Annotated in this window: 61 protein-coding genes (1 of these 61 running past the window's edge); 27 read left to right on the plus strand and 34 right to left on the minus strand. The window is 68.9% G+C overall.

Translation table 11 applies throughout. The features are described 5' to 3' along the window. On the plus strand, positions 1-564 hold a 564-nt coding region (locus LX88_RS40455; RefSeq protein ID WP_258953046.1), incomplete at its 5' end, for a transposase. An 89-nt stretch (positions 565-653) separates the two neighbouring features. Further along, positions 654-1,052, plus strand: coding sequence for a TOBE domain-containing protein (locus tag LX88_RS40460; RefSeq protein WP_258953047.1), 399 nt, complete (start codon positions 654-656; stop codon positions 1,050-1,052). A gap of 7 nt (positions 1,053-1,059) precedes the next feature. Here LX88_RS40460 and LX88_RS40465 read toward each other — a convergent pair whose 3' ends face one another. The 6 genes from LX88_RS40465 to LX88_RS40490 all read right to left on the minus strand — a co-directional run bounded on the left by LX88_RS40465 (position 1,060) and on the right by LX88_RS40490 (position 6,742). Then, a complete protein-coding gene (locus LX88_RS40465) occupies positions 1,060-2,250 on the minus strand; it encodes an acyl-CoA dehydrogenase family protein (RefSeq protein ID WP_258953048.1) in 1,191 nt (396 codons plus the stop codon). Then, positions 2,250-3,098: a 3-hydroxyacyl-CoA dehydrogenase NAD-binding domain-containing protein gene (locus LX88_RS40470; RefSeq protein WP_258953049.1), complete on the minus strand. Its 849-nt coding sequence runs from the start codon at positions 3,096-3,098 to the stop codon at positions 2,250-2,252. The genes LX88_RS40465 and LX88_RS40470 overlap by 1 nt, the downstream gene beginning before the upstream one ends. After that, positions 3,095-3,814, minus strand: coding sequence for an acetoacetate decarboxylase (locus LX88_RS40475; protein WP_258953050.1), 720 nt, complete (start codon positions 3,812-3,814; stop codon positions 3,095-3,097). The genes LX88_RS40470 and LX88_RS40475 overlap by 4 nt, the downstream gene beginning before the upstream one ends. Position 3,815: 1 nt before the next feature. After that, a complete protein-coding gene (locus tag LX88_RS40480; protein WP_258953051.1) occupies positions 3,816-4,559 on the minus strand; it encodes a crotonase/enoyl-CoA hydratase family protein in 744 nt (247 codons plus the stop codon). After that, a complete protein-coding gene (locus LX88_RS40485) occupies positions 4,556-5,719 on the minus strand; it encodes a CaiB/BaiF CoA transferase family protein (protein ID WP_258953052.1) in 1,164 nt (387 codons plus the stop codon). The genes LX88_RS40480 and LX88_RS40485 overlap by 4 nt, the downstream gene beginning before the upstream one ends. Before the next feature lie 114 nt (positions 5,720-5,833). Next, on the minus strand, positions 5,834-6,742 hold the full coding sequence (locus tag LX88_RS40490; protein WP_258953053.1) for a LysR family transcriptional regulator: 909 nt from the start codon (positions 6,740-6,742) through the stop codon (positions 5,834-5,836). A 102-nt stretch (positions 6,743-6,844) separates the two neighbouring features. Between LX88_RS40490 and LX88_RS40495 the strand changes: the two genes are divergently transcribed. Next, complete coding sequence (locus tag LX88_RS40495) at positions 6,845-8,119, plus strand: FAD-binding oxidoreductase (RefSeq protein WP_258953054.1); 1,275 nt, start codon at positions 6,845-6,847, stop codon at positions 8,117-8,119. On the opposite strand, the gene LX88_RS40500 is transcribed toward LX88_RS40495, so the two are convergent. Then, positions 8,108-10,654: an AfsR/SARP family transcriptional regulator gene (locus LX88_RS40500; protein WP_258953055.1), complete on the minus strand. Its 2,547-nt coding sequence runs from the start codon at positions 10,652-10,654 to the stop codon at positions 8,108-8,110. The two genes, LX88_RS40495 and LX88_RS40500, sit on opposite strands and share 12 nt — an antisense overlap. A gap of 63 nt (positions 10,655-10,717) precedes the next feature. Between LX88_RS40500 and LX88_RS40505 the strand changes: the two genes are divergently transcribed. Beyond that, entirely contained in the window at positions 10,718-12,340 is a 1,623-nt protein-coding gene (locus tag LX88_RS40505) for a C39 family peptidase (protein WP_258953056.1), read from the plus strand. A 22-nt stretch (positions 12,341-12,362) separates the two neighbouring features. On the opposite strand, the gene LX88_RS40510 is transcribed toward LX88_RS40505, so the two are convergent. Beyond that, positions 12,363-12,587, minus strand: a complete 225-nt coding sequence (locus LX88_RS40510) for a hypothetical protein (protein ID WP_258953057.1) — start codon at positions 12,585-12,587, stop codon at positions 12,363-12,365. 61 nt (positions 12,588-12,648) lie between these two features. Here LX88_RS40510 and LX88_RS40515 point away from each other — a divergent pair, with 61 nt between their 5' ends. Genes LX88_RS40515 through LX88_RS40525 form a run of 3 tightly spaced genes read left to right on the plus strand, consistent with a single transcriptional unit; the run spans position 12,649 to position 14,457 of the window. Continuing rightward, entirely contained in the window at positions 12,649-13,236 is a 588-nt protein-coding gene (locus LX88_RS40515; RefSeq protein WP_258953058.1) for a TetR/AcrR family transcriptional regulator, read from the plus strand. Between the two features lie 34 nt (positions 13,237-13,270). After that, the gene (locus LX88_RS40520; protein ID WP_258953059.1) at positions 13,271-13,735 is read left to right on the plus strand and encodes a hypothetical protein; all 465 of its coding nucleotides are present in this window, start codon (positions 13,271-13,273) and stop codon (positions 13,733-13,735) included. After that, positions 13,732-14,457 carry an alpha/beta fold hydrolase gene (locus LX88_RS40525; protein WP_258953060.1) on the plus strand — a complete coding sequence of 242 codons (726 nt, stop codon included), beginning with the start codon at positions 13,732-13,734 and terminating at the stop codon, positions 14,455-14,457. Before LX88_RS40520 ends, LX88_RS40525 begins: the two co-directional genes overlap by 4 nt. Here LX88_RS40525 and LX88_RS40530 read toward each other — a convergent pair. Next, a complete protein-coding gene (locus tag LX88_RS40530; RefSeq protein WP_258953061.1) occupies positions 14,427-15,026 on the minus strand; it encodes a TetR/AcrR family transcriptional regulator in 600 nt (199 codons plus the stop codon). The two genes, LX88_RS40525 and LX88_RS40530, sit on opposite strands and share 31 nt — an antisense overlap. 81 nt (positions 15,027-15,107) lie before the next feature. Here LX88_RS40530 and LX88_RS40535 point away from each other — a divergent pair, with 81 nt between their 5' ends. Then, positions 15,108-16,052, plus strand: coding sequence for a beta-ketoacyl-ACP synthase III (locus tag LX88_RS40535; protein ID WP_258953062.1), 945 nt, complete (start codon positions 15,108-15,110; stop codon positions 16,050-16,052). A 537-nt stretch (positions 16,053-16,589) separates the two neighbouring features. Here LX88_RS40535 and LX88_RS40540 read toward each other — a convergent pair. The 4 genes from LX88_RS40540 to LX88_RS40555 all read right to left on the minus strand — a co-directional run bounded on the left by LX88_RS40540 (position 16,590) and on the right by LX88_RS40555 (position 20,341). Continuing rightward, on the minus strand, positions 16,590-17,972 hold the full coding sequence (locus LX88_RS40540) for an NAD(P)/FAD-dependent oxidoreductase (protein ID WP_258953063.1): 1,383 nt from the start codon (positions 17,970-17,972) through the stop codon (positions 16,590-16,592). Then, the gene (locus tag LX88_RS40545) at positions 17,969-18,796 is read right to left on the minus strand and encodes a 4Fe-4S domain-containing protein (protein WP_258953064.1); all 828 of its coding nucleotides are present in this window, start codon (positions 18,794-18,796) and stop codon (positions 17,969-17,971) included. Before LX88_RS40545 ends, LX88_RS40540 begins: the two co-directional genes overlap by 4 nt. 162 nt (positions 18,797-18,958) lie before the next feature. Further along, complete coding sequence (locus LX88_RS40550; RefSeq protein WP_170176643.1) at positions 18,959-19,639, minus strand: DUF4142 domain-containing protein; 681 nt, start codon at positions 19,637-19,639, stop codon at positions 18,959-18,961. A 99-nt stretch (positions 19,640-19,738) separates the two neighbouring features. Continuing rightward, complete coding sequence (locus LX88_RS40555; protein ID WP_258953065.1) at positions 19,739-20,341, minus strand: COG4315 family predicted lipoprotein; 603 nt, start codon at positions 20,339-20,341, stop codon at positions 19,739-19,741. 114 nt (positions 20,342-20,455) lie between these two features. Between LX88_RS40555 and LX88_RS40560 the strand changes: the two genes are divergently transcribed. From LX88_RS40560 to LX88_RS40575, 4 genes are all read left to right on the plus strand, one after another. Further along, positions 20,456-21,025, plus strand: a complete 570-nt coding sequence (locus LX88_RS40560) for a sigma-70 family RNA polymerase sigma factor (RefSeq protein ID WP_090065093.1) — start codon at positions 20,456-20,458, stop codon at positions 21,023-21,025. Beyond that, entirely contained in the window at positions 21,022-21,765 is a 744-nt protein-coding gene (locus LX88_RS40565) for an anti-sigma factor family protein (RefSeq protein ID WP_258953066.1), read from the plus strand. The genes LX88_RS40560 and LX88_RS40565 overlap by 4 nt, the downstream gene beginning before the upstream one ends. 106 nt (positions 21,766-21,871) lie before the next feature. Further along, positions 21,872-22,282, plus strand: coding sequence for a hypothetical protein (locus tag LX88_RS40570; RefSeq protein ID WP_170176644.1), 411 nt, complete (start codon positions 21,872-21,874; stop codon positions 22,280-22,282). 34 nt (positions 22,283-22,316) lie between these two features. After that, entirely contained in the window at positions 22,317-22,787 is a 471-nt protein-coding gene (locus LX88_RS40575; protein WP_258953067.1) for a YkvA family protein, read from the plus strand. Here LX88_RS40575 and LX88_RS40580 read toward each other — a convergent pair. Further along, entirely contained in the window at positions 22,722-23,207 is a 486-nt protein-coding gene (locus LX88_RS40580; RefSeq protein WP_258953163.1) for a GNAT family N-acetyltransferase, read from the minus strand. The two genes, LX88_RS40575 and LX88_RS40580, sit on opposite strands and share 66 nt — an antisense overlap. A gap of 66 nt (positions 23,208-23,273) precedes the next feature. Here LX88_RS40580 and LX88_RS40585 point away from each other — a divergent pair, with 66 nt between their 5' ends. From LX88_RS40585 to LX88_RS40595, 3 genes are read left to right on the plus strand one after another with little or no spacing between them, the layout of a single operon-like run. Further along, positions 23,274-24,419, plus strand: a complete 1,146-nt coding sequence (locus LX88_RS40585) for a PP2C family protein-serine/threonine phosphatase (RefSeq protein WP_258953068.1) — start codon at positions 23,274-23,276, stop codon at positions 24,417-24,419. Next, complete coding sequence (locus tag LX88_RS40590) at positions 24,416-25,927, plus strand: sensor histidine kinase (RefSeq protein ID WP_258953069.1); 1,512 nt, start codon at positions 24,416-24,418, stop codon at positions 25,925-25,927. The genes LX88_RS40585 and LX88_RS40590 overlap by 4 nt, the downstream gene beginning before the upstream one ends. Further along, a complete protein-coding gene (locus tag LX88_RS40595) occupies positions 25,924-26,364 on the plus strand; it encodes a response regulator (protein WP_258953070.1) in 441 nt (146 codons plus the stop codon). The genes LX88_RS40590 and LX88_RS40595 overlap by 4 nt, the downstream gene beginning before the upstream one ends. On the opposite strand, the gene LX88_RS40600 is transcribed toward LX88_RS40595, so the two are convergent. From LX88_RS40600 to LX88_RS40620, 5 genes are read right to left on the minus strand one after another with little or no spacing between them, the layout of a single operon-like run. Further along, positions 26,339-26,779 (minus strand): ClpX C4-type zinc finger protein, encoded by a 441-nt coding sequence (locus LX88_RS40600; RefSeq protein WP_258953071.1) that lies wholly within the window; start codon positions 26,777-26,779, stop codon positions 26,339-26,341. The two genes, LX88_RS40595 and LX88_RS40600, sit on opposite strands and share 26 nt — an antisense overlap. Before the next feature lie 60 nt (positions 26,780-26,839). After that, positions 26,840-26,986: a hypothetical protein gene (locus tag LX88_RS40605; RefSeq protein ID WP_258953072.1), complete on the minus strand. Its 147-nt coding sequence runs from the start codon at positions 26,984-26,986 to the stop codon at positions 26,840-26,842. Then, complete coding sequence (locus tag LX88_RS40610; RefSeq protein ID WP_258953073.1) at positions 26,983-27,708, minus strand: lysophospholipid acyltransferase family protein; 726 nt, start codon at positions 27,706-27,708, stop codon at positions 26,983-26,985. The genes LX88_RS40605 and LX88_RS40610 overlap by 4 nt, the downstream gene beginning before the upstream one ends. Continuing rightward, positions 27,705-28,694: an MBL fold metallo-hydrolase gene (locus tag LX88_RS40615; protein ID WP_258953074.1), complete on the minus strand. Its 990-nt coding sequence runs from the start codon at positions 28,692-28,694 to the stop codon at positions 27,705-27,707. The genes LX88_RS40610 and LX88_RS40615 overlap by 4 nt, the downstream gene beginning before the upstream one ends. Before the next feature lie 36 nt (positions 28,695-28,730). Continuing rightward, positions 28,731-29,000, minus strand: coding sequence for a GNAT family N-acetyltransferase (locus LX88_RS40620; RefSeq protein ID WP_372511525.1), 270 nt, complete (start codon positions 28,998-29,000; stop codon positions 28,731-28,733). 38 nt (positions 29,001-29,038) lie between these two features. Between LX88_RS40620 and LX88_RS40625 the strand changes: the two genes are divergently transcribed. The 4 genes from LX88_RS40625 to LX88_RS40640 all read left to right on the plus strand — a co-directional run bounded on the left by LX88_RS40625 (position 29,039) and on the right by LX88_RS40640 (position 34,038). Continuing rightward, a complete protein-coding gene (locus LX88_RS40625) occupies positions 29,039-30,016 on the plus strand; it encodes an LLM class flavin-dependent oxidoreductase (protein WP_258953076.1) in 978 nt (325 codons plus the stop codon). A gap of 46 nt (positions 30,017-30,062) precedes the next feature. Beyond that, positions 30,063-30,548 (plus strand): hypothetical protein, encoded by a 486-nt coding sequence (locus LX88_RS40630; protein ID WP_258953077.1) that lies wholly within the window; start codon positions 30,063-30,065, stop codon positions 30,546-30,548. Positions 30,549-30,839: 291 nt separating this feature from the next. Next, a complete protein-coding gene (locus LX88_RS40635; protein WP_258953078.1) occupies positions 30,840-31,526 on the plus strand; it encodes an ABC transporter ATP-binding protein in 687 nt (228 codons plus the stop codon). Next, complete coding sequence (locus LX88_RS40640) at positions 31,519-34,038, plus strand: ABC transporter permease (protein WP_258953079.1); 2,520 nt, start codon at positions 31,519-31,521, stop codon at positions 34,036-34,038. Before LX88_RS40635 ends, LX88_RS40640 begins: the two co-directional genes overlap by 8 nt. A gap of 52 nt (positions 34,039-34,090) precedes the next feature. On the opposite strand, the gene LX88_RS40645 is transcribed toward LX88_RS40640, so the two are convergent. Next, positions 34,091-34,930: a dienelactone hydrolase family protein gene (locus LX88_RS40645; protein ID WP_308203490.1), complete on the minus strand. Its 840-nt coding sequence runs from the start codon at positions 34,928-34,930 to the stop codon at positions 34,091-34,093. Positions 34,931-35,171: 241 nt separating this feature from the next. Here LX88_RS40645 and LX88_RS40650 point away from each other — a divergent pair, with 241 nt between their 5' ends. Both LX88_RS40650 and LX88_RS40655 read left to right on the plus strand, forming a co-directional pair. Beyond that, the gene (locus LX88_RS40650; protein WP_258953080.1) at positions 35,172-36,551 is read left to right on the plus strand and encodes an endo-beta-N-acetylglucosaminidase; all 1,380 of its coding nucleotides are present in this window, start codon (positions 35,172-35,174) and stop codon (positions 36,549-36,551) included. 27 nt (positions 36,552-36,578) lie between these two features. Continuing rightward, positions 36,579-37,097: a GH85 family endohexosaminidase C-terminal domain-containing protein gene (locus LX88_RS40655; RefSeq protein ID WP_258953081.1), complete on the plus strand. Its 519-nt coding sequence runs from the start codon at positions 36,579-36,581 to the stop codon at positions 37,095-37,097. Here LX88_RS40655 and LX88_RS40660 read toward each other — a convergent pair. Beyond that, entirely contained in the window at positions 37,081-38,790 is a 1,710-nt protein-coding gene (locus LX88_RS40660; RefSeq protein WP_258953082.1) for a discoidin domain-containing protein, read from the minus strand. The genes LX88_RS40655 and LX88_RS40660 overlap by 17 nt on opposite strands. 213 nt (positions 38,791-39,003) lie before the next feature. On the opposite strand from LX88_RS40660, the gene LX88_RS40665 reads away from it, so the two are divergent. The 3 genes from LX88_RS40665 to LX88_RS40675 are packed head-to-tail and all read left to right on the plus strand — an operon-like array spanning position 39,004 to position 41,272. Continuing rightward, positions 39,004-39,840 carry a DUF1996 domain-containing protein gene (locus LX88_RS40665; protein WP_258953083.1) on the plus strand — a complete coding sequence of 279 codons (837 nt, stop codon included), beginning with the start codon at positions 39,004-39,006 and terminating at the stop codon, positions 39,838-39,840. A gap of 2 nt (positions 39,841-39,842) precedes the next feature. Continuing rightward, positions 39,843-40,295, plus strand: coding sequence for a hypothetical protein (locus LX88_RS40670; RefSeq protein ID WP_258953084.1), 453 nt, complete (start codon positions 39,843-39,845; stop codon positions 40,293-40,295). A 5-nt stretch (positions 40,296-40,300) separates the two neighbouring features. After that, the gene (locus LX88_RS40675; protein ID WP_258953085.1) at positions 40,301-41,272 is read left to right on the plus strand and encodes a LacI family DNA-binding transcriptional regulator; all 972 of its coding nucleotides are present in this window, start codon (positions 40,301-40,303) and stop codon (positions 41,270-41,272) included. A gap of 1 nt (position 41,273) precedes the next feature. Here the strand turns inward: LX88_RS40675 and LX88_RS40680 are convergent, their stop codons facing one another. Genes LX88_RS40680 through LX88_RS40690 form a run of 3 tightly spaced genes read right to left on the minus strand, consistent with a single transcriptional unit; the run spans position 41,274 to position 43,170 of the window. Then, positions 41,274-41,930, minus strand: coding sequence for a hypothetical protein (locus LX88_RS40680; RefSeq protein WP_258953086.1), 657 nt, complete (start codon positions 41,928-41,930; stop codon positions 41,274-41,276). Continuing rightward, positions 41,927-42,760, minus strand: coding sequence for an ATP-binding cassette domain-containing protein (locus tag LX88_RS40685; protein WP_258953087.1), 834 nt, complete (start codon positions 42,758-42,760; stop codon positions 41,927-41,929). The genes LX88_RS40680 and LX88_RS40685 overlap by 4 nt, the downstream gene beginning before the upstream one ends. Before the next feature lie 41 nt (positions 42,761-42,801). Then, complete coding sequence (locus LX88_RS40690; protein WP_090065114.1) at positions 42,802-43,170, minus strand: GntR family transcriptional regulator; 369 nt, start codon at positions 43,168-43,170, stop codon at positions 42,802-42,804. Positions 43,171-43,234: 64 nt separating this feature from the next. On the opposite strand from LX88_RS40690, the gene LX88_RS40695 reads away from it, so the two are divergent. Next, positions 43,235-44,053: a DMT family protein gene (locus LX88_RS40695; protein ID WP_258953088.1), complete on the plus strand. Its 819-nt coding sequence runs from the start codon at positions 43,235-43,237 to the stop codon at positions 44,051-44,053. After that, a complete protein-coding gene (locus LX88_RS40700; protein ID WP_258953089.1) occupies positions 44,050-44,745 on the plus strand; it encodes an SDR family oxidoreductase in 696 nt (231 codons plus the stop codon). The genes LX88_RS40695 and LX88_RS40700 overlap by 4 nt, the downstream gene beginning before the upstream one ends. Positions 44,746-44,808: 63 nt before the next feature. On the opposite strand, the gene LX88_RS40705 is transcribed toward LX88_RS40700, so the two are convergent. The 9 genes from LX88_RS40705 to LX88_RS40750 all read right to left on the minus strand — a co-directional run bounded on the left by LX88_RS40705 (position 44,809) and on the right by LX88_RS40750 (position 54,247). Next, positions 44,809-45,006: an MbtH family protein gene (locus LX88_RS40705; protein WP_090010828.1), complete on the minus strand. Its 198-nt coding sequence runs from the start codon at positions 45,004-45,006 to the stop codon at positions 44,809-44,811. 21 nt (positions 45,007-45,027) lie between these two features. After that, a complete protein-coding gene (locus tag LX88_RS40710) occupies positions 45,028-46,278 on the minus strand; it encodes a lysine N(6)-hydroxylase/L-ornithine N(5)-oxygenase family protein (protein ID WP_258953090.1) in 1,251 nt (416 codons plus the stop codon). Between the two features lie 225 nt (positions 46,279-46,503). After that, positions 46,504-47,838: a GH1 family beta-glucosidase gene (locus LX88_RS40715; RefSeq protein ID WP_258953091.1), complete on the minus strand. Its 1,335-nt coding sequence runs from the start codon at positions 47,836-47,838 to the stop codon at positions 46,504-46,506. Next, positions 47,831-48,787 (minus strand): ABC transporter ATP-binding protein, encoded by a 957-nt coding sequence (locus LX88_RS40720; RefSeq protein ID WP_258953092.1) that lies wholly within the window; start codon positions 48,785-48,787, stop codon positions 47,831-47,833. The genes LX88_RS40715 and LX88_RS40720 overlap by 8 nt, the downstream gene beginning before the upstream one ends. After that, complete coding sequence (locus LX88_RS40725; RefSeq protein ID WP_258953093.1) at positions 48,784-49,602, minus strand: ABC transporter permease; 819 nt, start codon at positions 49,600-49,602, stop codon at positions 48,784-48,786. Before LX88_RS40725 ends, LX88_RS40720 begins: the two co-directional genes overlap by 4 nt. 7 nt (positions 49,603-49,609) lie before the next feature. Further along, positions 49,610-50,590, minus strand: a complete 981-nt coding sequence (locus LX88_RS40730) for an ABC transporter permease (protein WP_258953094.1) — start codon at positions 50,588-50,590, stop codon at positions 49,610-49,612. After that, positions 50,587-51,492 (minus strand): ABC transporter ATP-binding protein, encoded by a 906-nt coding sequence (locus LX88_RS44730; protein ID WP_177224532.1) that lies wholly within the window; start codon positions 51,490-51,492, stop codon positions 50,587-50,589. The genes LX88_RS40730 and LX88_RS44730 overlap by 4 nt, the downstream gene beginning before the upstream one ends. Further along, the gene (locus tag LX88_RS40745) at positions 51,493-53,136 is read right to left on the minus strand and encodes an ABC transporter substrate-binding protein (RefSeq protein WP_258953095.1); all 1,644 of its coding nucleotides are present in this window, start codon (positions 53,134-53,136) and stop codon (positions 51,493-51,495) included. It abuts the gene before it with no gap. A gap of 115 nt (positions 53,137-53,251) precedes the next feature. Further along, the gene (locus LX88_RS40750) at positions 53,252-54,247 is read right to left on the minus strand and encodes a LacI family DNA-binding transcriptional regulator (RefSeq protein WP_090065120.1); all 996 of its coding nucleotides are present in this window, start codon (positions 54,245-54,247) and stop codon (positions 53,252-53,254) included. Positions 54,248-54,511: 264 nt separating this feature from the next. Here LX88_RS40750 and LX88_RS40755 point away from each other — a divergent pair, with 264 nt between their 5' ends. Beyond that, entirely contained in the window at positions 54,512-55,051 is a 540-nt protein-coding gene (locus LX88_RS40755; protein WP_258953096.1) for an MOSC domain-containing protein, read from the plus strand. A gap of 7 nt (positions 55,052-55,058) precedes the next feature. Here LX88_RS40755 and LX88_RS40760 read toward each other — a convergent pair whose 3' ends face one another. Continuing rightward, positions 55,059-55,547, minus strand: partial view of an alpha/beta fold hydrolase gene (locus LX88_RS40760; RefSeq protein WP_258953097.1) — the 3' portion only. It continues 249 nt past the right edge of the window; the window shows 489 of its 738 coding nt (coding positions 250-738); the start codon falls outside the window, past its right edge; its stop codon occupies positions 55,059-55,061.

Genomic DNA, 55,547 nt, shown 5'->3' on the forward strand with positions numbered 1-55,547 from the left:
CCGGCCGGATCCGTGGTACTGGCCGAGGACGAAACCCATCTCGACCTGCTCGCACGGGTCCGGTCCTGCTGGATGCCCACCGGCCAGCGCCACCGCATCCTCACCCCTGGCACCAACATCCGCCGCACCCTGCACGGCGCGATCAACCTCGCCACCGGCACCTGGCACCACCACGTCTCCATGAAGAACGTCTCCGTGGTGTTCTGCTACTTCCTGCACATGCTGCTCGACGCCTATCCCGATGCACCGGTCGTCGCGGTGATCTGTGACAACGGCGGCACCCACCACAGTGGAATCACCACGCGGTGGCTTGCCGAGCATCCCCGGCTGATGCTGATCGAAGGCGCGAAATACAGCCCACAGGACAACCCAGTCGAACGCATCTGGGCCGGCCTCAAACACCACATCGCCAACACCGCACCCGCCACGATGGCCGGCCGCGTCCGCCAAACCCACGCCTACTTCCGCGACCGAACCACCGAACAGAACCTCACCACCGCCGCACCCTGGACCAGCCCCTGGCTACCCGAAGGTTTCGGACAAGACTTCTGGCCAGGTGCTTAGGGCGTGTCCCCGCAAATCTCGTCCGCGATAGTCGAACGGACCTACGGGACACGCTCTAGCGCCGCGAACGCGGATATACACTTCCGCCCGTGCCGAACTTGCGGATCAGCGAGGCCGCCGCGCTGCTCGGGGTCAGTGACGACACCCTGCGCCGGTGGATCGACCAGGGCCGCCTCGCGTCCGTCGTCCTGGACAACGGGCGCAAGGGCGTCAGCGGGATCGAGCTCGCCGCGTTCGCGCAGAAGATGACCGACGTGGCCGAGCCCGGCGCGACCGTAACGGCTTCCGCGCGCAACCGCATGAAGGGCATCGTCACCCGCGTCGTCAAGGACGGGGTGATGGCCCAGGTCGACATGCAGGCCGGGCCCTTCCGCGTCACGTCTCTGATGAGCCGTGAGTCCGCGGACGAGCTCGGCCTGGAGGTCGGCAGCGTCGCCGTGGCCTCGATCAAGTCGACGCACGTGGTCGTCGAGATCCCCGAAGCCTGAGCGCTCATTACACGAAGGCGCTCTCGCCGGTGATCGCCTTACCGACGATCAGCGTGTTCATCTCGCGCGTGCCCTCGAACGAGTAGATCGCCTCGGCGTCGGCGAAGAACCGGGCCACGTCGTAGTCGAGCACGATGCCGTTGCCGCCGAAGATCTCCCGCGCCCAGGCGACGACCTCGCGCATCCGGGACGTGACGAACGCCTTCGCGAGCGACGAGTGCTCGTCCTGGAAGATGCCCGCGTCCTGCAGCTTCGCGAGCTGCACGAGCATGCCCCACGACGCGGTGATGTTGCCGAGCGACTGCACCAGCTTGTCCTGCACCATCTGGAAACGGGCGATCGGGCGGCCGAACTGCTCGCGCTCCTTCGCGTAGGCGAGGGCGGCCTCGTAGGCGCCGATCATCACGCCGAGCGCCTGCCAGGCGACGCCGCCGCGGGTGGCGCGAAGGATCTCCGCGACGTCGCGGAACGAGTCGATGCGCTGGAGCCGGTTCGCCTCCGGCACGCGGACGTCCGTGAGGGTGATCTCGGCGTTCTCGACGATCCGGAACGCGATCTTGCCCTCGATCTTCTCGGCCACGAAGCCGGGCGTGCCCTTCTCCACGACGAATCCCTTGACCTGGTTGTCGGCGAGGTCGCGGGCCCACACGATCACGTAGTCGGCGAAGGTGGCGTTGCCGATCCACTTCTTGGCGCCGTTCAGCACCCACGTGTCGCCGTCGCGCTCGGCGGTGGTGCGCATGCCGCCCGCCACGTCGGAGCCGCCGAGCGGTTCGGTCATCGCGAACGCGCCGATCTTGTCCATCGCGGCCATGGAGGGCAGCCAGCGATCGCGCTGTTCCTGCGAACCGCCCGCGTAGATCGAGTACATCGCGAGTCCGTTGTGGACGCCGAAGAACGTGGCGACCGACGCGTCGGTGCGGGTCATCTCCATCGCCAGCATGCCGGTGAGCAGGTTGCTGACGGCGGCGGGGTGCTCGCCGTAGCCCTCGTACGACAGGGCGGTGAGGCCGGCGCCGCGGAACTTGCCGATCAGCTCGTGCGGGAACTCGCCCTTGGCCCAGTACTCGTTGACCAGCGGCTTGATCTCGGTGGTCATGAACTCGCGGGCGCTCAGCAGGATCTTGCGCTCGTCGTCGCCGAGCAGCGCCTCGTAGTTGTAGAAGTCGGCGGTCAGCTGGTCTTCCAGGCGGTTCATCAGTTCTCCTCCAATGCCGTCAGAACGGCGAGCTGCTTGCGGTCGCGCGTCTCGGCCAGCGCCGAGTACGTGGAGGAGCCGTAAGCGTCTTCGACGGCCTTGATCAGCCGTTCGGGATCTTGCGACGGGGTGCCCAGCTGCAGACCCTGCATGGACTTCCCGATGTGTTCGGCGAGGTGCCGGTAGCCGCCGGGGCCACCACCGAGGTGGGCGCCCAGGAACGGGCCGACGGTCGCCCAGCGCAGGCCGAGCGAGTGGGTGACGACCGCGTCCAGGTCGGCGGGCGTCACGACGCCCTGTTCGACCAGGTAGGCGGCTTCGCGGGAGAGCGCGGCCTGCAGGCGGTTGCCGACGAAACCGGGAACCTCCTTGCGTTCGACGACCGGCGTGCGGCCGAACGAGCGGTAGAACTCCACCGCCCTGGTCACGGACTCCTCGCTCGTCTGCTCCCCCGGCACGACCTCGACCAGCGGGATCACGTGCGGCGGGTTGAACGGGTGTCCGATCAGGACGCGCGAGCCGTCGATGCCCCCGGTGAACGCGGTCGAGGGGATCGCGGACGACGAGCTGAGCAGCAGCGCGTGCTCCGGGGCCTCCCGGACGAGCTCGGCGAACAGGGTCTTCTTGAACTCCAGGTCCTCCGGGCCGTTCTCCTGCACGAAGTCCGCGTCCCGCACGGCTTCCGCGACGGTCCGCACGACCTGCGCGCCGTCGGGAACGACCAGGTCGGGGCGGGGGTCCACGACGCGAACGGTCAGGCCGTGCTCCGCGAAGAGCCGGGCCCACGAAAGTCCGATGACACCTGCACCGATGACCGCGACGGTGCCGGAATCTTCCTTGGCGCTCATGCTTCCTCCAAGTAGTTGTGAACCGGCTTGGCGGGAGCGAGCGTCAGGTCGGTGATGACGTGGCTGGCGGAGACGACCTCCAGCACGGGGAGGTCAGCGAGCGGCGCGAGGACGTGCTGGAACAGCTGCAGGCGCGCCGGGCCGGTGTACGCAGCCTTGACCACGACGTCGGTGATCTCCGTGCGCACGAGCTCCTGCACCCGCAGCGAACCGTCATAGTCAGGGATGGTCTTCAGCATGAAGGTTGGAACCGTGATCTCCGCCTCAGCTGTGCGGTGGTCCAGTTCGTGGTGCTTGTAGCCCATGGTCGCGGTGGCCACCCGCAGCGTGCCGTAGTCGAGCGTGCCGACCAGCGCGCCGTTGTCGGCGTAGAGGCTCGGTGCGCCCATCACCTTCGGGTAGGCGCTGACCTCGCGGCCGGACGCCGTGGCGGCGAAGCTGTCCAGGTACATCGCGTGCAGGTACTCGCCGCGTTCGCCGTCGAAGACGACCTGGACCGCCTGGCCGGCCTCGGTGTACGGGCCGTAGCCGGTGACGTCGTTCATCTTCATGACCTCGAAACGGACGAGTGGCTCGTCGACCTGGAGCGGCTGCGGAACGACGGCCCGCAACGCCTCCGGGTCGGTCCGGTAGACGATGTTCAGGTACTCGCGGTCGAAGAACCGGGGCTGCACGGCCGGAAAGGCCGGTGCGCTCAACGGTGTGATTCCCAGCATGTCAGCTCCCTGTCCACTGTGGAGTGCGGCGCTCGGCGAACGCGGTCATGCCCTCGCGGACATCGGCCGTGGTCATCAGCTTCGCGCTCTCGGTGCGTTGCGCGGCCCAGGGATCAGCGGACCGCACGACCTTCTTGACGGCGGCGAGCGCCAGCGGGGCGTTCAGGGCGATCTGCTCCGCCAGCTGGAGTGCGATCGCGGTGGCCTCGCCGTTCGGCACGACCCGGTTGGCGATGCCGAGCGCGCCCGCCCGGCGGCCGTCGATCGGCTCGCCGGTCAGCAGGATCTCCATGGCGAGGTGGTGCGGGATCCGTTGCGGCAGGCGGACGACTCCTCCACCGGCGGCGATCAGGCCGCGCTTCACCTCGGGCAGGCCGAACCGCGCGTCCTCGGCGGCGACGATCAGGTCACAGCCCAGGGCGAGCTCGAACCCGCCGCCGAGCGCGAAGCCCTCGACCGCAGCGATCATCGGCTTGGTCAGTTCTGCCTCGGTGAGGCCGCCGAGGCCGCGATCGCCGACCACCGGCGACTCGCCCTTCAGCGCGGCCTTGAGGTCCATGCCCGCGCTGAACGAGCCGCCTGCACCGGTGAGCACGCCCACGCGCAGTTCCGGCGTGGCCTCCAGTTCGTCCAGTGCGGCGGCGAGTTGCGTCGCGACGGCCGCGTTGACGGCGTTGCGGGCCTCTGGCCGGTCGATCGTGATCAGCAGTGCCGATCCGACGCGTTCGGTGCGCACGACAGTCATGCCAGCACTCCCTTTTCCAGTTCGGCGAGGACTTCAGCGGTGTCCTGCCCCGGCAGCGGGGCGAGACGGCGGACGGTGGCGGGCGTGGCGGAGAAACGGACGGGGATGCCGATCGACCGGATCGCGCCCTCGCTCGGGTGCTGCACGACGTCGAGCAGGTGGCCGTCGCGGACGTACGGGTCCTCGTGCGCCTTGTCGAGCTCCAGCACCGGCCCGAACGGGATGCTGTGCTTGGCGCACACCTCTCCCCATTCCTCGGTGGGCAGCGCGGACGCGCACTCGTCGACCAGTCCCATCAGGTCGTCGCTGTCGCCTGGGTCGATGCGCTCGCCGGCGACGCGCGGGTCGTCGACCAGGTCGGGACGGCCCGCGGCGGCGAAGAAGTCGCGGAAGTTCTGCGGGTTGTAGGGCACGACGCAGGCGAGGCCGTCCCTGGTGTGCACGGCGTGGTGGCCCTTGGCCATCGAGAGGGTGAAGCCCGTCGGCCCCTCCTCCGGCACGAACGCGTGCCCCGCGAGGTGCTCGACCAGGTTGAACGCGATCATCGTGTCGGCCATGGGGATTTCGACGCGCTGGCCCTGCCCGGTGTTGTTCCGGTGCACCAGCGCGGCGAGCACGCTGTAGGCGATGGTCAGCGACGACACCTTGTCGCCGATGATCGTCGGCAGGTAGACCGGCCTGCCGAGGGCGCGGTTCGCGATGTCGACCAGTCCGGACGCGCCCTGGACCGTCTCGTCGTAGGCGGCGGTGCCCGCGCGGTCGGAGTCGCCGCGGAAGCCCTGGGCGTGGGCGTAGACCAGGCCGGGGTTGCGTTCGGCGACGTCCGCGTAGTCCAGGCCGAGCCTGCTCAGCGCGCCCGGTCGCATGTTGGTGATCAGCACGTCGGCCGTGCCGATCAGCGCGAGGGCGGTCTCGCGGTCGTCCTCGTCCTTCAGGTTCAGGTTGATGCTGCGCTTGTTCCGGTTGACGTTGAGGCTCAACGGGGTCATGCCCGGCGTGGTGCGGTAGCGGCCGTTGCGGACGGTGTCCACAGGCGACTCGATCTTGATCACGTCGGCGCCGAGGTCTCCGAGGATCTGGGCCGCGTACGGGCCCATCACCACGGTCGAGAGGTCGATCACGCGCACGCCGTCCAGCGGACCGGCGGTGATGTCCTTCATCGTTCGTCCTTTCGCACCTGTTCGTTCCTGCACCACCGAAGTTAGTGAAGAACCAGGAGAAAGGGAACGATCATGTCGCGAACAATGGTATGACCACAGCGGTCACACCATTGTTCATTTGACGATGGGCTCCGCGAACACTTCTTTCGCGACCGCGACGATGTCCTCGATGTCGCCGCCGCTCGCCCGGTCGCGGCGCCACAGCAGTCCGGTGTCGAGCTGCGCGCGGAAGTCCTCGAACGGCAGGATCGCCATGTTGTCCAGCTGGTAGCCGCGCATGGAGCTGTCCTCGTCGAGCATCGACACGGAGAACCCGAGGCCGCCCGAGACGATCTCCGAGGTGCCCTGGTAGCCGGTGTTGCTCAGCTGGATGCGCTTTTTGATGCCCAGCTCGTGCAATTGCCGGTCGAGCTGCTCGAAATACGCGGGCATGATTTCCTCGGGCGACTTCGCATAGGCGAGCTCGGTGAGATCGGCCAGTTTGACCGATTCCCGGCCTTCGAACCGGTCGGCGGGCACCACGGCGCCGAGGCGTTCCGACATGACGTGCAGCGTGTCGAGCGAGGCCTCCTGCACGGGCAGCCGCGCCAGCGTGAGCGCGAGCCTGCCGTCCTTCACCGCCGCGACGAGGTCCGTGGTCGTACCAGGCCAGCGCTTGACCTCGAAGCACCCCGCGACCCGTTCCGCCAGCAGCGTCAGCCGTTCCCGCAGCACCGGGTGGACGCCCGCGGGCATGCCGACGAACACCGTGGACCTGGCGGCGTGCGTCGCCTGGTCGAGGCGCCAGCGGATGGACCCGACCCGGTCGAGCACGTCGCGCGCGATCGGCAGGAGGGCGGTGCCGGCGTCGGTCAGCGCCACGTGGTGGGTGCTGCGGTCGAACAGCGGGCGGCCCAGTTCGTGTTCGAGGTCCTTGATGCGCCGGCTCAGCGGGGAGGCGGCCATGTGCAGCTTCCGCGCGGCCGCGGAGAAGTTCAGTTCCTCGGCGACCGCGACGAAGTAGCGGAGGTGCAGCAGTTCCACGTGATCCAGACTAGGCCGTTCGGGGCATCCTGTTCGTCTTCACCGTGACGCGCGATGTCCGGCTACCGGCCTCTGCCGCCGCCTCCCCCTATGGTGCGCCGCGTGTCCATCGAGCAACCTGCCGCCTTCCGCCCGCGAGCGATCACGGAGGTCCTCCGTCCGGCGACGGCGGACGAGGTCGTGGAGATCGTCCGGTCCGGCAGGCGTCCGCTGCACCCGATCAGCAAGGGTTACAACTGGGGCCTGGGTTCGGGTCTGCCGGTCGGTGACGGTGCCACCGTCCTCGACCTGTCAGGCCTGGACCGCGTGCGCGCACTCGATGTCGAACGCGGCTACGCGGTGGTGGAACCGGGCGTGAGCCAGGGCGCGCTCGCGGAGTTGTTGCGGGGCACGCCGAGGATCTTCAACCTCACCACGTCCTCGTTGCGCACCAGCATCATCGGCAACGCGCTGGAGCGTGGCGTCGGCGTGCACCGCGCCCGCGCCGAGGACCTGGTCGGACTGGAGGTGGTGCTCGCCGACGGCCGGCGCGAGCAGGTCGGCTGGTGGCCGGGGGTGTCGGCCGTCCCGCGCCCGCACGGCCTCGGGCCGACGCTCACCCACCTGTTCACGCAGTCGTCGTTCGCGGTCGTCACCGCCGCCGTGGTCCGGCTGCTGCCCAGGCCCGAGGAGGTGCGGCTGCTGCCGTTCACCTTCGCGCCCGACGACCTCGCCGACGCGGTGGACGCGCTGCGGTCGTGGACGGACCAGCGGCTGGTCCCGCCGACCACCAAGATCTACAACCCGGTCGCGGCACAGGCGGACGGCTACCTCGCGCACGTCTGCCTCAGCGGGGCGGGCGAGGTCGTGGAGGCGCTCAGCTCAGTCCTCCTCGGTGCGGCACGGCGTTCGCCACTCGTCGCGGCACCGGCCTCCACCGCGGACGAGGTGGTCCGCGCGACGTACGCGGGTGATCCCGATCCGGCCGACACGTGGTTCCTGCGCAGGACCGCGGGACGCCCGGCCGAGCGGGTCGACGCCGAACTCGGGTTGCTGATGTTCCTGCCGCTCGTCCCGTTCTCGGGGGAGGCGGTCGCGCTCACCGAGAAGCTGATCCGCGACTGCTGCGCGTCGACGCCCGCGGTCACCGTCAACGTCCACGACAACGAAGCCGTCGACCACGTCATCGCCATCGGCTTCCCGGCGGACGATCCCGCGGCCGTCGCGGAGGCACGGGAGACGCTCGACCGGTTGCACCAAGTGTTTGCGGCACACGGTTTCCTGCCGTACCGGCGGGATGTCGACAGGCCAGGGGCGGCGACGGCGCTGCAGGCGAGGATCGGGCAGGCCCTCGATCCGGACGGCGTGTTCGCGCTCGGACGGTACTCAGCCGGCTAGGCCCGCCAGCTTCCGCGACGCCTCCGCCTCACCCCACCGGAATCCGATGCGCCGCGACAGCTGCACCGCCTCGGCGTACGAGGCACGCGCTTGCTCACCCCGGCCGGCCAGCTCGTGCACGGTGCCGCGGTCCAGCAGCACGCCCGCCTCGATCTGCCTGTCCCCCACCGATCGCGCGATGCCCAGCGCCTCCTCCGCCAGTTCCAGCGCCCGGTCCAGGGAGCCGAGCTGGCGGTGGGCGTCGGCCATGTTCGCCAGCGCGTGCAGCTCGCCGGACCTGTCGCCGCACCCGCGCAACGTCGTCAGCGTCTCCTCGTAGCAGACCAGCGCGGCGGGCAGGTCGCCCAGCGCGGCGTGCACGAGACCCAGATTGGTGCGCACGTAGGCCGCGCCCTGCGCGTCGTCCAGTTCCTCGCGCAACGTCAGCGACGCCTTCAGCGAGGTCAGGGCGCCGGGCAGGTCGCGGCGGCGCCAGTGGGTGATGCCTAGGTTGTTGAGGGTCACGGCTTCGAGTCGCCGGTCGCGCAGTTCGCGGGCCAGGGCCAGTGCCGCCGTCCAGTGCCGCTGGGCCTCGCCGAACCTGAAGCCGCGCTCGCAGGCGGCGCCGAGTTCCTTCAACGCCAGCGCTTCCGCGCGGAGGTCGCCCAGGGAGCGGGCGGCCTCCAGGGCGAGCGTGTTCAGCGCGGCCCAGTCCGCCACCTCGGAACGGCGGCGGAAGTACCAGGACAGGCCCGCGGCGAACGCGATCGCGTCGGCCGGGGAGGCCTGGTGCGCGGCGGCGATGAGGTTGTCGCGCTCTTCGGCGAGCCAGAGGTCGGACGGGGTGTCCGCCAGTGCTTCCAGGTAGTGCTTGTGCAGGCGTTCCAGCGCGAGCGAGCGTTCCTCGGCCGACTCCGAGGCGCGGCAGCGTTCGCGTGCGAAAAGGCGCAGCAGGTCGTGCAACGCGAACCGGCCGGGCACCGGTTCGTCGACCAGGTGCGCGTCGGCGAGTTCGGCGAGCAGGTCCCCGACGTCCGGCACGTCGGTCAGCGCCCGTGCCGCGGCGACCGCGAAGTCGGGGCCGTCGAGCAGTCCGATCAGCCGGAAGACCCTTGCCACGTCCGGAGATCCCAGCTCGGCGTAGCTGACCTCGAACGCCGAGCGCACCGCGACGTCGCCGAGCCTCAGCTCGTCGAGGCGGCGTGCCTCGTCGGCCAGCCGCGCCGCCAGCAGCGGTGCGGTCCACTGTGGACGGGCGGCGAGCCGGGCGCCCGCGATGCGCAGGGCCAGCGGCAGCCCGCCGCACCAGCGCACGAGCTCCGCCGCGTCCGAGACCTTCCCGGCGACGCCCTCCAGCAGCCGGTACGCGTCCTCCAGTTGCAGCGCGCCGAGTTTCACGTACGAGGCACCGTGCAGCGAGGTGAGCGGACGGCGGGACGTGATCAGCACGGCCGAGCCCGGACCGGTCGGCAGCAGGCGGGTGACCTGGCCCGCGGTGGCCACGTTGTCCAGCACCACGAGCAGCCGGCGCGACGCGGTGAGCGAGCGGTAGCGCAGGGCCTCCTCGTCGCCGGGCCGTTCGCCGAGCGCGCGCAGGAACTGGCTCAGGATCCGGTCCGAGGCGCCGTCGGAGAGGTCTGCGTAGAGCTGGCCGTCCGGGAACCTCGCCGTGATCTCGTGCGCCGCCCGCACCGCGAGCGCCGACTTGCCGATGCCCGCCTGCCCGGTGATCACGCACACCGCGACCCGGTCCTGCCGCTGCTGCGCCTTGATCAGGTCGAGCTCGCGGCCGCGGCCGGCGAAGGTGACCACGTCCGGCGGCAACTGCCGGATCGCCGCCGCGCCAACGGGTTTCGCGCGCAGGATCTCGACCTGCAGCCGCCGCAGCGACTCCCCCGGCTCGACGCCGAGCTCGTCGGTGAGCACCCGGCGGCACTCCTGGTAGGCGGCCAGCGCCTCGGCCGGACGCCCCGCGCGGTGCAGCGCGACCATCTGCTGCTCGCGCAGGCGTTCGTTCAACGGGTGCTCGCGCACCCACTCGTTCAGGTCCGCGACGACCTCGGCGTGCCGGCCGAGGTCGAGCTCCGCCTCGGCGCACTCGACCCGTGCGGCCAGCCGCAGCTCCTCCAGCTGCGCGACGACCCCGCGCAGCAGGCCGGACGCGGCGAGATCGGCGAGGGCGGGCCCGCGCCACAACGCGAGCGCCTCGCGGTAGCCGCGCGGCGTGCGTTCCCCGCGGGCGAGCTCGAGCAGCTCGGTGAACCGGGTGAGGTCGAGCTCGGCCGGGTCGATCGACATCAGGTAGCCGGGCGCCCGCGAGAGCAGCCGCGAGCCGACGATCTTGCGCAGCTGGTAGACGTAGACCTGGAGGTTCTTCAGCGCCGTCTTGGGCGGAGCGTCGTCCCACAGCACGCTGATCAGCCGGTCGACCGACAGCACCCGGCCGGGCTGGGCGAGGAGCAACGCGAGCACCGCCCGCTGCTTGGGCGGCCCAAGGCTCAGCCGCACGCCGTCGTCGGCGTAACACTCGACCGGCCCGAGCACCCGGAACTCCACAGCTCCCGATCGTAACCACCAGCCGCATACCGGACGCATGCCACGCACCGGGACGTTCGAGCCATGACGAAAACCTCACTGGCGCTGGTGGTGGCACTCGGCACCCTGGCCGCCGCCGTGTCCCCCGCTCAGGCCGTCGAGCCCTACTCCGAGAGCCCGTCCCAGTCGCACGCCGTCCGTTCGGGCGGCGGTTACGACGTGGTCGTCGGTGGCGTGAAGAGAGCCACTTTCGACGTCAGCGATCCCGCCTTCACGGTCCGGTCCTCCTCGTCCGCGGACGGTGCGCTGGCCGCCGTGATCTCCGACTTCGACGGCACGAGCGGCAGCGTCCTGCACACGGTCGACCGCTACGGCAAGTCCCGTGCCGTGGCACGCGGCGCGATCACCTCCGCCGTGTTCCACGGCACGGTGCTGGCCTACGCCGACGGCGAGAACGTCGTGGTGGACGGTGTTCCCGTGGGCAAGCTCAAGGGCCGTGCGCCCCAGCTGCTCGGGTTCACCTCGGATGGCACCGGCCTGCTGGCCGTGCAGCACCCGGACGTCGCCGACGACAGCACGTACGTGGGATCGCTCGTGCGGTTCGACCTGAAGACCGGCGCCGCCAAGCCGTTGATCACCTCCGGCTCAGCGTCGCTGTACCGCGACTTCAAGCTCGTCGACGTCAAGGGCGAGCGGCACGTCAGCTTCATCAAGCACAACGAGATCTACCGCTGCGGCGGTGCCGACCCGCAGTGGCTGGGGCTGGCGTCGGAGCACGGCGAGGTCCGGTCGCTGGTCGGCGAGACCCGGCACCACTACCGCAGCGCGGTGTGGAGCACCGACGGCGCGCGAGTGGCGTACGAGGTCATGGGGTGCGTGTCGGACAAGACGCTCGGCACCGGCCAGTTCGACGCGTTCAACGGCGTCTACGTCCAGGACCTGGCTTCGCGCAGGGCTTCTCGGGTCGTCGAGGGCCTGTCGTTCAACTACGCGCTGACCAGAATCGACGGGGGCGAGGCCGTGATCGGCAGCCCCGCCAAGGGGTACGTGAAGGCGTCGGGTCTTCGTGCCGCCTCGCTGGACGGCGAGGTCACCACGATGGGCAGGCTGAACCGCGCCGAGTACATCCACCAGCTGTGGGACACGCGCAACGAGTTCAACGGCAACTCGTCCTGCGGCCCGACCAGCGCGGTCATCGACCTCGTGACCTACCAGCTGCCCGCCGAGTTCGGCGTGCAGGTCTCGCAGCCGTCCTCGCACTACTCGAAGTGGGGCCGCTACATCACCGACGAGTTCTCCAACCGCGGCACCACCTTCAACCGCACGATGAACGACTGGTCGCGCACCGGCAGCTGGAAGGGCGCGCACGGCTGGATCACCGGCTACTACTGCGGCGGCAACCCGGCCCGCCCCTGCGCCTCCTGGGAGTCCGAGCGTGACTTCCTGGCCCGCAACGGCGCCGCCGTCCAGCAGGGCAACTTCACCCCGGCGCAGGTCCGCGCGTTCCTCGACCAGGGCAAGTTCGTGATCATGAGCGGCACGTGGGGCTCGACCGCCGGGCACCTGTCCGTCGTGATCGGCTACCACGACAACGGTCAGTTCTACGTCCACGACACCTACGGCGCGGGCACGGACGGCAGCTACGACGGTGCGAACCAGCTCTACAACTGGAACTACATCGCTCCCGTGCAGATGTGGGCCGCCTGACGCGCTGAAGCGATCCTCCTGCTCACAGGGCGGGGGGATCGCCCGGCGACGGCGCCTGCGGAGTGCGCTGGGCCTGCGCGTGGACCTCGACGTTCGTCCTGTGCGCGACCGGGTCCCAGATCTCCTCGAACGGCGCCATGAGCGACTGCCCGCCGCCGGTGCGGCGGGCCCGCACGGCGTACCAGGTGAACCCGGCCAGAGTGAGCGGCACGCTCGCGAACGCGGCCACGCCGAGCAGGAGGTCCATGAGCCCGACTGTACAGTGACACGACGTTTCCAGAAACACAGTGTTACTGAATGGGCGGGCGATGGTCAGGCTGACACGTGCCGAGCAACAGGTACGCACCCACGAACACCTCCTGCGCGCCGGCCAGGAGGTGTTCCTGCGCCGCGGTTTCCTCGGGGCGACGGTCGAGGAGATCGCCGCCGAGGCCGGTTACACGCGCGGTGCGGTCTACAAGCACTTCGGCGGCAAGGAGGGGCTGTGGCTGGCGATCGTCGAGGCCGACGCGGGAACCCACCTCCAGGGCCTGCGCGGCGCACTCGATCAGGCGACCTGCCGTGACGACGTGATCGCGATCCTCAGTGGCGTGACGGGCGAGGAGGCGGCGAAGTGGACCACGGTCGCCGCCGAGGTGCTCGCCGCGACGGCACAGCAGCCCGAGATCGCGGCCCAGATCGCCGCCCTCCAGCAGTGTCACGACGACCAGGTCGTCGCCCTGCTGGCCGAACACCTGCGGCGCCTGGGACTCGAACCCGCGATGCCGTTGCCACAACTGGTCGTCCTGCTCGGAGCACTGGGAATCGGGCTGGCCCTGCGGCAGGTGGTCGTCGAGGGCTCCGACTCGCGCGCCGTCCTCGTCCACGTCCTGGAGGCGATGCTCTCGGCTGCTTGACAGCAGGCGTCAAGTACTTGCTATCGTCTGTCAAGTGGCGACCACCTCGGAACACGTGGACCTTCGGGACGACTTGATCCGGCTCGTCACGAGCCGGCTGCTCGACCCGCTGGAAATCCTGCTGCCGCAGGCGGATCTGGCCGGCGTGCGGGCCTCCGCGGAGGCCGACGCCGAGATGTGGGCGGCGCAGCTGCTCGGGCCCGACGACGACCTCGCCCGGCAGGTGGCCATCCGGCTGATCGCGGTGCTGCACCCCGGCGACACCCCGTTCGACCCGCCCGAGAGCTGGTGGGCGACACCGCTGGGCCGCGTCGCCGCACGCCGCGCCGGTCATCCGAGCAGGGACCACGTCTCGCTGGGCGTGGCCGGGGCGATGCTCGGCATCACCCGCCAGGGCGTGCACGACCTCGTGAACCGCAACAAGTTGCTGCGCCATCCCGACGGCGGCGTGACCGTCGACTCGATCCGCGCCCGTCTCAGCTCGAGGAGAGAACAGTGAAGCTCGCGGCGACCGACTTCGGCGGCGACGGACAGCCGTTCCTGCTGCTGCACGGCCTGGGTGGCGACCGGTCCGCCTGGGAAGCTCTCGCACCCCGGCTGGACGGGCGCGCGGTGGCGGTCGACCTGCGCGGGCACGGCGAATCCGGTGACGGCGCGTGGGACTGGGAGGCGGTGCTCGACGACCTGGACGAGACCGCCGTCCACTTCGGACTCGACAATCCGGTCGCCGTCGGACACTCACTGGGCGGCATCCTCGCCGGCCTGCGGGCGTTGCGGCACCCGGCGTGCCCGGCGGCGGTCAGCCTGGACGGACACCGTTCCGCCACGACGCGTCCGGAGAACTACGAAGGACTGCCCGCCGACGAGGTCGCGTCCGGTCTGGCGAAGCTGAACGCCCTGTTCACCGCGCAGCTGGAGGTGGTCACCCGGCCGGACCGCTCGATCACCTCGGCCCTGCGCACGTCACCCGAGTTCCTGGACGCCCTGCCGGTGTTCGCCGAGGTGTCCTGCCCGTTCCTGCTGGTCCTCGCCGCCCGCAACCTGCCGGTGCCGGCCGATCTCCTGCCCCTGATGGACGCCCACCGCGCGGGACTGCGCCGCGACCTGCCCCCGAACGTGCGGGTGCACGAGATCGACGCGACGCACGGCATGGTGTCCGAGCGCCCGGCGGAGGTCGCCGAGCTCGTGAATCACTTCGTGAGCAGTCGCTTCAGCGCCTGACGGGCCCGGCGCGGCGCCGCGCTGTCGTGCTCGAGCTGCAGGAAGTGGTTGAGCGCCAGCATGACCCCGAGGAGCTCGTAGATCAGCTGCTCGACGTCCGTGTCCGGCTTCAGGTCACCGTCGCTCACCGCACGCCGGATGTGGATCCGCAGATCCCTGCGCCACAACGCGTTCATGCCGGCCAGCGCGTCCCGCACCCGCCCACTTCGCCCGTCGAACTCGGCCGTGGCGGCGGTGAAGAAGCACCCTCCGGGCAGCACCTCGCGTTCGAGGTAGGACACCCAGGCCTCGCAGACGTCGATCAGGCGCGGCAGTCCGGACGGCATCTGCTCCACCTTGCGCGGCACCTCCCGCAGGAAGACCTCCGCGGCCTGGTCGACCACCGCGAGCTGCAGGGCCTCCTTGGTGCCGAAGTGCCCGAGCAGCCCGGCCTTGCTCATCCCGAGCTCCGCCGCCAACCGGCCGATCGTCAGTCCTTCGAGCCCCTCCGCGGAGGCGATGGCAAGGCTCCGGTCGAGGATGCGCTGCCGTGTCTCCAGGGTGTCGGCGACAGATCTGCGCGGGCTCATCTTTGTAGTTTACGTCTCTTTAGCTACCGACCGATCGGTTGCTATATTCGCCGCGTCGCCCTGCCCGAAGGAGAGTTCACCTTGTCCGGTTCCCGTGTCGTCGCGCTCGGCCACCACCAGCCCGAACGAGTGCTGACCAACGCCGACCTGGAAAAGATGGTGGACACCAACGACGAGTGGATCCGCCAGCGCACCGGCATCTCCACCCGCCGCATCGCCGCTCCCACCGAAACCGTGGCCGACATGGCCTCCGAAGCAGGTGCGAAAGCCCTGGCCGCGTCCGGCCTGGCCCCGTCCGACATCGGCCAGGTCATCGTCGCGACCTGCTCGGCCATCGACCGCAGTCCGTCGACCGCGGCCCAGGTAGCGGCACGCCTGTCGATCCCCTCCGCCGTCGTCTTCGACATGAACAACGCCTGCGCGGGCTTCTGCACCGCTCTCGCGACGGCCGACCACACCATCCGGGCAGGTGCCGCCCAGCACGCCCTGGTGATCGGCGCCGAGAAGATGTCCGACCTCGTCGACTGGACCGACCGCTCCTCCTGCATCCTGCTGGGCGACGGCGCGGGAGCAGCAGTGGTCAGCGCCTCCCCCGACGCCCAGATCGGCCCGGCCACCTGGGGCTCGGACCCGACACGAGCCAACGCGGTCCGCCTCGTGGACGAATGGCAGCCGCGCTTCGCACAGGAGGGCCAGGCCGTCTTCCGCTGGGCCACCAGCGAACTCCCCGCCATCGCCGCACAGGCCTGCGCCAAAGCGGGCATCGAGGTCACCGACCTCGCCGCCGTCGTCACGCACCAGGCCAACCTGCGCATCATCGAGGCGCTCACGAAGCGCCTCGGCCTGCGGGACGACGTGGTGATCGCACGCGACGTCGTGGAGTCCGGCAACACCTCCGCCGCCTCGGTCCCGCTGGCGCTGTCGAAGATGGCCGAGCGCGGGGAACTCCCGTCCGGCCAGCCCGTCCTGCTGTTCGCCTTCGGTGGCGGGCTGTCCTGGGCGGGCCAGGTGATCACGGCCCCGTAGGCCGAACTTCTGCTGCCGTGCGGCGGGGCGAAGCGCGGAGCCGAGCCGCCCTGCCGCCCAACGCAACGGCGAAGCCGAGGCGTGTGAACTGCTTCCTGCCGTGTAAGCGGTGGTGACCCACCCAAGCGCTATCGACGCGCAGCGGCGATGACCCGCACCGGCCGGTACTGCCTGAGCAACCACTCTCGCAAGGCGCTCGCCCGCACGGCAGGTGACCACCCCGCTGGAACCGGCGCCAGCCAAGGCAAGCCGACCCGAGCGGTGCCCACCCGGCCGGCCCACCCGAGGCGACCACCCACCCGGCTGGCACCCACCCGGCTGAAACCATCCCCAGAAATAGGCCGGTGTGGCGACTCGGGAGCCCTCCGAGCCGCCACACCGCTGGTGACGCGCGAACGGGAGGTTCAGGTCGCCGGCGCGGGAACGAGCGCATCGCCGCGTGACGTCATCGGTCCGCCACCTGGCCACGCGGGCGACGTCGGAGTTCGCCGTTCCCGCTTGCCCTGTACCGGCAACCTGAAGTCCTCCTCCACCTGGTTAGGGCCTCGCGCGTCCTCCGCCCACTCGCACCATCTCCGGCCTCGAACGCGAATGCCTCCGCCGCTGCAATGGCGGCGACATCGACGACGAGACGGACGGGGGAACGGATGATGCGTGGGCGGCGACCGGTTCGGGAACCGGGATCATGGCGGTCGGGAGGACTTCCGGTGCTTCTGCCGCGGCGGGTTCCTGCTCCGGCTGCGTCCACACTGGAACGTTCGTCTCGACCGCGTTCTGCCGGAACAGTTCCGGGGTCTCGGTGATGATCTTGCCGGGCGACTCCAGGCCCACGATGCCGACGAGCTTGCCGTTGGCGATGAACCCGGTGAGTCCGTTCACGTCGGTGGTGTCGGTGCCCAGGACGGGCAGGCCCGCGCCCTGCACGCGCATGCCGTACTGCTCGGTCCAGAAGCGCGGGACCGGGGTGTAGGTCTTGGCGTGGTTGCGGCCCACCAACAGGTTCTCGGCGGCGGCCCGGCCTCCCTCGACGGCGTTGAGCCAGTGCTCGACGCGGCGCACGGCACCGTTGAAGCGCATGTTGGGCCAGCGGGCCACGTCACCGCAGGCGACCAGGTTCTCGGCGCCGACCACGTGGTTCGTCGAGTCGCACAGCACGCCGTCGGAGATGTCGAGGCCGGAGCCGCGCAGCCAGTCGACGGCCGGGGAGGCGCCGACGGCCAGCACGACGCACGAGGCGAAGAAGACCTGACCATCTGAGAGGTGGATCCCGATGCCGCCGGGCTGACGCACCCAGTGCTTGATGCCGACACCGGTGGCGAGGCGGACGCCGTGCTCGACGTGCGCCTCGGTGATCTTCTTGCCGATGTCGTCACCGACGACGCCGCCCAGCAACGCGGGCGAGCGCACGATCAGGGCCACGTCGCGGCCCATGTGACGGATCGAACAGGCGAGCTCGCAGCCGATGAACCCGCCACCGATGACGGCGACGAGGCCCTGCGACTGACGGATGTTCTTGCGGATCGCGATCGCGTCGTCCAACGTCCGCAGCACGTGCACCCGCGGGTCGTGGCGCGGCGCGCCGCCCATCGCCCTGGCGTCGACGCCGGTGGCGATGATCATGCCGTCGTACTTGATCTCCTCGCCACCGGGCACCCAGACCGACTGCTTCTTGGGGTCCAGGTGCAGGGCCGGGGAGTTCATGCGCCACTCGGCGTCGAGGTCACCCGAGAACGACAGCAACGCGTCGTCCGGGGTCCACTCTCCGGTGATCATCTGCTTCGACAGGCAAGGGCGGTGGTACGGGAGGTGCCGCTCGGCGGACAGGATGGTGATCTGCCCGTCGAAACCCATCTCCCGCAGCCGTTCCGCGGAACGGACTCCACCGAGTCCGCCGCCGACGACCACGATCCGTTCGCTCACTTCACTCGCTCCCTGATCTCGATCGCGCGCATCGGGCACGCACGTTGTGCCGCACGGGCCTGAGCGAAGTGCTCCTCGGGCGGCCGGCGGTTGTAGGTCAGGCGGTTGTCCTCGATCAGCTGGAAAACATCCGGGGCCTCCGCCTGGCAGGTGCCGTAGCGGTGGCACTTCTCGTTGTTGACGCTCACGTCCATCGCGTCGCCCTCACCGACACCGGGTTCCTTGCCGCGTTCGGCATCGAGCATGCCGATGCGCATCAGGACCTCGGGCGGGAGGAACCGGGCCAGGGCCAGGGTCGCGGTGGGGACGAGAACGGTGAGGCCGGCCAGCCAGAGAACGGACAGGTTGCCGTTCGCGATGGCGCCGAACCACGAGTGCACCACGGTGATCGTCACCGCGATGTACGCCGTCTGGTGGAACCTCAACCACTTGCGGTAGAAGACTTTGTGCCTCATCGAGGCGAGCACGGCGATCGCGAGCATGACCTCCAGGCCGAGGATGCCCAGCGCGTGCCGGAAGAGACCGCCGTCCACGAACGGCAGGATGAGCTTGACGATGCCGAGGGGGGCACCCTGCAGCAACGTGAAGGCGAACGCGTGGATGCAGCCGAACGCGATCGCCAGTGACGCGAGCACCATGTGCCCGTTCTTCAGACCTTCGCGGCCGGTGAGCTTCTCGGCCCACCCGGTCGCGATCAGCACGCCCCAGGACAAGGTCGCGCACATCAGTACATAAGCCAGCCTGGCGGAGATCTGGGCCATCTTCTTGACACCCGAGTCGAACTCGGCTGACTGGGCCACCAGGAGCGGAATCTGGCTCGACAACAACTCTTCCTCCGGGAAAGAACTTCTCGCGGGAACCCGCCCGGTCCTGGGTGCAGGAGTGGACACATCAGGGCCGGGCGGGTGGGAACAGGTCCGCGTTGGAGTGCCTCTGACCTTGGGACACCACCTCCGTTTACCGTCGTGCAACGGGGTCTTGCAGAATCACCGCACCGGTCGTCGCGGGCGGAGTACTCGGAGCAGGAGCACGGTGAGAACGGCTCCCGCGGCGGTGACCGTGAGGATCACCCACATGTTCGGCCCCTCGTCGGAGGCCAGAGTCGCGTTGATGATGTTGCCGGCAGGCTGGGGCTCGGCGAACGACGCGTCGCCCGCGAGGCCGGTGCTCTCCAGCAACGTCATGTGCTTCATGACCACGTCGATGCCCGCCTGCGCGAACCCGCGGATCACGTCGTTGCGCGTTCCTGAGCGGACCTTCGCGATGAAGGGGAAGATCTGGCCGTGCGCGGCGCGCAACCGGGCGATGAACGCCTGGTCGAACGCGTCGCCTTCGAGCGCGTTGATCTCTTCCATCCACGACTGCTGCGTCGGGTTCGGCACGTCGGGCGTGGTCAGCCCGAACCCGGCGGCCGTCTTCTTCGTCAGCGCGTCCAGCATCATGTGGTCGAGCATGATCATCTTGCCGATCTGCTTGACCCTGGCGTTCGACGCCTTGGTGGCCGTGAGCTCGCCCATGGGCATCTCCCACAAGCCTGCGAGGCGCACCCTGTTGAGCAGTTCGCGGTCGTTCGCGGTCAAAGGCCCGCTCGGGGTGTCCATCACTCCCCCGGTGTCCGCGGGCTGCGCTGCAGCCGTGGCGGAGAGGCCGGAGAAGAGGAACAACATCGCAAAGACGGTGGCGAGGGCTCTGGTCATCGTCTTGTTGTCCTCGTTGTCCAAAGGAAGTCGATAGGGGGTGGATGAAAATGCGGCTGAGCAGTGGGCTCAGTAGCCGGGCGCTGCCGGAGGCGGATCAGACTGCGGCGTCTGCGCCGTTCCCGAGCTGGGGGACGTGCTCGGCTTGCTGCTGCTCTTGCCGCTGTTGTTCTGGGCTTTGCCGCCGGTGATCTTGGCGCCGTTGGGAGCGGTGACGAACCACACGCCGCCCTTTCCCTGGCCCTTCATGTCACCGGCGACCTTGTCCTCGGCGAACGTGTACTGCGGCCAGCCCTGGATGGTGAGCTGCTTGGTGCCGTCCGGCCTGGTCAGGACCCCCATCGAGATCGGGTCCACACCGGTCGCCATCGGCGTCTTGTCCGCGAGGACCGGCTTCCACGCCTTCGCGCACTCGCCCTCGCAGTTCGACTTGGACGGCTTGGGGACGTCCTTGTCGTACCGGTAGAGCGGGAGCCCTTCGTCGTTGGTGACGAACCAGCCCATCTGGTCGTTGTTCGCGATGAAGTAGTTGTTCATACCGCTCAGATCAGCGGGTTTGGCCTGCAGGCCGCCGGGTGCGGCCGCCCCTCCGGGAGGGGTCTGGGTGCTGCCGCACGCGGTGAGGGAGATAGCCAGTGCCGCCAGGGCGGTGATGGCTGGTCCACGTCGCATCGGCAGGTCCTTTCTCAGCGGGGGTACCGAGGAGTACGGACACGATCCGGCAACGGTTCACGAACTTCGTGAGGAATATTTGCCTCTCGACTTCGGCCGCTCGATGAGGCAAGGATGTCCACCGTGGCGCGGCATAGACGTCAACGTGAGTTAGACGAACAATCACCAAGACCGGGGTCTCTCGAGGAAGAGTTGATCCGTCGGCTGTACGAGGAATTCGGGAGTGCCCTGCTGGGACACTGCATGAGGTTGACCGGCCATGATCGGCAGTGGGCCGAGGACATCGTGCAGGAGACCCTGGTCAGGGCATGGCGCAACGCCGAGAAACTCGAGCGTGACCCCGTGCTCTTGCGGTCGTGGTTGTTCACGGTGGCAAGGCGGTTGGTCATTGACGACAGACGTAAGAGAAGCGTCCGTCCGCAGGAGTTCGAACTGACCCCTTCGGACGAGTCACCCTCCGGCAGCGAGGAGGATCGCACCCTCGCGGCGATCGTCGTGGCGGAGGCGATGAACGGTCTCTCCGAGGAACACAGGGAGGCTATTCTCGAAACATATCTGCGGGACCGCACTGTCGGTGAGGCCGCGGCTGCACTGGGTGTGCCGCCGGGAACGGTCAAGTCGAGGGTGTACTACGCGCTCCGTGCGTTGCGGCGTGCGTTGCACGATCGGGGAGAGACGCGGTGACAACGGCACCAGATCACCTCGACGTCGCCGCCTACGTGCTCGGCATCCTCGATGCCGATGAGGTGGAGGCGTTCGAGAACCACCTGACCGAGTGTCGGCGGTGTGCTCTTGACCTGCGCGACTTCGCGGTGGTGCCCGACCTCATCGACGAGGCCGACGCGGGCGGGATGCTGCGCGGAACAGCGCCAGAACGCCCCGACGGCAAGTCGGTGCGAGTCATGCTCGACGCCGTCTCGGCGCGCAGGAAGCGCCGACGGTGGTTCGTCGCCCAGGGCGTCGCGGCCGCCGCCGCCGGCGTCGTGGCGGTGACAGCCGTGGTCACGACTCTCGTCGTGCGCGGTGGCGACGACGGTTCGAACCAGGCGGCGCCCCAGAACCCGAGCACCTCGACGTCGCAGACGCGGGTGGCGAACAACTCCACCGACACGTCGATGGAGGTCAAGCACCAGGACCCGAACAGCGGCGTCGGCACGAAGATCACCGCGGCCGACACCCCCTCGGGGACCGCGATGGACATCGAGGTCACCGGCATGTCGGGCCCCAGCAGGGGTTCGCTCGTCGCCGTGGGTCGCGCGGGCCGTGTCGCGCAGGTCACGTCCTGGTACGCACCGGAACCGGTGGCGGGCGACAAGAAGACCATCAAGCTGGCCGCGAACGTGGCCATGCGGTGGCACGAGATCGCGACGTTCAGGATCGTGGACGAGAACGGGAAGACCCTGCTCGAGGTCGTGGCTTCCTGACGTTTCGCGACACCAGCCCATCTGCCCCCGCGGGATCCGTGAGATCCTGTGGGGGCAGTTGTCGTTTCGCGGGAAATTTCGCAGAAGTTCGGGGAAGGCTGGCTACGTGGCGATAGGCCCGTCAGCGGTCGAGCGCTGGCTCGATCTGTCCACAGAGGAGCTGCGCGCTCAGATCACGCGGCTCGTGTCCTCTCGGCTACCGGATGATCACGCGGTGTGGCAGGCGATCCGGCGTCATCCGGCTCTGGTCCCGCGCATCCGCGGTGTCCTCTCCGGACTCGCGGCCACCGCGGCCGGCGGCAAGGACGAGGCCATGCAGAAGGTCTGGATCTCCAAGGCGCGCGCCGCCCTGGACCAGCCCTACACGCCTCCGGTGAAGGCCGTGCGGAAGCCGGTGGTTGAAGAGGTTCCCGCCGAGGAACCCGAGCCTGTGATCGACCTCAGGGAACCCGAGCCCGCCCAGCAGAGGCAGCCGCACAAGGCCATTCCGACGATGCTCTTCCAGGAACCGAGCTAGTGGCCCGGTCCGGGCCACACCACTAGGGAGCCAGATGGTCGTCTTCGGATCGTTCATCTCGCTGTCGGGTCTGCTGATCCTGTTGTTCCGCAACGCCCCGATGGGCGGGCTGAGCCCGGCGGTCGTCGGCTGGGTGCTGATCCCGCTCGGACTGGTGTTCGCGGGCCTGGGCGTGCTGCGCAACCGCCGCAAGCGCGCGCAGAACGGTCCCGGGCCGGTCGGCAACCCGATCGCACGCCTGAAGGCGTTGCCGCGGCTGTGGAAGACCTGGCGTGGCGGCAAGTACCCGGAGCTGCCGCGCAGCCAGGTCATGATGTGGGCGGTGGCGCTGGTCTACCTCGTGTCGCCGATCGACGTCCTGCCGGAGTTCCTCCCGGTGATCGGGGTGACCGACGACGCGGGTGTGCTCGTGTGGCTGCTCAGCAGTCTGTCGGTGGCCTCAGGCTCGTACCTGCGCTGGGAGAAGGACCATCGCGACACGGGTCGCGGGATCGAGGCCCCGTGAGGCCTCCTCGCGCATGATCTCGGCCAGACCGGGCGAGATGTCCGCCACGGCGCGGAACCCGAGGCGTTCGTAGTACGGCGCGTTCCAGGGCACGTCGCGGAACGTCGTCAGCGTCACAGCGCGCTCGGAGCGGGTGACGTGCTCGATCAGCGCGGCGCCGATCCCCTGGCGCGCGTGCGAGGGGTGCACGCTGACCTGGTGGACGTGCGTCGCGCCGTCGACGTCACCGACGGCGATGAACGCGACGGGCACGCCTTCCGCGCCGATGGCCACCCAGACCTCGCTCTCGGCGAGGTCTGCCAGCGACATCGGGGCGTCGTCGGCGATCTCGGGCATCCCGATGTCGCGGAACGGTTCTCCGGAGGCGTTTTCGATCTCCTGGAGGTACGGCAGTTCGGCTGGTTGGGCGAGACGGATCAACACGCCCGTGATCCTGGTAGGTCGGACGCGAGCGGCGCAGCCGAATAACGTTAAAGTTCCGACCTGATGCGAACGAAGACAGTGCGCGTCCTCCTGGTCGAGGACGACGATGGCGACGCCCTCCTGGTCGAGGCGCTGCTCGAAGAAGCGAGCGCGCCTTTCGTCCTCGCGCGCGCCCACACGCTCGCGGAGGCGGAAAGGCTGCTCTCCGACTCCGAGTGCGTGCTCCTCGACCTGGGACTACCCGACTCACAGGGGCTCGACGGCCTGCACCGGCTGCTGGCCAAACCGAACGCGCCGGCGATCCTGGTGCTGACCGGGCACGACGACGAACGCGAGGGCATCTCCGCGGTCGCCGCCGGCGCCGAGGACTTCCTGATCAAGGGCAAGGTCGACGGCGAACTGCTGCTGCGCGGCGTCCGGTACGCGGTCGAACGCCGCCGCGCCGACGACGCCCAGTTCCAGCTGCGCGAGGCCAAGCTCCTGGCGGCCGAACGGAGCAGGCTCGAACGCGGCCTGCTGCCTCCCCCGCTGCTGCAGAACTCGGACCTGAACCTGGAGGTCCGCTACCAGCCCGGTGGCCAGCGGATGCTCCTCGGCGGCGACTTCTACGACGCGGTCGGCCTGCCGGACGGCACCGTGCACGCGATCATCGGCGACGTCTGCGGCCACGGCCCGGACGAGGCCGCGCTGGGCGTCTGCCTGCGGATCGCGTGGCGCGCCCTGGTCCTCGCCGGCGAACCGGCGGAGAAGGTGCTGCGGACGCTCGACCAGGTGCTGGTCGCGGAACGGCACGGTGAGGGCATCTTCACCACGGCGTGCATGGTCACCGTGGCGCCGGACCGCCGTTCGGCGCGCTACTTCCTCGCCGGGCACCCCGAGCCGCTGATGATGGTCGGCAGGCAGATCGTGGACCTGCCGCCGTCGAAGATCGGTGTGCCGCTCGGCGTGCTGCCCGATTACGCGTGGACCGGGGTGGACGTGCCGCTGCCGTCCGGCTGGTCCCTCGCCTGCTACACGGATGGACTGATCGAGGGCCGGGTACCTGACGACGTCGACCGGCTCGGTGTCGAGCGCCTCTGCGAGATCCTGGCGAGGCACCTGCGGGACGGCCCCGACTGGATGGACTCGGTCATCGCGGAGGTGACAGAGCTGAACGGTGGGGCACTCGACGACGACGTGGCCCTTTTGGTGCTGAAGGACGGAAATTGAACCTGCCGCAAAGGCTTCCGGCGAGTCGCCTGCTGAGCGTCATCGTGGCGATCCTGCTGGCCATGACGGCGGTGGCGATCTCGTCCACGGTCATCGCCCTCGACGCGCTGGCCGGCGCGCGGTCGCGGTCGGTCGACCAGATCGAGCCCGCCGGGCGCCGCGTGAACGAGCTGAACCGCTCGCTGCTGGACCAGGAGACCGGTGTGCGCGGTTTCGTGCTCACCGGCCAGGACGACTTCCTCACGCCGTACCTGGACGGCCAGAAGGCCGAGACCGAGGCCGCCGGGAGCATGCGCGATCTCGTCGGCGACATCGGCGGCCGGGTGAGCCGCATCGAGGCCCTCGCGCGGCAGTGGCGTTCGGAGTACGCGGATCCGACTGTCGCCGGGATCGAGCAGGCCGGCGTCGCCTCCGCGAGCGCGGGCGACATCGAGCGCGGCAAGGTGCTGTTCGACCAGCTCCGCGCCGAGGTGTCGGCGCTGCGCACCGACGTCGCCGGGCTCGCCCGGCAGGCTCGCGAGGAGCTGGAGGACACGGCGAACGTCGTGCTGTGGCTGGTGATCGGCATGGGCGTGCTGCTGGTCGTGGCGATCGGCGGGCTGTCGGTGCTGTTGCACCGCCTGCTGGTCGCGCCCCTGGCGAACCTCGCCGCGCACACCCGGCAGGTGGCGTCGGGCGACTTCGAGCACGAGATCGACGCGGACGGTCCACTCGAGACCGTGATGCTCGGCGAGGACGTGAACGCCATGCGCCGCCGGATCGTGCAGGAGCTCGAGTCGCTGGACCAGCGGTCCGCCGAGCTGCAGCGCTCGAACGCCGAGCTGGAGCAGTTCGCCTACGTGGCCTCGCACGACCTGCAGGAACCGCTGCGCAAGGTCGCGTCGTTCTGCCAGCTGCTGCAACGGCGCTACGGCGGCCAGCTCGACGAGCGCGCCGACCAGTACATCGAGTTCGCCGTCGACGGCGCGAAACGAATGCAGGGCCTGATCAACGACCTGCTGGCGTTCTCCCGCGTCGGCCGGATCACCCGCGAGCGCACCATGATCGACCTGGACGATCTGGTCGGCCACGTGGTGGGGAACTTCTCCGACCGCGTCGAGGAGACCGGCGCCACCATCGTCGTGGGCGATCTGCCCTCCGTGCGAGGTGAGGCGTCTCTGCTCAGCGCGGTGTTCCAGAACCTGATAAGCAATGCGTTGAAGTTCAAGGGACCGTCGGCCCCGGTGATCAACATCGACGCCGAACGCGACGGCGAGGCGTGGAAGTTCTCGGTCCGCGACAACGGGATCGGGATCGAGCCGGAGTACAGTGATCGGATCTTCGTCATCTTCCAGCGCCTGCACCCGAAGGACGCCTATCCGGGCACCGGGATCGGCCTGGCGATGTGCCGCAAGATCGTCGAGTACCACGGTGGCACGATCTGGCTGAAGACCGATGTGGACTCCGGCACCCAGTTCGAGTTCACCCTGCCCGTCGCCGCAGAAGACCTGGTTGAGGTAACCGCATGACTGAAGCACACCTGAACGTGATCGACGTGCTCCTGGTGGAGGACGACCCCGGTGACGCGCTGATGACGCAGGAGGCGTTCGAGCACCACAAGATCCGCAACGTCCTGCACGTGGTGAAGGACGGGGTGGAGGCGCTGGAGTTCCTGCGCCGCGAGGGGCAGTACGAGAACGCGCCGCGACCGGGCCTGATCCTGCTCGACCTCAACCTGCCCCGCAAGGACGGCCGCGAGGTGCTGGGCGAGGTGAAGAACGACCCCGAGCTGCGCTCGATCCCCGTCGTCGTGCTGACGACGTCGGAGGCCGAGGAGGACATCCTGCGCAGCTACAGCCTCTACGCCAACGCGTACGTCACCAAGCCGGTGGACTTCGACAGGTTCATCGACGTCGTCCGCCAGATCGACGACTTCTTCGTCACCGTGGTGAAGCTGCCCCGCTGATCACGGCGGCACTGAAGTCCAGGCAGGACCGGCAGATCTTCGCGTCCGCGCCCTCGTGCACGGGCTTGGTCTCGCTGCAGAACGAGCAGTCGCCGACCTCGCCGGTCCGGGCCTCGGCCACGCACAGGTCGCAGATCAGCGCGGCCGGTCCGGCCATCAGCTTGCCGACGTCGCCGGCGCCGCGACCGCAGAACCAGCACCGTTCGGTCCGCTTGGACTGCTCCACGATCTGATGCACGCGCTGGTGGCTGATCTGCAACGCCTCCGCGATCTCGCGCATCGACCCACCGGCGCGGTGCAGCCGCAGCACGGTGTGGTGGTAGACGGCCTTGGCGATGTCGGCCTGGCTCTGGGCGGCAACGGACGCGGAGCCCGCCGCGCGTGCCGCCACCAGCAGTTCCTCGTCCAACGTCATGCCGTCTACCGTAGCTAGACGCGTCTATGGTGTCTAGACGCGTCTAGTCGAAGTAGACGCTCAGTCGACGCTGCGCACGATCACGGGTTCGTCGGCCTGCACGACCCATTCCTGGGGCTCGCGCGGCTCGGGGATGACCGGCGCCCAGATGCCCGTTCCACCCGGACGACGCTGCCTGCGTAACTCGAATTCCTCTCGCGTGCTCATGCACTCTGGCTACCCGCCTGGGCCGAACGTATGCCTGACAGCATGGTCGTGATGGCCGCCATGACCCGCCGGGTGGCCTCTGCCAGCACTTCCGCGGTGAGTTCGAGGTCGTACAGGTCGGACAGGTCGACCGGAGCGCCCGCGACCACCTCGATCCTCTTGCGCGGCAACAACCGCGGCAGGATCGTGCCCTTGGGCAGCAGGTCCTGCGTGCCCCACTCGGCGACGGGGACGACCGGCACGCGGGACTCCAGCGCCATCCGCGCGACGCCGGACTTGCCCTTCATCGGCCAGTTCTCCGGGTCGTCGGTGAAGGTGCCCTCGGGGAACACCATCACGCACTCGCCGTCGCGCAACGCCTCCACAGCGGGCCTGAGCGCCTCTGAGGCTTTCACCGAACCGCGTTCGACCGGGATGTGACCACCGGAGCGCATGACCCAGCCGAAGACCGGCATGCGCCACAGGGAGGCCTTCGCGAGCACGCGCGGCACCCGGTTCGACATCAGCGCGAACACCACGGCCGCCACGGTGTCCGCGTTGGACAGGTGGTTGAACGCGAGGATCACACCGCCGTTGCCCGGCACGTGCTGCTTGCCGCGCACCCTGAGCCGCACGAACAGCACCACGACGGGCCACAGGACGTCGATCGCCAGCGAGAACCAGAAGCCTCTCCCCCTGCGGGGCATCTTCCAGGTCCAGGCGGCCAGCTCGAGCGGTGTCACACCTGGTATTCGAGCACGCCGGCGTTCGAAGTTCGGGTCAATTCGCCACGTTCGACCAGAACGTCGAGGTGCGCGGCCGTCTCACCGATGGCCAGCACCTGGTTGAACATGTCGAGGTCGTCGAACCGGCGCTGGCGGCGGGTCCAGCCGATCTTGCGCGCGGTCTCGAACGCGCTGCCCGCGACCGCCCTGAGGATCTCCTCCAGGCGCTGCTCGTGGAACTGCAGCAGCTCGTCGACGCGGGCGTGCGAGCTGTCGGTCACCGGGCCGTGCGCGGGCAGCAGCTTGAGGTCCGGCAGCTGGCGGGTGAGCCGCAGCGACGTCATGTAGTCACCGAGCGGCAGTTCGGGCCGCAGCGGCTCGAAGCCGATCGACGGCGTGATGTGCGGGAGCACGTGGTCACCGGAGAACAGCACCTTCGCGGTGTGGTCGACGAACACGACGTGGCCGCGGGTGTGGCCGGGCGTCGGGACGATCTCCAGCTCGCGGTGCTCCAGGCCGACCGTGCTGCGGACGAGCCACTCGTCGGGCTCCTCGTAGTCGCGCAGCGCCTCACCGCGGTCGACGTGGTGCATGATCTTGATCCACGTCTCGGCCAGCTCGCTCGCGCCCCACTTGCGCAGGTCGTCGACGTGCTGGTCGTCCTGGCCGTGCAGCATGTGCCGCAACGACGGCTGCTCGCCGAGGCCCAGCCCGATCTTGCTGCCGAACGTCCTGCGCAGCGACACCGCCATCGTGAAGTGGTCGCGGTGGACGTGCGTGATGAGGAACCGCTTGATGTCCTCGAAGCCCTTGTCCAACGTGCCCAGGGCCGCCTCGAGCTGGTCACGCGCCTCGTCCAGCGCCCAGCCGGAGTCGACCATGACCAGGCCGTCGCCGTCCTCGATCGCGTAGACGTTGACCGCGCGCAGGCCGTCGTTCGGCAGCGGCAGCGGAATCCGGTGCACACCTGGTGCGACCTCGAACGCGCCCGGCTCACTCCACACGCTCGCCACCTCGTTGTTAGCGACAGCAACTAATTACTACCGGATAGTAACTCGGTATTCAGGGTGCTTGTCGATGTACTTCGCCACGAACGGGCACAACGGGGAGATCTTGACATCCCGAGCCACCACGTCGTCCAGCGCGTACTTCACGAGCTGGGCGCCGAGGCCCTGACCTGCGTAGGCCTCGTCGACCTCGGTGTGCACGAGCGCGAGGACGCCCGCGACGTCGCGGTATTCCAGGCAGCCGGCGAGCTCGCCGTCGACGTGGATCTCGTAGCGGCTCTCGGCCTTGTTGTTGGTGACCACATCAACCATCTTGCCCCGGAAGATGGAAAATGGCGCGCATGGACGTCTACCTCCTGATCCTGGGTGACCACCTGCCCAACCCGTGCACCGGGCAGGAGGTCCCCCAGGCCGACCGCCTGCGGGCGATGGTCGAGCAGGCGGTGGTGGCCGAGGAGTCGGGGTTCGCGGGCGTCGCGATCGGCGAGCACCACTTCACCCGCTACATCGTGTCCGCGCCCGAGCTGCTGCTGGCGGCGGTGGCGGCGCGGACGAGCAGGCTGCGGCTGTCGACCGGCGTGACGCTGCTGGCCCACCGCGACCCGGTGCTGGTGGCCGAGTCGCTGGCGACGCTGGACGTGCTGTCGAACGGGCGCGCCGAGCTCATCGTGGCGCGCGGGGTGGACCAGCAGACCGACGCGGCGTTCGGCGTGCAGCCGGGCGAGCTGCGGGCGCGGTTCGAGGAGCACCTGCGGTTGCTGCTCAAGCTGCTGGAGGAGCCGTCGGTGAGCTGGGACGGGCGGTTCCGCGGCCAGCTGAGCGACGTGACGACGACGCCGCGGCCGGTGCAGACACCACGGCCGACGGTGTGGATCGGGTCGGGGTCGGCGGTGTCGGCGGACCTGGGCGCCGAACTGGAGATGCCGCTGATGCTGCCGTCGACGTTGCGCGATCCGTCGATCTACCTCGAGGTGGTCGAGCGGTACCGCGAGCACTTCCCCGCCGGACGCGTCGGCGTGCCCAGCCACGTCTTCGTGGCGCGGGAGGACGCGCGGGAACGCTGGCGGCCGCACCTCGCCGAGTACGCGCGGTTCGCGGACCCGTGGCGGGGGGACGGCGACATCGACGTCGACTCGATCATGGACGGCGCGGCCGTGTGCGGGACACCGGACGAGGTGGCGGCACGGCTGAACGAGCTGGCGGAGCACCTGTCGATCGACACGCACCTGGTGATGGTGGACATCGGCGGCATGCCGCACGACTCGGTCGTCGAGACGATCCGCCTCTTCGGCGCCGAGGTGCTTCCGAAACTTGTTTAACGCAAGCGCCGCAACGGGTTAACACTCGGCGAGCAGGATGAACGGTGTGGGCATCACCGTCATCGGCATCACGCATCCTGGGCAGGCCGGGGCACTCCCCGGCGGCACGAACGTGCTGGTGCTGGCCGACGACGGCACGTACGCCGACGAGTTCCTCGACACCGACTTCGGCGCGCACCAGCTGGTGGTGCGCGCCCACGGGCGCGGGTCGGCGTTCTTCGGCGTGGCGGACAAAGCCCGTGAGTTGGGTGCGGAACGGATCCTCTTCGGTGGCACGTACGACACCGCCGCCTCCATGGCCACCGGAGAGGACCCCGTGCTCGTCCTGGGCGTGCGACCGCCGGGCGGCCCGATCGCGTTCAACGCGGCGTTCGGCGAGTGGCTGGCCCGCTGGCCGAGGCCCGCGAGCGCCTACCGCGGCGACGTGGACCACTGGCTGGCCGAGAACGCGTTGCGCGAAGGCCTCCGCGTGGAATTGGTTTCATGGCTGATGGAACCGACCGTCCCCATGCGACGGAAGTTGACGGCCTAGTCATCCGAAGACGGAAGACACTGTGCCATCGGTGAAATATCGTTCCTCTCGCGCCACGCGTTGATGTGCACGCACCGGAGTCGACGGGTTTCTCAGCGTGTCCGCCTGGGGGTGGGGACACGGTGATTCAGGGTTCATCTCAGGGGAGAACCTGACCCTGCGGTGCGGTGCCTTCGCGGAAGATGATGCGCACAAGAGAGCCACAGAGGGGAACAGCGAGTGAGCGCGTCCGATGGAGTCGCGGCCAGAGCCGTCGACGTTTGGAAGTCTTACGGGTCCGGCGACGCTGCCGTGACCGCGCTCGCGGGGGTGAGCGTCGACCTGGACAAGTCCAGGTTCACCGCGATCATGGGCCCGTCGGGGTCGGGCAAGTCGACGTTGATGCACTGCCTCGCGGGGCTCGACGACGTCACCAGCGGTGAGGTGTGGGTCGGTGGCACGAAGGTCACCGGGCTGAAGGACCGCGGGCTGACGGAGCTGCGGCGGGACAAGGTCGGTTTCATCTTCCAGCAGTTCAACCTGCTGCCGACGCTGACCGCCGAGGAGAACATCACGCTGCCGCTCGCGATCGGCGGCAAGAAGGTCGACAAGGAGTGGTTCGACGTCGTGGTCGACACGGTGGGCCTGAGGGACAGGCTGACCCACCGGCCGACGCAGCTCTCGGGTGGTCAGCAGCAGCGCGTCGCCTGTGCGCGTGCGCTGGTGTCGCGCCCTGACGTCGTGTTCGCGGACGAGCCGACCGGCAACCTGGACTCGCAGTCCGGTGCCGAGGTGCTCGGGTTCCTGCAGCGGTCCGCCCGCGAGTTCGGGCAGACGATCGTGATGGTCACGCACGACCCGAACGCCGCTTCGTACGCCGACCGCGTCATCTTCCTCAAGGACGGCCACATCGTCCGCGAGCTGCTGTCGCCGTCGGCCGAAGAGGTCCTCGACACGATGAAGCACCTCGACTCCGTTGTCGCGGTGCCGCATGTTTAAGGCGACTCTCAAGAGCCTGCTGTCGCGCAAGCTCCGGCTGGTGCTGTCCGCGCTCGCGGTGGTGCTGGGCGTGATGTTCGTGTCCGGTTCGTTCGTCCTGACCGACACGCTCCAGCGGTCGTTCACCGACCTGTTCTCGTCGGCCTTCGCCAACGTGGACGTGTCGGTGACGCCGAAGGCGGAGAAGGGCAAGGAGCCCGTACCGCTGACGCCGCAGGCGATCTCGGACGTGAAGTCGGTGCCGGGCGTGTCGTCGGCCATCGGTGACGTGCAGGGCTCCGCGCGGCCGATCGGCAAGAACGGCAAGGTCATCACCACGTCGGGCTCGCCGCGGTTCGGTTTCAACTGGACCGGCACGGGCCAGGAGAAGATACGCGACGGCAAGGCCCCCGCCGGTGAGAACGAGGTCGCCCTCGGCGCTTACCTCGCGACGACCGGTGATTTCAAGGTGGGCGACGACATCGCGCTGCTGACCCTGGAGCCCAAGAAGACCTTCAAGATCACCGGCATCTACGAGTACGCGGGCGGCCGTGACTCGCTGGGCGGCGAGCTCTCGGTGGCGTTCACCGAGCCGGTCGCGCAGCAGTTGTTGCTGGGCAAGAAGGACGTGTTCTCGGGCATCACCGTCACGGCGGCCCAGGGCACCACGGACGACGCGCTGCGCGACGCCGTCGCGGCCAAGCTGGGCTCCGGCTACGACGTCAAGACCGGTGCGGTGCTGGCGAAGGAGCAGGCCGACCAGATCAACGAGGGCCTGAAGTTCTTCAACTACGTGCTGCTCGGGTTCGCCGGCATCGCGTTGTTCGTCGGCATCTTCATCATCCTCAACACGTTCTCCATCATCGTCGCCCAGCGCACCAGGGAACTGGCGCTGCTGCGGTCGATGGGCGCCTCACGCGGCCAGGTCATCGGGTCCGTGGTGCTGGAGGCGTTGGTGATCGGCCTGATCGCGTCGATCGTCGGCCTCGGGGCCGGCATCGGCATCGGCGCGTTGCTGGCGAAGATCTTCAGCTCGGTGGGCGGCACCGACCTGCAGCTCGCGAGCATCGGCGTGCCGATGACGGCGATCATCTCGTCGTTCGCGGTGGGCATGATCGTCACCGTGGTCGCGGCCGTCATGCCGGCGCTGCGGGCGTCGCGGATCGCGCCGGTCGCGGCGATGCGCGAGGCGGCCACGCCGGACCGTCCGCTCACGAAGATCACGATCACCGGTGCCCTGGTGGCCGCCGCGGGCGGCACGTCGCTGGCGTTCGGCTTCAACCAGGCCTCGCTGCCGCTGATCTTCGGCGGCATCCTGGTGGCGTTCGTCGGTGTCGCACTGCTGACGCCGATCATGTCCAAGCCAATGGTGTCGCTGATCGGCCGCCTGCTGTCGTGGTCGATGCCGGGCCTGCTGGGCCGCCGCAACTCCGCGCGCAACCCGCGGCGCACCGCGATCACCGCTGCCGCGCTGATGGTCGGCATCTCGCTGATCACCGGTGTGAGCGTGGTGCTGACGTCGGCGACCAAGTCGATCGAGAAGCTGGCCACCGGTCAGCTGCAGACCGACCTGATCGTCTCCGGCGAGGGCCAGATGGAGGGCGAGCCCGCCACGTTCCGGCGGGACGTCCTGACGAAGATCGAGAAGACCGACGGCGTCAAGTCGGCGGTCGGCTGGTCGCAGGACGGCGTGCTCGAGGGCGAGAACCAGCTGTTCGCCGTCGGCGTCACGGACATGCCCGCGATGGCGACGATGTTCGCGCTGAAGCCGAAGTCCGGCACCATCGCGCCGCTGAAGGACGACCAGCTCGCGCTGCCGGAGGAGATGGCGGCCGAGAAGGGCTGGTCGGTCGGCAGCAAGGTCACGCTGCAACTGGCCAAGGGTGAGCCGAAGACCTACACCGTCGGCTTCATCTGGGTGAAGTCGCAGGTGCTGCAGGGCGCGCTGGTGCTGCCGGAGTCGGCTTCCGCGAACTTCCGGTCCGACCAGATCGCCCAGGCGTTCGTCCAGGTCTCGCCGGGCGTGTCCGCGGCGGACGTGCAGAAGCGCGTCGAACCGCTGTTCGCGGACAACCCGGAGATCACCGTCCAGGACCGCAGCGCGTTCGTGAAGCAGACGACCTCGCAGTTCGACACGGTCCTACTGATGATCCAGATCCTGCTGGCGCTGGCGATCCTGATCGCCGTCCTCGGCGTCATCAACACCCTGGCGCTGTCGGTGATCGAGCGGACCCGCGAGCTGGGGCTGCTGCGGGCCATCGGCATGCGGCGGTCGCAGGTGATGCGGATGATCACCGTCGAGTCGGTGGTGATCTCGGTGTTCGGCGCGGTGCTCGGCCTCGCGGTCGGCCTCGCACTGGGCATCGCGACCGTGCAGGCGCTGAAGGACCAGGGCATCTCCGAGATCGGACTGCCCTGGATGACCATGGTCCAGTACCTGGTGGTGGCGGCGTTCGTCGGCGTGATCGCGGCGATCCTGCCGGCGATCAGGGCCGCGCGTCTGAACGTGCTGGACGCGATCGCGTACGAGTAGGCAGTGAGAAGGGGCTGTGCCACGCCGTCGCGTTGTGGCACAGCCCCTTTTCTCATGCGTGCGGGCAGGTGTCGCGGTAGGCCGAGATCAAGGTGTTCGGCGCAGGCGCCGGGCACAGGAACTGGTCGTACCGCACGTCGTCGTCCACGAAGCGCTTCAACCACGACAGCGTGTACTTGCGAACGGTCACGTTGTCGCTGCGAGGCGCCGAGTGGTCACCACCGCGCAGCTCCAGGAACGCCTTGTCCGGTGCGGCCGTGATCGAGTTGTAGAACGGTGTGGAGTGCTGCGAGTTGGGTGCGGTGGGGTCGTTCTGGCCGCCGAGCACCAGGGTCGGCACCCGGACCGTGGACCAGCTCTTGGTGGTGTGCCAGCCGGCCATCGGGATCGAGGCCTGCAGGGCGGGACGGGTCGCGGAGGCGCGCAACGCTCCCCCGCCGCCCATGGAGTGGCCCATCACGGAGAGGCGCGAGGCGTCGACGCGGGGGTTCGTGCGGACCACGTAGTCCAGTGCCGCCAGCAGCTGGCGGCCTCGGCTGTCGGGGTCGTCGAAGCCGGACAGGGTGTTGATGGTGATCACGACGAACCCGTAGGACGCCAGGCGCGGGCCGAAGTGCGCGACCGAGGTCTGGGTGGCGGTGAAGCCGGGTGAGACGGCGACAGCGCCGAACGTGAGATCGCTGGTCGGGGTGTAGACGGTGCCGCCGCCGAAGTTCGACTGGCGGGCGACGGCCGCGGACGTCACGGCGAACGTGCCTCGGGAGGCCTCGACCGACGCGGCCGTGGGTGCGGGGCCGCGTTCGTAGGGGTTTGCCGCCGCGGTGGCGACGGCAGGGGCGGTGGCTGGGATCAGCGCCAGGACCAGCGCCGCAAGCATGGGTTTGATGCGCACGACGAAGACACCTCGAATGGTTGCAGGGGAACCAAAAGCGACGGCGAGCCACACGCTACCGCCCAGTAGCCTCCGTGGGATTCGGCCACATGGATGGTTACGGGGACGTTTCGACGCTGTTCGACAGAATGTTTCCCCGGAGCGGCTCGTCACCCACCGCAGCGGACCGGGACGTTGTCGTCCTGTCCAGTCACCGCAGCGGCGGTATGCGGCGAATCAGACGGCCCACGAGGGTGATCCCGTGCCCACCAGGAGACAGTTCCTCGTTCTGAGCTCCACAGCAGCACTCACCAGTCTGCTGTCCGAGACTCCCGCGTCCGCAGCCGATGCCGCGCAGCCGTACGCGTCCTACTGGCATCCGGCCACGATCCTCGACTGGGATCCGTCGACCGACCGGGACGCGAGGTACAACCGCAGCGCGGTGCCGCTCGCGCGACGCGTCGTCCCGGCCAGACCGGCCAACGCGCACGCCCACCCGAACGAGGCCAGGGTGCAGGCCCTGGTGGCCTACGCGCCGACGAGCGGCAACCCCGCGCAGGGTGCGCTCGACATGAACTACTACGCCACGAACTACTGGCAGTACATCGACGAACTGGTGTTCTGGGGCGGTTCGGCGTCCGAGGGCCTGATCCTCGCACCGAACCCGACCGTCACCGACGCCGCACACCGCAACGGCGTGCGCGTGATCGGCAACGTGTTCCTCCCGCCGACGGCGTACGGCGGCCAGATCCAGTGGGTCCGCGACTTCGTCCGGCGCGAGGGCGACAGGTTCCCCGTAGCGGACAAGATGGTCCAGGTCGCACGCCACTACGGCTTCGACGGCTGGTTCCTCAACCAGGAGACCGCCGGTGGCAACACCCAGCTCGCGAACGACATGCGCGACTTCATCGTGTACATGAAGAAGTCCGGGTTGCGGGTCATCTGGTACGACGCGATGACCGACAGCGGCAGCGTCAGCTGGCAGAACGCCCTGACCGCGCGCAACCGGATGTTCTTCGAGCAGTCCGACGAGATGTTCATGAACTTCTGGTGGAGCACGCAGGGACTCGCGAACTCCGCCGCGCTCGCCCGGCAGATGGGCCGCAGCCCGTACGACCTGGCGTCCGGTGTGGACGTCGAGGCCGGCGGCTACAACACCAGCGTCGGCTGGGCCTCGGTCTTCCCCGAGGGCAAGCCGCACGTGACGTCGCTCGGCTTCTACCGTCCGGAGTGGACGTTCAAGTCGGCCACGGGCCCCGCCGACTTCTACGTCCGCGACAACAGGTTCTGGGTCGGCCCCAACGGTGATCCGTCGAACACCACGACGACGGCGAACTGGAAGGGCGTCGCCCACTACGTCACCGAGCTGACCCCGATCACGACGCTCCCGTTCGTGACGAACTTCAACACCGGTCACGGCAGGAGGTTCGCCGTCAACGGCACCGTCCGGTCGGAGCAGGCCTGGAACAACCTGTCGCTGCAGGACGTCCTGCCGACCTGGCGGTGGAGCGTCACGGGCACCGGCACGAAGGTCACCCCGTCGCTCGACTGGGACGACCCGTACGACGGCGGCACCTCGCTGAAGATCACCGGCACACCGCAGTCCGCCAACGACGTCCGGCTGTTCGCGACGTCGCTGTAGCTCACCGGCGGCAGCCAGTTCGAGGTCGTGCACCGCACCGGCACCGGTCCGTCGCGGCTGCAGGCGGTCCTGCGGTTCGGGACGACCGAACGCGTCCTGGACCTCGGCGGCGTCAGCGGGGCCTGGCGGCGCAGCGTGTTCCCGCTGGGCGAGCACGCCGGCGCGACGCTCACGGAGATCTCCCTTCGGGTCCTTCCGGGAGTCGCGATCACCGCGTTCATCGGCCGGATCGGGGTCACGAACCCGGTCATGACTCCCCCGGCGGCACCGTCCGGCCTCCAGGTCGAGCAGGTGAGCCGCACCGGCGCCACGACGGCGTCGGCACGGCTCACCTGGACGCGCTCACCCGGTGCGATCCGGCAGTACCGGGTCTACAAGTGGACCGGTTCCGAGCGGATCTTCCTCGGCGGCACGGCGAACGACGCGTACTTCGTGCCGGCGATCCCGCTGGGCTCCGGCGAGACCGCGCAGATCGAGGTCGAGGCGGTCAGCGAGGCGTTCGACGTCTCGCCGCCGGCCAGGACCTCCGTCACTGGTACACCCTGACGTAGTCCAGCACCATGTCCTGCGGCAGCTGCGTCCCGGCCCCCGGCGGGCCGGGCCAGTCGCCGCCGACGGCGTTGTTGATGATCAGGAAGAACGGGTGGTCGAAGACCCACGGACCGCGGGTGGTCTCCAGCTGTTCCCGGTCGACGGTGAAGAACCTGTTGCCGTCCACGCTGAACGTCATGTGGCTGGAGTCCCACTCGACCGCGAACGTCCGGAAGGCACTGGACGCGGGCTGGCCGAGGTCGAGCGGTGACCCGTACCCGCCCGCCCCGAAGTACTGGGGCGCGTGCAACGTCGAGTACACCCGGTTCGGTTCCTTGCCGACGTGCTCCATGATGTCGATCTCGCCGGTGTAGGGCCACGGCCTGCGCTGGTCGAAGAAGTCCGCGCCCAGCATCCAGAACGCGGGCCACAACCCCTGCGTCGACGACACCTTGATGCGCGCCTCGACCCGGCCGTAGGTGAAGGTGAACTTGCCGTACGTGTTCAGCCGCGCCGACGTGTACTGGCAGGTCCCGCTGCCGCTGACCGGGTCCACCGGGCACGCGCTGCCGGGCGTGACCTCGCGCCGGGCCTGCAGCACCAGGTTGCCGTTGCCGTCGTGCCGGGCGTTGTTGTTGTTCGTGTAGTACTGCAGCTCGTTGTTCACACCGGGACCGGTCTCCGGCTGCCACTTCGAGGCGTCGGGCGCGGTGCCCGCGGGCGCGTTGAACTCGTCACCCCACACCAGCCGGCCCGGGAACGACGGGTTCGGCGGCAGCGGCGGCGGCGTGATGGGAGCGCCGCCCGTGCCGTAGACCTGGAACTCCCACAGCGAGTAGCCATATCCGTTCGACCTGGCCGTGCCGTACATGCGCACGTACCGGCCGGTGCCGCTGACCGTCAGCGTCTCCTTGAACCCGCGGCCGGTCGTGGTCGAGTAGATCTCGCGCCAGCTCGAGTTGTTGTCGGAGACCTCGATCCGGTACGCCGTCGCGAACGCGGGATCCCACTGCAGCACGACCTTCGAGATCGTGGCGGTGGCGCCGAGGTCGACGGAGATCCAGCCGGGGTCGACCCAGCCGTTCGTCGCGCTGGTCGCCCAGCGCGTGGCCGGATCGCGGTCGAACGCCTTGGCCGGGGTGCACTGGCCGCAGTTCGCGTCGTCCTGGAACGTCGACGCGGTACCGGCCCTGCCGTACGAGAGCAGGGTTTCCGCAGTCCCGGTGCCCGGCGTGCCGAACACCTGGAACTCCCACAGCGAGTAACCCCACTGCGTGGCTCGCTGGGTGAGGTCGAGGCGCACGTACCGGCCGGTGCCGGTGACCGGGAGCGTCTCGGTGCCGCCAGGTCCTGTCGTCGTTCGACGAAGTTCCTGCCAGGTGGTGCCGTCGGCGGAGATGCTGAGCGTGTAGGCCCGCGCGCTCGCGGTCTCCCAGGCCAGCACCACCTGGTCGACCCGTGCGGACGAGCCGAGGTCGATCTGGATCCACTGCGGGTCACCGAACGAGCTGGACCAGCGCGTGCCGAGATCCCCGTCCACCGCCGAGGCGGCGCCGAACGCGACGTTCTCGCTGCTGGAGGCGGTGACCGGGCGGTTCTGCGAGATCAGCGGACCGGCGGCGGAAGCCTGTACCGGAACGATCAGAGCGGCCGCGACCACGGCCGCGGCGAACAGGGGGAGTCTTCCGCGTTGAAGCCTTCCTGACATGGATGCTCCTGGGGCCGGAGAACGGGTGGGGACGGCGAGAGAGCGCTCTCTGCGACAGGAGTCAGAGCCGAGAGTCAGGGCACCGGGCACGCCCTGTCAAGAAAACCGGGACTTCTGAACGTTTCTTGCGGATTGACGGCCGATTACGCGCTGCGCCATGCTCGGTGAGCGTGAGAGCGCTCTCCCAATCCTGCTGCGGAGAGGAAAGCTTCAATGAGGAAGCCCTTGTTCCACATCGCCGCCGTCATCGGGCTGATAGCCACCGCACTCAGCATTCCCGTTGCGGCACAAGGAGAACCAGTCCGCGTGGCCGAGTTCCTCGCGGAGTGCCCGATCAGCCACCGGCTGGCGGACGACCCGATCGTCCTGCCGAACCTGGCAGGCGCATCGCACTTCCACGACTTCTTCGGCAACCACTCGACGAACGCCCGGTCCACCCAGCAGTCGCTGGAGGGCGAGACCGGCAACTGCAACCCGGCCTCGGACATCTCGTCCTACTGGGTCCCGACGCTGTACCGGAACAACACCGCGATCGCCCCCACCGGCGTCACCTTCTACTACCTCGGTGAGGGCGTGAACAACCCGGCGGCGATCCAGCCCACGCCGTACGGGCTGAAGATCGTGGCGGGCAACGCGAAGGCCACCGGTGATGCCGACAGCATCGCGCGCTGGTCCTGCCTGCACGCCGGGCACGTCAACCCGTCCAAGAACTTCGTGACCTGCCCGGCGGGCACGATGCTCGAGACCTACCTGGACTTCCCGCAGTGCTGGGACGGCCGCAACCTCGACTCGGCCGACCACAAGTCCCACATGTCGTACCCGGTCGCGGGCGGCTGCCCGTCGAGCCACCCCGTCTCGGTGCCGAAGCTGCGCATGGTGCTGCGGTATCCGGTCAACGGCAGCACCGCCGGGCTGCGACTCGCTTCCGGTACCGGGCAGACGATGCACGGTGACTTCTTCAACGTGTGGCCGCGCGCCGAGATGGAGCGCCGCGTCCGCAACTGTCTCAACGTGGTGATCAAGTGCGACCACAACGGCAACCACGGATGACAATGCTCCTGCTGGCAGGCCTTCTCGTGGCCTGCCAGCAGGCTCCACCCCCGTCCTCCCCCGCACCGTCTCCGCAGAACGGTTACGGTGCGACGGAAAGAGCGTTCGTCGAGCTCGCCATCGCGACCGACGAGCAGGCGCTCAAGCTGCTCGACCTCACGGACTCCGCCGAGCTCAAGGAGAACAGGAACATCGAACTCGCCGAACTGAGGAAGCTGCTCGACGCGCCGTACGTGAACAACCACGCCGGGCACGACATGCCGGGCATGCCGACGGACGCCGAGATCCAGCTCGCCTCCACGAACCCCGACGCCCTGAAGCAGTTCGTGCGCACGCACCTCACCGAGTCGCTGGAGGTGTTGAAGTCGGCAGGTCCGGCGATCACCCACCCGCCGACCGCCGAGGTGGTCGAGCTGATGCGACGCCACCGCACGGCGGAGCTGGCGGCCGGGTGAAGCGCGTGACGCTGGAGGAGGTGGCCCGCGTGGCCGGGGTGTCGCGCGCGACCGCGTCGAGAGTCGTCAACGGCGCGTCCAGCGTCGACGAGTCGCTGCGGCACGCCGTCCAGAGGGCAATCTCCAGCACCGGTTACCTGCCGAACATAGCCGCGCGCTCGCTCGTCACGCGCCGGGCCGACGCGATCGGGTTGCTGCTGCCCGACGAACGCCGCATGGACGGCGACCCGCACCTCGCGAGCGTCGTCAGCGGCGTGACCCGCGTCGTCCGGCCGCTGGGCGTCCACCTGGTGCTGATGATGACCGGGCCGGGCACGCGCGAGCAGGCGATGAGCGACCTGCGGTGCGGCCGGCTGGACGGCGTGATCCTCGTGCACACCGACCCGGCGGACCCGGTGCCGGGCCAGCTGATCGCGGCCGGACTCCCCGTGGTACTGGCCGGCCGCCCGCTCGAACCGATGCCGATCACCTACGTCGACGTGAACCAGACAGCCGGTGCCGCACTGGCCGCACGACGCCTCAAGTCGTTGCAGTGCAACAGGATTGCGACGATCACCGGCCCGCAGGACACACCGGCGGGCCAGGACCGGCTCGCCGGGTTCCTCGCCGAGGTGCCGGACGCCGTGGTGGTGCACGGGGACTTCACCCGGCAGTCCGGTATGGCCGCGATGGAGAGGTTGATCCGCTGCTGCCCGGACGTCGACGGCGTGTTCATCGCCTCCGACCTGATGGCGAACGGCGCCATCCCGGTGCTGCACCGCAGCGGCCGCAAGGTTCCCGACGACGTGGCGGTCGTCGGGTTCGACGACAGCAGTGCCGCGCTGACGTCCGAACCCGAGCTCACGACCGTCCGCCAGCCGATCACCGACATGGCCGCCGAGATGGCGCGTCAGCTGCTGCGCCAGATCACCGAACCGCGCTCCCCCGCCGTGTCGGTGGTCTTCGAACCGTCGCTGGTGGTGCGGGACAGCGGCTGAGTCACGTCCGCGTCCTGATCGGCATGTCCCTCGCGATCGCCCAGGTGCCGGCCAGCGCGGCCACGAACGACACCGCGAGCAGCACGTGCCACTCCGGTCCGTGCACGTCCGGGATCCCGTCGATGAACGGCAGGTTGCCCGACCCCGGAACCTGCACGCGTGTCACGACCACGAGCGCCAGTGCGACCGGCAGCACGAAGGTCCCGCCCGCGCCGAACCTGTCGAACGCCGCCGCGCAGAGCATGCCCACGGCGATCCAGACGAGGTACATCAGCAGGTACGTGAGCTGGGTGCTGTGCTCGTCCGCACGCCAGTCCATCAGCGAGTAGATCCCGCCCTCGGCGAGGAACCCGAGCCATTCGACCGCCGTCATGACGAGTGCCAGCACGACGGAGAACCCGGACGCGGCGACGAGGAACTCGCGCCGCGTCCGGCCGTGCGCGACAGCGATCGGCAGCATGGTGTGGATCGCGTAGACGCCCATGAACAACAGGAACCAGGGCCCGATCTGGGACGCGACGACGTTCCACGCGCTGATCTCGACGTCCCGGAAGACCGAGACGACGAACGTCAGGGCCACGACGAACGCGAACGCGCCGCCGGCGACCATCGCGGAGAAAGTGGTGAGGGACGCGGTCAGGAGGCGGAAGGTCTTCACCGCTTGCCTCCGACCGTGTCGGTGAGGTGGACGAACAGGTCCTGCAACGCGATCGGGCCGAGCTCGAGGCCGAGCCGGCGGGCGCGAACCAGCTGCTCGTCGTCCAGAGTGCCGTAGACCATCGCGGCCTTCGTGCGCCCCAGCGACTTCTCGCTGAGCACGGTGAGTCCGAGGGTGAAGTCGTCGACGTCGGAGGCGTTCCCCGTGACCTCGGTGCCGCGCGAGCGCAGCACGTCGGCCTCCTCCTGCAACACCAGCCGGCCGCCGTCGATGATCAGCACCTCCTCCAGCAACGAGGCGAGCTCCTCGATGAGGTGCGTGGAGATGATGATCGTGCGCGGGTTCTCCATGAAGTCGTGGAGCAGCGCGTCGTAGAACGCGTATCGGGTCGGTGTGTCCATGCCGAGGTGCGACTCGTCGAGCATCGTCAGCGGCGAACGGCTGGCGAGTCCGATGACCACGCCGAGTGCCGAGCGCTGACCGAGCGACAGTTCGCCGACCTTGGTCTTCAGGCCGATCTTGAACAGCTCCGCGAGCTCCAGCGCGTAGTCGTTGTCCCACGTGTCGCGCCACGCGGCGCCGTACGCCAGGACGTGCGAGACCTTGTCGCCCTTGTCCGCGGCGTCGGCGGTGTGCCGTACCAGGCACACCTGTCGCGTCGCGGCGGCGTTCTCGAAGACCGGCAGGCCGTCCAGCTGAACGGATCCTGAAGGCCTGCGGTACCCCGCCAGTGCCGACATCAGGCTGGTCTTGCCGGAGCCGTTGCGACCCAGCAACCCGTAGATCTTGTTGCCGGACAAGGAGAAGCTCATGTCGTCAATGGCCGTCACGTCGCCATAGCGCACCGTTAAGCCCTGCACGTCGACCCGCATCACACGCCCCCGTTGTTCTCGTGCTGTTCGATCCGGCGGATGACGTCGGCGAGCGGAATGCCGATGGCGAGCGCCTCCGCCACCATCGGGTCCACGACCTCGCCGAAGAAGGTCTCCCGCCCCTGTGCCCGCAGCATGTCGCGAGCCTGAGCGCTCACGAACATCCCGATCCCCCTCTTCTTGTAGAGCACCTGTTCGTCCACGAGCTGCTGAAAGGCCTTCGCCGCCGTGGCCGGGTTGATCCGGTAGTAGGAGGCGTACTGGTTGGTCGACATGACCTGCTCGTCCGCCTTCAACGCCCCGCTGACCACGTCCGCCTTGATCCGGTCGGCGATCTGCCGGTAGATCGGGCTCCGGTCGTCGAACATCGCTACTTCCTTGGTTCGTTACTCATGTAATGAACCATAGCAGTGACGGCGTAGCATTGGCCACGTGGTCGGGGTCGCGATTCTGTGCGCGGTGCTCGCGGCCGGGTGCAGCGCACTCGGCGCGATGTGGCAGCACGCCGGTGTCCGCGAGACAGGCGACCTGAAGCTGACTTCCGCACTCCAGCTCGTGCGGTCCCGCCGCTGGGTCCACGGGTTCCTGGTGCTCCTCGCGTGCGCGGTCCTGCAGGTCGTCGCGCTGTCACTGGCCCCGGTCTCGGTCGTGGCCCCGCTGAACGCGCTGGCCATCCCGATCATCGCGGTGTGCCGCGCGCGACGGCCGTCCGGCCTGCTCGCCGTGGCGGTGCTCGTCGCGACGGCGGGCATCGTCGTGTTCGTGTCCATCACGGCGGGCGAGGCGGTACCGACCCAGGTGTCGCCGAAGGTAGCGCTGCAAGCCGGTCAGCTCGTCGTCGCGGGCGTGCTGGTGTGCGTCGTGGCCGCCACCTTCACCGTGGGCGCCGTACGCGCCCTGGCGCTCTCCGTGGGCGCCGGCATCGCGTACGGACTGGTCGCCGTGCTGGTCAGGGACGTCACGACCGGCCTTCCCGTGGTCGAGTGGGTCTCACTCGGCGGGCTGGCCGTCGCCTTCCTGACCGGGGCGTGGTTCATCCAGCTCGGGTACGCCGCCGGGCCGCCGGACCTCGTCGTGGCCGGGCAGACCGTCGTGAACCCGATCGTCGCGGCGTGGATCGGCATCAAACTGCTCGGCGAGGGCACGGGCATGAGCGGGCTGTCGCAGGCAGGCCTGGTGATCAGCGCCGTGGCCGCGGTGTCCGGCACCGTGGTGCTGGCGTACTACCACCGTGTCAGAGTCACAGCATGAACCCCGAGAAGGAGTTCAACACCGTCGTCACGGGTGGCAGCGGTTCGCTGGGCAAGCACGTCGTCGCCGCGTTGCCGGGCGCACGGTCGGTTTCGCGTTCGAGCGGCACGGATCTGGTGCGCGGCACAAGCTTGGGCGCTCTCAGGGCGGACGTGGTCGTGCACTGCGCGACGTCGTTCCGGCACGAGGTGCGGATGGTTCGGACCGTACTGGCCTCGAAGCCCGCGCACCTGGTCTACATCTCGATCGTCGGCTGCCACGAGGTGCCGCTCCCCTACTACAAGCAGAAGCTCGCCGCCGAGCGGGTGATCATCGATTCCGGTGTGCCGCACACGATCCTGCGGGCCACGCAGTTCCACTCGTTGCTGCGCACCATGTTCGACGGCGCGTCGAAGCTGCCGTTGATGCTCGTGCCGGGGTTCCGGTTCCAGCCGGTCGACGAGGCCGAGGTGGGCCTGGAACTCGCGGCGCTGGCCCAGGCTCCGCCGGCGGGCAAGGCACCCGAGATGGGCGGGCCGGAGATCCGCGAAGCCGTCGACTTCGCCCAGGCATACCTGGCCGCGACGGGGAAGAAGCGCACGCTCGTGCCGTTGAAGGTGCCCGGGGCGACCTACCGCGCCTACCGCGCGGGCGGGAACCTGACTCCCGGCCGCGCGGTAGGGGTGCGAACGTTCGAGGACTACCTCATGTGAGTTCGCGTCGGTCGTCCGACCGGCTTCCCGGCGAACTCACCGCCGTCTGCGAAGCAGCGGCGATCAAACACGGATCGACAGCGGGCGCAGGTCCGTCCAGTTCTCCTCGACGTAGGCCAGGCAGGCCTCGCGGCTCTCCTCACCGAAGACCTTGGTCCACCCGGCGGGCACCTCCGCGAACACCGGCCACAGCGAGTGCTGCTGCTCTTCGTTGACCAGCACGAAGAAACGGCCCTGCGGGTCCTCGAACGGGTTGGTCATGACGGGTCCTTCCTGACGGAACTACTTGACTGCGTGGAGCTTGGGTTCGGTGTGGTGCTGCTGCACCCGTCGCAGCACCGAGTCGAGGATCTCGCCGACGCGCACGGCCGTGTTCGACAGCAGCGACGACGTGATGCCGTGCGTGTGTTCGGTGCCGCCCTGCAGGTAGATGCCGCCGCGCAGGCCGTCGTCCGTGACGACGCGGTAGTCGCGGGTCACCTTCAGGCGGCCGAGCTCGTCGCGTTCGCAGTGGACGGCGAGGTCGCCGAGCAGCCTGACCGGGTTCGCGGGGCGGTAGCCCGTCGCGTAGACGATCACGTCGGCGTCGATCGGCAGCTGGCCGCCGTCGGCGAGCGACTCGACCACGCACTTGCCGTCGGCCGTCACGTCGGTGAGCCTGGAGGTGTTGTGCAGCAACAACCTCTGCCTGCCGACGACCTTCTCGCGGTACACCCGCCGGTACAGCTCCTCGATCAGGTCGCCGTCGACCACGCCGTAGTTCGTGTTGGCGTGGTAGCCCATGAGCCTGCGCTTGACCTCCTCCGGCGCGGCGTAGAAGTCGTCCACGGCGGCGGGGTCGAAGATCCGGTTCGCGAACGAGCTGTCGTCGGCGGGGCTGTAGCCGTAGCGCGCGAAGACGCCGTGCACCTCGGCCTGCGGGAACCGGTCGTGGAAGAAGGCGACGGCCTCGGCGGCGCTCTGCCCGGCGCCGACCACGACGACCTGGCGCGGGTCCTTGAGCGTGTCGACGCGGGTCAGCAGGTCCTTGTTGTGCCAGATCCGGTCGCTCGTCTCGATGCCGTCCGGCAGGTTGGCCTCGAGGCCGGTCGCCAGCACCAGGTTGCGCGTCCTGACCTGCTGCCCGTCGGCGGTGAACTCGAAGCCGTCGTCGGCCGCACGGACCTGGGAGACCTCAGAGCCGTACGACACGTGGTGCCCGACCCGTTCGGCGGCCCACTCGAAGTAGTCGTGGAACTCCTTGCGCAGCGGGAAGAGGTTCTTGTGGTTGACGAAGTCGATCAACCGGCCGCGGTCGCGCAGGTAGCACAGGAAGCTGAACCCGCTGGTGGGGTTGCGCAGCGTGACAAGGTCCTTGAGGAACGACACCTGCATCGTGGCGTCTTCCAGCAACATCCCCCGGTGCCAGCCGAAGCGCGGCTGCCTCTCGAAGAAGCGAGCCCTGACGGGCAGCTCGTGTTCCTCCACGGCGATCGCGAGAGCGAGGTTGGACGGCCCGAAGCCTATTCCGGCCAGGTCTAAAACCGGTTCCATCGCGATCCTCTCCTGGCACTCCACGGTGGCGTAAAGTAACCCTAACTTAACTAAGGTATGCCTTAGCTAGTGCTTTCGGGCGTGATCTACGCCGCTGGCCGGGAGAACGCTCGTGCACGAGTACGGCTCCACCGGGATCCGAGCCGTGAAAATGGAACCGGCCCGGCCGCCGTGGGGGCGCAGAGATTCCACGACGGCCGGGCCGGAGACTGGGCGGACCAGGCGTTATGCCTCGGACCGGGTGATCAGGTCGCGGAACCACCGCGCGCTCTGCTTCAGGGTCCGCTCCTGCGTCTCGTAGTCGACGCGGACGATGCCGAAGCGCTTGCCGTAGCCGTAGCCCCACTCGAAGTTGTCCATCAGCGACCACGCGAGGTAGCCGCGCACGTCCGCGCCGGCCCGCACGGCGGCGGCCACGGCCTCGACGTGCGACTTCAGGTACTCGACCCGGTCGGTGTCGGCCACGTGGCCGTCCACGACGTCGAGGTCGTCGAAGGCCGCGCCGTTCTCGGTGATCACCATCGGCACGCCGTAGTCCTGGTGCAGGCGGACCAGCAGCGAGGTGAAGCCCTCCGGCACGATCTCCCAGCCCATCGCCGTGACCGGACGGCCCTGCGGCACCACCTCGGACACGGCCAGGTCGCCGGTCGCCCTGTGGACGTGCGAGGTGTAGTAGTTGACGCCGAAGACGTCCAGCGGCGTCGAGATGACCTCCAGGTCGCCGGGGCGGACCGGGATCTCGGCACCGCGCGCGGCGATGTCGGCCAGCACGTCCTCCGGATACCGCCCGTGCACCAGCGGGTCCAGGTGGATCCGGGTGCCCAGGCCGTCAGCGCGCCGGGCAGCGTCCACGTCCCTCGGGTCGTCGGACGCCGGGCTGTGGGTGCCCATGTTCAGCGTGATGCCCAACGACGCCACGCCGCGCGTCCGGAGTTCCCGCGCGGCCAGGCCGTGCGCCAGCAGCAGGTGGTGGGTGGCGCGCATGGCCTCGGCGAAGTTCGTGCGGCCCGGCGCGTGCCTGCCGACGTCGTAGCCGAGCATCGCCGAGCACCAGGGCTCGTTCAGCGTCGTCCACGTCGGCACGCGGTCGCCCAGCGCGTCGTGCACCAGGCCCGCGAACTCGGCGAAGCGGTAGGCGGTGTCGCGGTGCGGCCAGCCGCCCGCGTCCTCCAGTTCCTGCGGCAGGTCCCAGTGGTAGAGCGTCAGCCACGGGTCGACGCCCTTGTCCAGCAGCTCGTCGACGAGCCGGGAGTAGAAGTCGATGCCCTTCGGGTTCACCGGGCCGCGGCCGCCGGGCTGGATGCGCGGCCACGACACGGAGAAGCGGTACTTGTCGACGCCCAGACGCGCGATCATCTCCACGTCGGACGGCATGCGGTGGTAGTGATCGCAGGCCACGTCGCCGGTCTCACCGTTCTCGACGGCACCGGGGCGACGGGAGAACGTGTCCCAAATGGACAGTGTTCTGCCGTCCTCGTCGTACGCGCCCTCGATCTGGTACGCCGAGGTCGCCACGCCCCAGAAAAAATCAGCCGGCAGACCCGCGATCACGTCAGACACGCACGTCCTCCAACCAGCACGCCACGCGGCGGCTCTCCTCGACGGACTCCAGCGACGGCATCCGCTCGCCGCACACGTCCATCGCGGTCGGGCACCGCGGGTGGAACGGGCAGCCCGGCGGCATCGAGCGCAGGTCCGGGGGTGAGCCCGGAATGCCCTTCAGCTCACGGCGCGGTCCGCGCAAGGCCGGGAACGAGCCCAGCAGGCCCTGGCTGTACGGGTGCTTGGCGGCGCGGTAGATCTCGCTCGCCGGCGCCTCCTCGACCACGCGCCCGCCGTACATGATCGCGATGCGGTCGGAGAACTCGACCAGCAGCGAGATGTCGTGCGTGATGAAGACGACCGAGAAGCCGAGCGTCTCGCGCAGCCGCATCATCTGGCCGAGGATCTGCCGCTGCACCACCACGTCGAGCGCGGTGGTCGGCTCGTCCATGATGACGATCTCGGGTTCCAGCGCGAGCGCCATCGCGATCATCACGCGCTGCCGCATGCCGCCGGAGAGCTGGTGCGGGTACGACGACAGCCGGTCGGTCGGGATGCCGACGAGCGACAGCAGCTCGCGGCCGCGGGCCGACCGCTGCGGGCGTTTCATCTGCGGCCGGTGCGTGCGCAGCACGTCGTCGATCTGCGTGCCGACCGAGATCACCGGGTTCAGGGCGTTCATCGCGCCCTGGAACACGATCGCGATCTCGTTCCAGCGCAGCACCTGCAACTGCTTGTCGGTCAGCGACAGCAGGTCCTGGCCCTTGAACAGCACCTGGCCGGACGGCACCTTGCCCGGTACCTGCAGCAGGCGGGTCGCGGCGTAGGCCAGAGTGGACTTGCCGCTGCCGCTCTCCCCCGCCAGACCGAGCACCTCGCCCGCGTTCAGCGTCAGCGAGACGTTGTGCACGGCCCTCAGGTTGCCGTAGTCGACCGAGAGATCGCGGATCTCCAGCACCGGGCTCATGCGCGCACCTTCCGCAGGCGGGGATTCGCGTACTCGTCGATCCCGAAGTTGATCAGAGCCAGCGCCGTGCCCAGCAACGCGATGCACAGGCCGGCGGGGACGAACCACCACCACGCGCCCAGGCCGAGCGCCTGGTTGCTCTGCGCCCAGAACAGGATCGTGCCCCAGTTCCAGGTCGACAGCGAGATCACGCCGACGAACGACAGGGTGATCTGCAGCATGACCGCGAAGATCACCGTGCCGACGAAGCCGGACCCGATCACGGCCAGCAGGTTGGGCAGCACCTCGAACACGATGATGCGCCAGGTCCGTTCCCCGGACGCCCGCGCGGCCTCCACGAAGTCCCTGCGCCGCAACGACATCGTCTGCGCGCGCAGGATTCGCGCGCCCCACGCCCACGCGGTCAGGCTGATCACCGCGGCGATCAGGACCGTGTCCGCCGAGGGCAGCATCGAGGCCACGATGATGATCAGCGGCAAGGCCGGGATCACCAGGAAGATGTTGGACAGCATGGACAACGCCTCGTCGGCCGCGCCGCCCAGGAACCCGGCGGTCACGCCGACCAGGATCGACAGGAAGGTCGCCAGCACACCGCAGACCAGCCCGACGACCATCACTCCTCTGGTGCCCACGAGCACCTGGGAGAAGATGTCCTGCCCGGTCATGGTCGTGCCGAACCAGTGCGCGCCCGAGGGCGGCGACAGCAGGTCGTCGCTCATGGCGGACGGGTCGTACGGCGCGATCCACTCGCCGATCACGGCGAGCAGCGCGAAGAAGGCGAGGATGCCCAGGCCCAGTTTCGTCTTGAAGTTCATCGGAGTATCAGCCCTCCCGCCGCGTGCGCGGGTCCAGCAGCAGGTAGCCGATGTCCGCGAGCAGGTTCGCCACCAGCACCGCCAGTGTGATCACCAGGAACACTCCCTGCATCAACGGGTAGTCCTTCGCGCCGATGCCCTGGAACAGCACGTATCCCAGGCCCGGGTAGGAGAACACCATCTCGACCAGCAGGGCGCCGCCGACGATGAAACCCAGCGACAGCGCGAAACCGGAGATCGACGGCAGCACGGCGTTGCGTGCGGCGTAGGCGAACATGATCCTCTTCTGCGTGAGGCCCTTGGCCCGCGCGACGAGCACGTAGTCCTCCGCCGTCACGGTCACCATCATGTTGCGCATGCCGAGGATCCAGCCGGCCACCGAGCTCACGACGATCGTGATGCCGGGCAGCACGGCGTGCTCCAGGACGCTGCCGATGAACTCGCCGGAGAACTCCGGCACGAGGCCCGGCGCGTAGCCGCCGGACGCCGGGAACAGCGGCCACGTCACGGAGAACAGCGAGATCGCGATCAGCCCGAGCCAGAAGTACGGGATGGACGACAGGAACGTCGTGATCGGGATGAGGTTGTCCATCCACGAACCGCGCTTCCAGCCCGCGTAGACGCCCAGCAGCGTGCCGAGCAGGAACGCGATGACCGTGGTGACGCCGACCAGCCCGAGCGTCCACGGCATGGACTGCGAGAGCACGTCGGCGACGGGCGTCGGGAAGAACGTGAACGACAGCCCGAGGTCGCCCCGCACCAGGGAGGCCCAGTAGTCGACGTACTGCTCCCAGATCGACTTGTTCTCGTCGAGCCCGAAGAGGACGTACAGCGACGCCATGGCGTCGCTGTTGAGCCGGCCGCCGAGCTTGGTGATCATCGCCTGCACCGGGTCGCCCGGGAGCAGGCGCGGCAGCAGGAAGTTCGCCGTGATCGCCGCCCAGAGGGTGACCAAGTAGAACAGCGCGCGGCGGAGCAGGAACGTCATGCCGCCGCCTCCACGTACAACCAGCAGGCCGCCCAGTGCCCGTAGGAGTCGACCTCGGTGCGCGGTGGCGCCTCGGTCCAGCAGCGGGACTGCACCTTCGGGCAGCGCGGCGCGAACTGGCAGCCGGTGGAGACCTCGGCGGTCTCCTCCAGCGGCGCGTCCAGCGCGATCACCGACCGTTCCGGGTCGGGCGCCGACTCGATCAGCAGCTGCGTGTACGGGTGGGCCGGCCGCTGCGTCACGGACTCGCTGTCGCCGCCCTCGACGATCTGCCCGCCGTACATCACGAACGTCTCGTCAGCGAAGTAGCGCGCCGACGCGATGTCGTGGGTGATGTAGAGGACGGCGAGCTTCAGCCGTTCCTTGAGGTCCAGCAACAGGTTCAGCACGCCGAGCCGGATGGAGACGTCCAGCATGGACACCGGCTCGTCGGCGAGCAGCACCTCGGGACTGGCCGCGAGCGCCCGTGCGATCGCGACGCGCTGCCGTTGACCGCCCGACAGCTCGTGCGGGTACCGCGAGGCGAAGTCCACGGGCAGGTTCACCCGCTGCAGCAGCTCCTCCACCGTCTCGGTCCGCTTGTGGATCTTCAGCGGCCGGGTCAGGTGGTAGCGGATCGTGTGCACGGGGTTGAGGGACGCGAAGGGGTCCTGGAACACCATCTGGACCTTGCGCCGGTACTCCCGGACCCTCCGCACCTTCTCGCCGTCCAGCAGGATCTCGCCGGAGGTGGGTTCCACGAGCCGCGCGAGCAGCTTCGCCACCGTCGACTTGCCCGACCCGGATTCGCCGACGAGGGCGGTCACGCGCCCACGGCGCAGGACGATGGAGACGTCCTGCACCGCGCGCACGCGCTTGTAGGTCTTGACCAGACCCTTCGCTTCAAGCGCGACTTCGTTCATCTAGGACCCCGCGGGCTTCAGCTTCATGACGATCTGCAGGGCGTTCGGCAGGGTGGCCTGCGGCGGACCGTACGGGTCCTCCTCGGTGGGCCAGCCGACCCAGTTCTTCGTGCTGTACTCCGCACCGATCGGGCCGGCGGAGGTCGGGATCATGGGGACCTGCTCGACCATGATCTTCTGCAGCACCGCGAGGGCCTTGGCCCGCGCCGCGTCGTCCGGCGCGTTGGCGTACTCGGCCAGCGCCGCGGTCGCCTCGGGGTTGTTGTAGCGGCCGAAGTTCACCGCCGCGGTCTGCCCCATCGGCTTGATCTCCGCGCCGTCCATGATGTTCTGGTACATCTCGTACGGCGTCGCGCCGGTGTTGGTCCAGCGCAGCGAGCCCTGGAACGCGCCGTTCGCGAAGTCGGTCGTCCACGAGTCCGCCGTCTGCGTGCGCACGGTCGCCTCGATGCCGATCTTCTTCAGGTCGCCCTTGATGATGTCGAGGACCGTCAGGTAGTCCGACCAGCCGGACGGGTTCGTGAGCTCGATGGTGACCGGCTTGCCGTCCGGCGCCTTGAGCACGTCGCCCTCGAGCTTGAAGCCGGCGGCCGTGAGCTTCTGCTTCGCCCCGTCCACGTCGATCTTGAACTTGGCGTCCTTGTACTCCGGCGCGAGGAAGGAGTCACCGGCGGGCAACGGCATGCCGGTCTTCGACTCGAGCTTCGGGAACAGGCGGGCCTCGCCCTTGACGAAGATCGCCTCGCGGTCGATCACGTCGCTCATCGCGGAACGCAGCGCGGCGTTGTCGAACGGCGCCACCGTCGTGTTCAGCCACAGGCCGTGGATGCCGAGACCGGCGGGGAACCAGAGCTTGTGGTGCGCCGGGTCCTTGTCGACGTAGAGCTTTTGGTAGTCCGGGATGAAGACGTACGACCACTGGCTCGCGCCCGACGCCAGTGCGGTCGTCTGCGCCGTGTTGTCGTTGTACGAGGTGTACTGGATCTCCGGAACCTTGGGCAGTTCCTGCCAGTACTCCGCACGCCGGGCGATCGTGACGGTCTGCGAGGTGAACGACTTCAGCTCGTACGGACCGGTGCCGACGGGCTTCGGGTTCGTGTAGGTCGTCGGGTCGGGGATGGTGCTCCACACGTGCTGCGGAACCACCATCGCGCTGATGACCTTGTTGCGGTTCACGAACTGCGGACTCGCGAACGACACCTCGACCTTGTTGTCCGGCGTCGCCGTCGCGGTCTCGACCTTGAGCGAGTCGCGGTTGTTGAGCGCCGGCCACTTCTTGAGGATCTCGTACGAGAAGGCGACGTCAGCGGCCGTGAGCGGCTTGCCGTCGGACCACTTCACGTTCTCCCGGATCGTGAAGGTGACCTTCTTGTAGTCGGGCGTCCAGTCCCACTTCGTGGCGAGCCACGGCACCGGGTCCTGGGCCGGGCGCGTGTTGTTCACGAACGCCAGCGGCTCGTAGATCTGGTAGCGGTAGCCGAGCGAGCCTGCCGCGGACGTGGGCAGGAACGGGTTGTGGTTCTCGGTCAGCGGCCCGTTGGGCATGCCCACGGTCAGCACTCCGGCAGCCTTGGTGGCGCCACCAGAGGAGCAACCGGTCGCCGCGAGCGCCAGTGCTAACGCGACGATGACTGTTCTGCGCATGGGGGAATCTCCCGATACGACGGTGTATGAGAGCGCTCTCTCATACGTACGGCGAACTGGCCAGGCCGCATGCGGTGGCCTGGCTGGTCCGTTCAGTTGTGGTGGAGCGGGTGGGTCAGGGCGCGGATTCGCGCACGATCAACGAGGTCGGCAGCACCAGCGGGTGGTCGGGCATCGGCTGTCCCTCGAGCGTGGAGAGCAGCATCCGCGCGGCGGCGGCACCCATCTCCTGTGCCGGCTGGCGGATCGTCGTCAGCCGAGGTTCGGTGTGTCCCGCGACCGGGACGTCGTCGAATCCGACCACGGACACGTCGTCCGGGACGGTCCTGCCGGATTCCCGCAGCGCCCGCAGCACTCCGACCGCCGAGAGGTCGTTCTGCGCGAACACGGCGTCGAACGGGATTCCACTCGCGACGAGCTTGTCCACGGCGACCTCACCACCTTCCGTGGTGAAGTCACCGTCGACGACGAGGTCCGGGTGCAGCGTCAGGCCCGCTTCCGCCAAAGCGAGCCGGAACCCGTCCAGCCTCGCCTGAGTGCACCCGAAGTGAGGGGGCCCGGTGACGACGGCGAACCTGCGGCGGCCCGCCGCGACGAGATGCCTCGCGACATCCGCGCCTCCCTGCCGGTTCGTCGTCGTCACCGAAGGGAACTCCGGGTGCGAGCCGCGATCGTCGATCATGACGACCGGCAGTCCCGCCCGGTAGAGCGTGGAGATGTAGTGCAGGGCGTCCGGCGGCTCGACGACCAGCAGGCCGTCGAAAGCGTTGGCGGACACGTGGTTCGCGAACTGGTTGAGCGACTCGGGCCCGCGGTTCAGCGTGTACAGCAGCAGCCCGTACCCGTCGGCTTCGAGCGTGTCGACGATGCCCTGCAGCACCTCGCCCATCCACGGCCAGGTGAGTGAAGGCGCGAGCATCGCGACGGTGCGGGTACGACCCCGCGCAAGACCGACGGCGCGGGCACTCGGCACGTACCCGATCTCGTCGATGACCTTGCGAACACGTTGCGCCGTAGAGGCATCCACGTCCGGCTTGCCGTTCAGCACACGTGACACGGTCGCTTTGGACACCTGGGCGCGTTGGGCGACCTCTGCGATCGTGACACGCATGCCGAACTTCCTTCCGCCGCCTCCTGAAACCGGTTTCGGTACCGGTTCCGACGAGGTGTGACGGAGTCAACAGCCTGACGTGAGGATTAGTCAAGAGCCTTGCCGGAAGTTCGTGAGAGCGTTTCCACAGCCCGGTGCATCAGCGCAGGTAGAACACTGTCGCGGGCCCCGGATCGAATCACCTTGATCGATTCCTGCTTCCGTGTTCCCTTGCGCCGAACGGACTACGTGCCGCGTCTCAAGTGATCGTGCACAATCGAGGTCATGGGGGTTGTGACAGCGGTCAGCCGCAACGAGGAGTACACGTTCACCAAACCCGTGCGCGAGAGCATCACTTTGCTCGCCGGACTGGGTGTCGAAGGCGACGTCCACCAGGGCGTCACGGTCAAGCACCGATCACGGGTCGCACAGGACCCGACCCAGCCGAACCTGCGCCAGGTCCACCTGATGCACGCCGAACTGTTCGACGAGCTGCGCGACAAGGGCTTCTCCGTGGCCCCGGGCGAGATCGGCGAGAACGTCACCACACGGGGCATCGACCTGCTCGCCCTGCCGACCGGAACGCTGCTGCACCTCGGCCCCGAGGCCGTGGTCGAGGTGACCGGCCTGCGCAACCCGTGCCTGCAGATCGACGCCTTCTCGAAGGGGCTGCTGAAGGAGGTCGTGGGCAAGGGTCCGGACGGTGAGCTCATCCGTCGCGCGGGCATCATGTCGGTCGTTCTGACGGGTGGCGTGGTCCGGCCCGGCGACGAGATCCGCGTTCAGTTGCCCGCGGAACCGCATCGCCCGCTGGAGAAGGTCTGAGCCCCGGCTATTCGTTGCCGAAGTGGTCGTCGAGGATCACCGAGATCGTCCGGGGCGCCTCGACCACCGCCAGGTGCGCCGCGTCCCCCACCACGTAGAGCTCGGAATCCGGCAACTCGTCCGCGATGTGCCGCACCAGCTCGGTAGGCGTCGCATGGTCCTGAGCCGCCGCGATCACCACGGTGGGCACGTCGATCTTCGCCAGATCCGGCCGGAGATCCATCCCCCGGACGGACTCGACACAGGCGAGATAAGTGGTCAGGTCGACCTTCAACAAGTCCGCACGGAAGCGCGCGACGACGTCAGGCGCACAGGTAGGCGTGAACCACAGCGACAACACCGCGTCCGCGACCGCCTCCATCCCGGACGAGCGCAGCAACGAGATCCGCGAGTCCAGCCGGGCCTTGTCCGGTACCCACGCGGTGGTGCACACGAGCGCCAGGCGGGAGATCCGGTCGGTGTGCGCGGCCAGCCACATCCCCACCATGCCGCCGAG

The organism is Lentzea californiensis (genome assembly GCF_024648825.1).
Lineage (GTDB): Bacteria > Actinomycetota > Actinomycetes > Mycobacteriales > Pseudonocardiaceae > Lentzea > Lentzea californiensis.

What these genes read in the sequence shown, in the direction of transcription:
- LX88_RS40480 (WP_258953051.1), bottom strand. Translation starts at nt 4,559, where the DNA reads ATGACTGTCGTGCGCACCGAACGCGTCGGATCGGCACTGCTGATCACG.
- LX88_RS40690 (WP_090065114.1), bottom strand. Translation starts at nt 43,170, where the DNA reads ATGTTCGACGACCGGAGCCCGATCTACCGGCAGATCGCCGACCGGATC.
- LX88_RS40485 (WP_258953052.1), bottom strand. Translation starts at nt 5,719, where the DNA reads ATGAAGGACATCACCGCCGGTCCGCTGGACGGCGTGCGCGTGATCGAC.
- LX88_RS40600 (WP_258953071.1), bottom strand. Translation starts at nt 26,779, where the DNA reads ATGACGTTGGACGAGGAACTGCTGGTGGCGGCACGCGCGGCGGGCTCC.
- LX88_RS40705 (WP_090010828.1), bottom strand. Translation starts at nt 45,006, where the DNA reads ATGACCAACCCGTTCGAGGACCCGCAGGGCCGTTTCTTCGTGCTGGTC.
- LX88_RS40720 (WP_258953092.1), bottom strand. Translation starts at nt 48,787, where the DNA reads ATGAGCCCGGTGCTGGAGATCCGCGATCTCTCGGTCGACTACGGCAAC.
- LX88_RS40470 (WP_258953049.1), bottom strand. Translation starts at nt 3,098, where the DNA reads ATGAGCGCCAAGGAAGATTCCGGCACCGTCGCGGTCATCGGTGCAGGT.
- LX88_RS40465 (WP_258953048.1), bottom strand. Translation starts at nt 2,250, where the DNA reads ATGAACCGCCTGGAAGACCAGCTGACCGCCGACTTCTACAACTACGAG.
- LX88_RS40750 (WP_090065120.1), bottom strand. Translation starts at nt 54,247, where the DNA reads ATGCGTGTCACGATCGCAGAGGTCGCCCAACGCGCCCAGGTGTCCAAA.
- LX88_RS40515 (WP_258953058.1), top strand. Translation starts at nt 12,649, where the DNA reads ATGGTCAGGCTGACACGTGCCGAGCAACAGGTACGCACCCACGAACAC.
- LX88_RS40670 (WP_258953084.1), top strand. Translation starts at nt 39,843, where the DNA reads ATGCTCCTGCTGGCAGGCCTTCTCGTGGCCTGCCAGCAGGCTCCACCC.
- LX88_RS40700 (WP_258953089.1), top strand. Translation starts at nt 44,050, where the DNA reads ATGAACCCCGAGAAGGAGTTCAACACCGTCGTCACGGGTGGCAGCGGT.
- LX88_RS40665 (WP_258953083.1), top strand. Translation starts at nt 39,004, where the DNA reads ATGAGGAAGCCCTTGTTCCACATCGCCGCCGTCATCGGGCTGATAGCC.
- LX88_RS40530 (WP_258953061.1), bottom strand. Translation starts at nt 15,026, where the DNA reads ATGAGCCCGCGCAGATCTGTCGCCGACACCCTGGAGACACGGCAGCGC.
- LX88_RS40560 (WP_090065093.1), top strand. Translation starts at nt 20,456, where the DNA reads ATGTCCACCGTGGCGCGGCATAGACGTCAACGTGAGTTAGACGAACAA.
- LX88_RS40555 (WP_258953065.1), bottom strand. Translation starts at nt 20,341, where the DNA reads ATGCGACGTGGACCAGCCATCACCGCCCTGGCGGCACTGGCTATCTCC.
- LX88_RS40725 (WP_258953093.1), bottom strand. Translation starts at nt 49,602, where the DNA reads ATGAACTTCAAGACGAAACTGGGCCTGGGCATCCTCGCCTTCTTCGCG.
- LX88_RS40745 (WP_258953095.1), bottom strand. Translation starts at nt 53,136, where the DNA reads ATGCGCAGAACAGTCATCGTCGCGTTAGCACTGGCGCTCGCGGCGACC.
- LX88_RS40575 (WP_258953067.1), top strand. Translation starts at nt 22,317, where the DNA reads ATGGTCGTCTTCGGATCGTTCATCTCGCTGTCGGGTCTGCTGATCCTG.
- LX88_RS44730 (WP_177224532.1), bottom strand. Translation starts at nt 51,492, where the DNA reads ATGAACGAAGTCGCGCTTGAAGCGAAGGGTCTGGTCAAGACCTACAAG.
- LX88_RS40550 (WP_170176643.1), bottom strand. Translation starts at nt 19,639, where the DNA reads ATGTTGTTCCTCTTCTCCGGCCTCTCCGCCACGGCTGCAGCGCAGCCC.
- LX88_RS40510 (WP_258953057.1), bottom strand. Translation starts at nt 12,587, where the DNA reads ATGGACCTCCTGCTCGGCGTGGCCGCGTTCGCGAGCGTGCCGCTCACT.
- LX88_RS40660 (WP_258953082.1), bottom strand. Translation starts at nt 38,790, where the DNA reads ATGTCAGGAAGGCTTCAACGCGGAAGACTCCCCCTGTTCGCCGCGGCC.
- LX88_RS40625 (WP_258953076.1), top strand. Translation starts at nt 29,039, where the DNA reads ATGGACGTCTACCTCCTGATCCTGGGTGACCACCTGCCCAACCCGTGC.
- LX88_RS40505 (WP_258953056.1), top strand. Translation starts at nt 10,718, where the DNA reads ATGACGAAAACCTCACTGGCGCTGGTGGTGGCACTCGGCACCCTGGCC.
- LX88_RS40640 (WP_258953079.1), top strand. Translation starts at nt 31,519, where the DNA reads ATGTTTAAGGCGACTCTCAAGAGCCTGCTGTCGCGCAAGCTCCGGCTG.
- LX88_RS40585 (WP_258953068.1), top strand. Translation starts at nt 23,274, where the DNA reads ATGCGAACGAAGACAGTGCGCGTCCTCCTGGTCGAGGACGACGATGGC.
- LX88_RS40475 (WP_258953050.1), bottom strand. Translation starts at nt 3,814, where the DNA reads ATGCTGGGAATCACACCGTTGAGCGCACCGGCCTTTCCGGCCGTGCAG.
- LX88_RS40595 (WP_258953070.1), top strand. Translation starts at nt 25,924, where the DNA reads ATGACTGAAGCACACCTGAACGTGATCGACGTGCTCCTGGTGGAGGAC.
- LX88_RS40710 (WP_258953090.1), bottom strand. Translation starts at nt 46,278, where the DNA reads ATGGAACCGGTTTTAGACCTGGCCGGAATAGGCTTCGGGCCGTCCAAC.
- LX88_RS40605 (WP_258953072.1), bottom strand. Translation starts at nt 26,986, where the DNA reads ATGAGCACGCGAGAGGAATTCGAGTTACGCAGGCAGCGTCGTCCGGGT.
- LX88_RS40730 (WP_258953094.1), bottom strand. Translation starts at nt 50,590, where the DNA reads ATGACGTTCCTGCTCCGCCGCGCGCTGTTCTACTTGGTCACCCTCTGG.
- LX88_RS40755 (WP_258953096.1), top strand. Translation starts at nt 54,512, where the DNA reads ATGGGGGTTGTGACAGCGGTCAGCCGCAACGAGGAGTACACGTTCACC.